The sequence below is a fragment of the Rhizobium sp. Leaf311 genome (assembly GCF_001423445.1).
In the GTDB taxonomy this organism is placed as follows: Bacteria; Pseudomonadota; Alphaproteobacteria; order Rhizobiales; family Rhizobiaceae; genus Agrobacterium.
Map to the genome: position 1 here is coordinate 126,944 of NZ_LMNZ01000020.1, position 56,519 is coordinate 183,462.

Annotated in this window: 55 protein-coding genes, 1 tRNA gene and 1 pseudogene; 40 read left to right on the forward strand and 17 right to left on the reverse strand. The window is 57.8% G+C overall.

Annotation, left to right across the window (positions count from 1 at the left end; genetic code table 11):
• The 25 genes and pseudogenes from ASF69_RS23455 to dnaE all read left to right on the forward strand — a co-directional run.
• The coding region (locus tag ASF69_RS23455; protein WP_210173790.1) for a hypothetical protein at window positions 1–297 on the forward strand (297 nt) is incomplete at its 5' end.
• Window positions 298–496: 199 nt separating this feature from the next.
• A complete protein-coding gene (locus tag ASF69_RS17425) occupies window positions 497–862 on the forward strand; it encodes an NADH-quinone oxidoreductase subunit A (RefSeq protein ID WP_062589474.1) in 366 nt (121 codons plus the stop codon).
• On the forward strand, window positions 853–1,437 hold the full coding sequence (locus ASF69_RS17430; RefSeq protein ID WP_062589475.1) for an NADH-quinone oxidoreductase subunit B: 585 nt from the start codon (window positions 853–855) through the stop codon (window positions 1,435–1,437). The genes ASF69_RS17425 and ASF69_RS17430 overlap by 10 nt, the downstream gene beginning before the upstream one ends.
• 20 nt (window positions 1,438–1,457) lie before the next feature.
• The gene (locus ASF69_RS17435) at window positions 1,458–2,060 is read left to right on the forward strand and encodes an NADH-quinone oxidoreductase subunit C (RefSeq protein WP_062589476.1); all 603 of its coding nucleotides are present in this window, start codon (window positions 1,458–1,460) and stop codon (window positions 2,058–2,060) included.
• Complete coding sequence (locus tag ASF69_RS17440) at window positions 2,057–2,488, forward strand: GFA family protein (RefSeq protein ID WP_062589477.1); 432 nt, start codon at window positions 2,057–2,059, stop codon at window positions 2,486–2,488. Before ASF69_RS17435 ends, ASF69_RS17440 begins: the two co-directional genes overlap by 4 nt.
• Window positions 2,488–3,678 (forward strand): NADH-quinone oxidoreductase subunit D, encoded by a 1,191-nt coding sequence (locus ASF69_RS17445; RefSeq protein ID WP_062589478.1) that lies wholly within the window; start codon window positions 2,488–2,490, stop codon window positions 3,676–3,678. Before ASF69_RS17440 ends, ASF69_RS17445 begins: the two co-directional genes overlap by 1 nt.
• Window positions 3,678–3,932, forward strand: a complete 255-nt coding sequence (locus ASF69_RS17450) for a hypothetical protein (RefSeq protein WP_062589479.1) — start codon at window positions 3,678–3,680, stop codon at window positions 3,930–3,932. The genes ASF69_RS17445 and ASF69_RS17450 overlap by 1 nt, the downstream gene beginning before the upstream one ends.
• Window positions 3,933–3,948: 16 nt before the next feature.
• Window positions 3,949–4,746 (forward strand): annotated as a pseudogene (gene nuoE / locus ASF69_RS17455) (NADH-quinone oxidoreductase subunit NuoE); the annotation flags it as partial.
• Window positions 4,747–4,772: 26 nt separating this feature from the next.
• Window positions 4,773–6,077: an NADH-quinone oxidoreductase subunit NuoF gene (gene nuoF / locus ASF69_RS17460; protein WP_062589481.1), complete on the forward strand. Its 1,305-nt coding sequence runs from the start codon at window positions 4,773–4,775 to the stop codon at window positions 6,075–6,077.
• 170 nt (window positions 6,078–6,247) lie between these two features.
• Complete coding sequence (gene nuoG / locus ASF69_RS17465) at window positions 6,248–8,329, forward strand: NADH-quinone oxidoreductase subunit NuoG (RefSeq protein WP_062589482.1); 2,082 nt, start codon at window positions 6,248–6,250, stop codon at window positions 8,327–8,329.
• 12 nt (window positions 8,330–8,341) lie between these two features.
• Entirely contained in the window at window positions 8,342–9,385 is a 1,044-nt protein-coding gene (gene nuoH / locus ASF69_RS17470; protein WP_062589483.1) for an NADH-quinone oxidoreductase subunit NuoH, read from the forward strand.
• 39 nt (window positions 9,386–9,424) lie between these two features.
• On the forward strand, window positions 9,425–9,916 hold the full coding sequence (gene nuoI, locus ASF69_RS17475) for an NADH-quinone oxidoreductase subunit NuoI (RefSeq protein WP_062589484.1): 492 nt from the start codon (window positions 9,425–9,427) through the stop codon (window positions 9,914–9,916).
• A 135-nt stretch (window positions 9,917–10,051) separates the two neighbouring features.
• Window positions 10,052–10,666, forward strand: coding sequence for an NADH-quinone oxidoreductase subunit J (locus tag ASF69_RS17480; RefSeq protein WP_062589485.1), 615 nt, complete (start codon window positions 10,052–10,054; stop codon window positions 10,664–10,666).
• Window positions 10,667–10,695: 29 nt separating this feature from the next.
• Complete coding sequence (nuoK, locus tag ASF69_RS17485; protein WP_042619655.1) at window positions 10,696–11,004, forward strand: NADH-quinone oxidoreductase subunit NuoK; 309 nt, start codon at window positions 10,696–10,698, stop codon at window positions 11,002–11,004.
• Between the two features lie 7 nt (window positions 11,005–11,011).
• A complete protein-coding gene (gene nuoL, locus ASF69_RS17490; RefSeq protein ID WP_062589486.1) occupies window positions 11,012–13,009 on the forward strand; it encodes an NADH-quinone oxidoreductase subunit L in 1,998 nt (665 codons plus the stop codon).
• Window positions 13,009–14,520, forward strand: coding sequence for an NADH-quinone oxidoreductase subunit M (locus ASF69_RS17495; protein ID WP_062589487.1), 1,512 nt, complete (start codon window positions 13,009–13,011; stop codon window positions 14,518–14,520). Before nuoL ends, ASF69_RS17495 begins: the two co-directional genes overlap by 1 nt.
• Window positions 14,521–14,538: 18 nt before the next feature.
• A complete protein-coding gene (nuoN, locus tag ASF69_RS17500) occupies window positions 14,539–15,981 on the forward strand; it encodes an NADH-quinone oxidoreductase subunit NuoN (protein WP_062589874.1) in 1,443 nt (480 codons plus the stop codon).
• Between the two features lie 11 nt (window positions 15,982–15,992).
• Window positions 15,993–16,763 carry a biotin--[acetyl-CoA-carboxylase] ligase gene (locus ASF69_RS17505; RefSeq protein ID WP_062589489.1) on the forward strand — a complete coding sequence of 257 codons (771 nt, stop codon included), beginning with the start codon at window positions 15,993–15,995 and terminating at the stop codon, window positions 16,761–16,763.
• 164 nt (window positions 16,764–16,927) lie between these two features.
• Complete coding sequence (locus ASF69_RS17510; RefSeq protein ID WP_062589491.1) at window positions 16,928–18,595, forward strand: ribonuclease J; 1,668 nt, start codon at window positions 16,928–16,930, stop codon at window positions 18,593–18,595.
• Between the two features lie 34 nt (window positions 18,596–18,629).
• The gene (gene mce / locus ASF69_RS17515) at window positions 18,630–19,034 is read left to right on the forward strand and encodes a methylmalonyl-CoA epimerase (RefSeq protein ID WP_062589492.1); all 405 of its coding nucleotides are present in this window, start codon (window positions 18,630–18,632) and stop codon (window positions 19,032–19,034) included.
• A gap of 105 nt (window positions 19,035–19,139) precedes the next feature.
• Entirely contained in the window at window positions 19,140–19,409 is a 270-nt protein-coding gene (locus ASF69_RS17520; RefSeq protein WP_062589493.1) for a DUF1467 family protein, read from the forward strand.
• Window positions 19,410–20,058: 649 nt separating this feature from the next.
• Window positions 20,059–21,381 (forward strand): proline--tRNA ligase, encoded by a 1,323-nt coding sequence (gene proS / locus ASF69_RS17525; RefSeq protein WP_062589494.1) that lies wholly within the window; start codon window positions 20,059–20,061, stop codon window positions 21,379–21,381.
• A gap of 20 nt (window positions 21,382–21,401) precedes the next feature.
• Window positions 21,402–22,709 carry a lipoprotein-releasing ABC transporter permease subunit gene (locus tag ASF69_RS17530; RefSeq protein ID WP_062589495.1) on the forward strand — a complete coding sequence of 436 codons (1,308 nt, stop codon included), beginning with the start codon at window positions 21,402–21,404 and terminating at the stop codon, window positions 22,707–22,709.
• Window positions 22,710–22,724: 15 nt separating this feature from the next.
• Window positions 22,725–23,408: an ABC transporter ATP-binding protein gene (locus ASF69_RS17535; protein WP_062589496.1), complete on the forward strand. Its 684-nt coding sequence runs from the start codon at window positions 22,725–22,727 to the stop codon at window positions 23,406–23,408.
• Between the two features lie 423 nt (window positions 23,409–23,831).
• On the forward strand, window positions 23,832–27,326 hold the full coding sequence (gene dnaE, locus ASF69_RS17540) for a DNA polymerase III subunit alpha (RefSeq protein ID WP_062589497.1): 3,495 nt from the start codon (window positions 23,832–23,834) through the stop codon (window positions 27,324–27,326).
• 24 nt (window positions 27,327–27,350) lie between these two features.
• On the opposite strand, the gene ASF69_RS17545 is transcribed toward dnaE, so the two are convergent.
• From ASF69_RS17545 to ASF69_RS17560, 4 genes are all read right to left on the reverse strand, one after another.
• On the reverse strand, window positions 27,351–27,641 hold the full coding sequence (locus tag ASF69_RS17545; protein ID WP_244475511.1) for a hypothetical protein: 291 nt from the start codon (window positions 27,639–27,641) through the stop codon (window positions 27,351–27,353).
• A 91-nt stretch (window positions 27,642–27,732) separates the two neighbouring features.
• Complete coding sequence (locus ASF69_RS17550; RefSeq protein ID WP_156462104.1) at window positions 27,733–28,968, reverse strand: L,D-transpeptidase family protein; 1,236 nt, start codon at window positions 28,966–28,968, stop codon at window positions 27,733–27,735.
• A gap of 150 nt (window positions 28,969–29,118) precedes the next feature.
• The gene (locus tag ASF69_RS17555) at window positions 29,119–30,405 is read right to left on the reverse strand and encodes a DNA polymerase IV (RefSeq protein WP_062589499.1); all 1,287 of its coding nucleotides are present in this window, start codon (window positions 30,403–30,405) and stop codon (window positions 29,119–29,121) included.
• A gap of 75 nt (window positions 30,406–30,480) precedes the next feature.
• Window positions 30,481–30,789 (reverse strand): DUF3572 domain-containing protein, encoded by a 309-nt coding sequence (locus ASF69_RS17560; RefSeq protein ID WP_062589500.1) that lies wholly within the window; start codon window positions 30,787–30,789, stop codon window positions 30,481–30,483.
• A 129-nt stretch (window positions 30,790–30,918) separates the two neighbouring features.
• Here ASF69_RS17560 and ASF69_RS17565 point away from each other — a divergent pair, with 129 nt between their 5' ends.
• Together ASF69_RS17565 and ASF69_RS17570 are read left to right on the forward strand one after the other, a co-directional pair.
• Window positions 30,919–31,290: a response regulator gene (locus tag ASF69_RS17565; protein WP_003547430.1), complete on the forward strand. Its 372-nt coding sequence runs from the start codon at window positions 30,919–30,921 to the stop codon at window positions 31,288–31,290.
• 15 nt (window positions 31,291–31,305) lie between these two features.
• On the forward strand, window positions 31,306–32,673 hold the full coding sequence (locus ASF69_RS17570; RefSeq protein WP_062589501.1) for a PleD family two-component system response regulator: 1,368 nt from the start codon (window positions 31,306–31,308) through the stop codon (window positions 32,671–32,673).
• A gap of 795 nt (window positions 32,674–33,468) precedes the next feature.
• Here the strand turns inward: ASF69_RS17570 and rpmG are convergent.
• The 6 genes from rpmG to topA all read right to left on the reverse strand — a co-directional run bounded on the left by rpmG (window position 33,469) and on the right by topA (window position 41,119).
• On the reverse strand, window positions 33,469–33,636 hold the full coding sequence (rpmG, locus tag ASF69_RS17575) for a 50S ribosomal protein L33 (protein ID WP_003496403.1): 168 nt from the start codon (window positions 33,634–33,636) through the stop codon (window positions 33,469–33,471).
• An 89-nt stretch (window positions 33,637–33,725) separates the two neighbouring features.
• Window positions 33,726–34,898, reverse strand: a complete 1,173-nt coding sequence (locus ASF69_RS17580) for an MFS transporter (RefSeq protein WP_062589502.1) — start codon at window positions 34,896–34,898, stop codon at window positions 33,726–33,728.
• An 8-nt stretch (window positions 34,899–34,906) separates the two neighbouring features.
• The gene (locus ASF69_RS17585) at window positions 34,907–35,578 is read right to left on the reverse strand and encodes an NUDIX domain-containing protein (protein WP_244475512.1); all 672 of its coding nucleotides are present in this window, start codon (window positions 35,576–35,578) and stop codon (window positions 34,907–34,909) included.
• Between the two features lie 15 nt (window positions 35,579–35,593).
• Entirely contained in the window at window positions 35,594–36,028 is a 435-nt protein-coding gene (locus tag ASF69_RS17590) for a DUF983 domain-containing protein (protein WP_062589503.1), read from the reverse strand.
• 28 nt (window positions 36,029–36,056) lie between these two features.
• Window positions 36,057–38,405, reverse strand: a complete 2,349-nt coding sequence (gene rnr / locus ASF69_RS17595; protein ID WP_062589504.1) for a ribonuclease R — start codon at window positions 38,403–38,405, stop codon at window positions 36,057–36,059.
• Window positions 38,402–41,119, reverse strand: coding sequence for a type I DNA topoisomerase (topA, locus tag ASF69_RS17600; protein WP_062589877.1), 2,718 nt, complete (start codon window positions 41,117–41,119; stop codon window positions 38,402–38,404). The genes rnr and topA overlap by 4 nt, the downstream gene beginning before the upstream one ends.
• A gap of 263 nt (window positions 41,120–41,382) precedes the next feature.
• On the opposite strand from topA, the gene ASF69_RS23635 reads away from it, so the two are divergent.
• Window positions 41,383–41,613: a hypothetical protein gene (locus ASF69_RS23635; protein WP_082469771.1), complete on the forward strand. Its 231-nt coding sequence runs from the start codon at window positions 41,383–41,385 to the stop codon at window positions 41,611–41,613.
• Here the strand turns inward: ASF69_RS23635 and dprA are convergent.
• From dprA to ASF69_RS17620, 4 genes are read right to left on the reverse strand one after another with little or no spacing between them, the layout of a single operon-like run.
• Window positions 41,566–42,708 carry a DNA-processing protein DprA gene (gene dprA / locus ASF69_RS17605; RefSeq protein WP_062589506.1) on the reverse strand — a complete coding sequence of 381 codons (1,143 nt, stop codon included), beginning with the start codon at window positions 42,706–42,708 and terminating at the stop codon, window positions 41,566–41,568. The two genes, ASF69_RS23635 and dprA, sit on opposite strands and share 48 nt — an antisense overlap.
• Window positions 42,709–42,743: 35 nt before the next feature.
• The gene (gene plsY / locus ASF69_RS17610; RefSeq protein ID WP_062589508.1) at window positions 42,744–43,361 is read right to left on the reverse strand and encodes a glycerol-3-phosphate 1-O-acyltransferase PlsY; all 618 of its coding nucleotides are present in this window, start codon (window positions 43,359–43,361) and stop codon (window positions 42,744–42,746) included.
• 32 nt (window positions 43,362–43,393) lie between these two features.
• Entirely contained in the window at window positions 43,394–44,686 is a 1,293-nt protein-coding gene (locus ASF69_RS17615) for a dihydroorotase (RefSeq protein ID WP_062589509.1), read from the reverse strand.
• Complete coding sequence (locus ASF69_RS17620) at window positions 44,683–45,639, reverse strand: aspartate carbamoyltransferase catalytic subunit (protein ID WP_062589510.1); 957 nt, start codon at window positions 45,637–45,639, stop codon at window positions 44,683–44,685. Before ASF69_RS17620 ends, ASF69_RS17615 begins: the two co-directional genes overlap by 4 nt.
• A 155-nt stretch (window positions 45,640–45,794) precedes the next feature.
• Here ASF69_RS17620 and ASF69_RS17625 point away from each other — a divergent pair, with 155 nt between their 5' ends.
• From ASF69_RS17625 to ASF69_RS17645, 6 genes are all read left to right on the forward strand, one after another.
• Window positions 45,795–47,447, forward strand: a complete 1,653-nt coding sequence (locus tag ASF69_RS17625) for an acyl-CoA dehydrogenase family protein (RefSeq protein WP_062589511.1) — start codon at window positions 45,795–45,797, stop codon at window positions 47,445–47,447.
• Window positions 47,448–47,548: 101 nt separating this feature from the next.
• On the forward strand, window positions 47,549–47,791 hold the full coding sequence (locus tag ASF69_RS17630) for a DUF1902 domain-containing protein (RefSeq protein WP_062589512.1): 243 nt from the start codon (window positions 47,549–47,551) through the stop codon (window positions 47,789–47,791).
• Window positions 47,792–47,796: 5 nt separating this feature from the next.
• Complete coding sequence (locus tag ASF69_RS17635; protein WP_062589513.1) at window positions 47,797–47,991, forward strand: type II toxin-antitoxin system HicA family toxin; 195 nt, start codon at window positions 47,797–47,799, stop codon at window positions 47,989–47,991.
• A 117-nt stretch (window positions 47,992–48,108) separates the two neighbouring features.
• The gene (locus tag ASF69_RS17640) at window positions 48,109–48,762 is read left to right on the forward strand and encodes a TetR/AcrR family transcriptional regulator (RefSeq protein WP_062589514.1); all 654 of its coding nucleotides are present in this window, start codon (window positions 48,109–48,111) and stop codon (window positions 48,760–48,762) included.
• A gap of 202 nt (window positions 48,763–48,964) precedes the next feature.
• Entirely contained in the window at window positions 48,965–49,126 is a 162-nt protein-coding gene (locus ASF69_RS23165) for a hypothetical protein (RefSeq protein ID WP_156462105.1), read from the forward strand.
• On the forward strand, window positions 49,123–49,452 hold the full coding sequence (locus ASF69_RS17645; protein ID WP_062589515.1) for a DUF6105 family protein: 330 nt from the start codon (window positions 49,123–49,125) through the stop codon (window positions 49,450–49,452). The genes ASF69_RS23165 and ASF69_RS17645 overlap by 4 nt, the downstream gene beginning before the upstream one ends.
• Here the strand turns inward: ASF69_RS17645 and ruvX are convergent.
• On the reverse strand, window positions 49,392–49,883 hold the full coding sequence (gene ruvX, locus ASF69_RS17650) for a Holliday junction resolvase RuvX (protein WP_062589516.1): 492 nt from the start codon (window positions 49,881–49,883) through the stop codon (window positions 49,392–49,394). The two genes, ASF69_RS17645 and ruvX, sit on opposite strands and share 61 nt — an antisense overlap.
• A gap of 10 nt (window positions 49,884–49,893) precedes the next feature.
• Window positions 49,894–50,196: an alkylphosphonate utilization protein gene (locus ASF69_RS17655; protein WP_062589517.1), complete on the reverse strand. Its 303-nt coding sequence runs from the start codon at window positions 50,194–50,196 to the stop codon at window positions 49,894–49,896.
• Window positions 50,197–50,279: 83 nt separating this feature from the next.
• Here ASF69_RS17655 and ASF69_RS17660 point away from each other — a divergent pair, with 83 nt between their 5' ends.
• The 6 genes from ASF69_RS17660 (at window position 50,280) to recJ (ending at window position 56,054) form a co-directional block, all read left to right on the forward strand.
• Window positions 50,280–50,984, forward strand: coding sequence for a metal-dependent hydrolase (locus ASF69_RS17660; protein ID WP_062589518.1), 705 nt, complete (start codon window positions 50,280–50,282; stop codon window positions 50,982–50,984).
• Window positions 50,985–51,054: 70 nt separating this feature from the next.
• Window positions 51,055–51,342 (forward strand): Asp-tRNA(Asn)/Glu-tRNA(Gln) amidotransferase subunit GatC, encoded by a 288-nt coding sequence (gatC, locus tag ASF69_RS17665; RefSeq protein ID WP_062589519.1) that lies wholly within the window; start codon window positions 51,055–51,057, stop codon window positions 51,340–51,342.
• A 61-nt stretch (window positions 51,343–51,403) separates the two neighbouring features.
• Entirely contained in the window at window positions 51,404–52,885 is a 1,482-nt protein-coding gene (gene gatA, locus ASF69_RS17670) for an Asp-tRNA(Asn)/Glu-tRNA(Gln) amidotransferase subunit GatA (protein ID WP_062589520.1), read from the forward strand.
• Window positions 52,879–53,367, forward strand: coding sequence for a GNAT family N-acetyltransferase (locus tag ASF69_RS17675; RefSeq protein ID WP_348271382.1), 489 nt, complete (start codon window positions 52,879–52,881; stop codon window positions 53,365–53,367). The genes gatA and ASF69_RS17675 overlap by 7 nt, the downstream gene beginning before the upstream one ends.
• Before the next feature lie 587 nt (window positions 53,368–53,954).
• The gene (locus ASF69_RS17680; protein WP_156462106.1) at window positions 53,955–54,155 is read left to right on the forward strand and encodes a hypothetical protein; all 201 of its coding nucleotides are present in this window, start codon (window positions 53,955–53,957) and stop codon (window positions 54,153–54,155) included.
• A 96-nt stretch (window positions 54,156–54,251) separates the two neighbouring features.
• Window positions 54,252–56,054 (forward strand): single-stranded-DNA-specific exonuclease RecJ, encoded by a 1,803-nt coding sequence (recJ, locus tag ASF69_RS17685; protein ID WP_062589879.1) that lies wholly within the window; start codon window positions 54,252–54,254, stop codon window positions 56,052–56,054.
• A 92-nt stretch (window positions 56,055–56,146) separates the two neighbouring features.
• Here the strand turns inward: recJ and ASF69_RS17690 are convergent.
• A tRNA-Glu gene (locus tag ASF69_RS17690) sits at window positions 56,147–56,221 on the reverse strand.
• Window positions 56,222–56,519: the final 298 nt, after the last annotated feature.

A 56,519-nucleotide genomic window follows, 5' to 3' on the forward strand; every position in this document is an offset into this window, starting at 1 on the left:
TTACAATCTTCAATGTCATCTCTTTATAACGCCTCTGCCGCTACATGGCATTGGCGTGTTTTGTTTTTCCTGCCCTCATACTTGCTTTTGATAAACGTCAGATCGCTCGTCGCGATGTCATCATGTCGCCGAGAGCGGCCTGATTTGCGTGGTGTGGAAAAGAAAATTCCTGTTCTATCGGGTCATGTTTTCACCGCCCTGCGGGCCAAAAAAAACATCTGCTGCCAGCGGACTGCAGGCGGTTCGTATCTCCGTACCGCATTCCCTAATTTTCAATTGTTATCAACGGTTTGTTGAATTGTGTCCGGCATCTTGCGCAGGGCGGTTTGCGACATGGTCGATATTCCAAGTCACGATTGACTTGAAATGGCACTTAAACTCTTGCAGAGAGGGCTTGGCTGCGATAACCACTGCGGCGTTGCAACATAATATCGACCCTGCGGATTCTTCACTCCAATGGGCTGTGCCCGACGCTCGGTCGGGCAAGGAAGAGACAATGACTGAACTCCTCAGTTCCTACATTCCGATCGCAATCTTCATTGGTATCGCGCTTGTCATCGGTCTGGCGCTGTTGATTGCGCCTTTTGCCGTTGCCTACAAGAACCCCGACCCGGAAAAGCTGTCTGCTTTCGAGTGCGGTTTCAACGCGTTTGACGATGCGCGCATGAAGTTCGACATTCGCTTCTATCTGGTGTCGATTCTCTTTATCATCTTCGATCTCGAAGTTGCATTCCTGTTTCCCTGGGCGGTGTCCTTCGGTGAAATGGGCTGGTTCGGTTTCTGGTCGATGATGGTATTCCTTGGTGTTCTCACCATCGGTTTCATCTATGAATGGAAGAAGGGGGCACTGGAATGGGCGTAGTTCAGAACAATACGACGCTTGTCGCGCCACAGCCCAAAGGCATTATCGATCCGTCGACGGGCAAGCCTGTCGGCAGCGATGACGGCTATTTCACCGAAATCAACGACGAGCTTGCCGATAAGGGCTTCCTCGTCACCTCTACGGACGAACTGATCACCTGGGCGCGCACGGGCTCGCTGATGTGGATGCAGTTCGGTCTCGCCTGTTGCGCCGTCGAGGGTCTGATGCAGGCATCCGGCCCACGTTACGACATGGAGCGCTTTGGTGTGGCTCCGCGCGCATCTCCACGTCAGTCTGACGTGATGATTGTTGCCGGCACGCTGACCAACAAGATGGCGCCTGCGCTTCGCAAGGTCTATGACCAGATGCCGGAGCCACGTTATGTCATCTCCATGGGCTCCTGCGCCAATGGCGGCGGCTATTATCATTATTCCTACGCTGTGGTGCGCGGTTGCGACCGCGTTGTTCCTGTCGATATCTATGTGCCGGGCTGTCCCCCCACGGCAGAGGCACTGCTTTACGGCGTGCTGCTGCTGCAGAAGAAGATCCGGCGCACCGGTACGATCGAGCGTTAAGGGCAAAGGACGGATAAGGAATGAGCGAAGCTCTCAACGACCTCTCGGCCTATGTGCAGGATGCGCGCGGTTCTATGATCGAATCCGCCGTTATTGCCTATGGCGAACTGACGCTGAACACGACGCCGGACAATGTCATCGCGCTGTTGACCTTCCTGCGTGACGACGTGCAGTGCGGTTTCGTCAACATCATCGATATCTGCGGTGTCGACTGGCCGAGCCGCGAAAAGCGTTTCGATGTGGTCTATCACCTGCTGTCGCCGCGTCAGAATCTGCGCGTTCGCCTCAAGCTGCAGGTGGCCGAAGACGAAGCCGTGCCGTCTGCAACCTCTGTCTTCTATGGGGCGGAATGGTTCGAGCGCGAAGCATGGGACATGTATGGCATTCCTTTCGAAGGCCACTCTGACCTGCGCCGCATTCTCACCGACTACGGATTCGAAGGTCATCCGCTGCGCAAGGACTTCCCCGTTACCGGCTTCGTTGAAGTTCGCTACGACGACGTCCTGAAACGCGTTCTCTACGAACCCGTCGAGTTGAAGCAGGAATTCCGCAACTTCGATTTCCTCTCCCCTTGGGAAGGAACGGATTACGTTCTTCCTGGTGACGAAAAGGCCAAGCAATGAGCGACGTTGCCGCCACAGAGCAAGGACAATGTCTTTGCGGCGCTGTTCGCTTCACAGCGAAGATCGGCGCCCGGGAGATTGGTGTTTGCCACTGTTCCATGTGCCGTCGCTGGTCCGGCGGTGTTTTTCTCGGCGTCGAATGCGAAAGCGTATCGATCGAGGATGACAGCCATCTCGGCGTCTTCTCGTCTTCCGAGTGGGGCGAGCGCTGCTTTTGCAACAGCTGTGGCAGCACCTTGATGTGGCGGTCGAAAGATGGCGCACATAAGGTCGTTTCTGTGCAGGCCTTTGACGATCCTTCAAGCTTTAGCTTGGTATCTGAGATCTTCATAGACGAAAAGCCGACGAGCTATTCGTTCGCCGAGGCCACGAAAACGATGACTGGCCCCGAATTTATCGCCATGATCACGTCGGCGGAGCAACACTGATGACTGAACATAACGTTCGCAATTTTACGATCAACTTTGGCCCGGAGCATCCTTCCGCGCATGGCGTGTTGCGTCTGGTTCTCGAACTCGATGGCGAAATCGTCGAGCGCGTTGACCCGCATATCGGCCTGCTGCACCGTGGTACGGAAAAGCTGATCGAGACCAAGACCTATCTCCAGGCCGTCCCGTATTTCGACCGTCTTGATTACGTCGCGCCGATGAACCAGGAACATGCTTTTGCGCTTGCCGTGGAAAAGCTGATGGGTCTCGAGATTCCGATGCGCGGGCAGTTGATCCGCGTCCTTTTCTCCGAGATCGGCCGTATCCTGTCGCATATCATGAACGTCACGACCCAGGCGATGGACGTTGGTGCCATGACGCCGCCGGTCTGGGGCTTCGAAGAGCGCGAAAAGCTCATGGTGTTTTACGAGCGCGCGTCCGGCGCCCGTCTCCATGCCGCCTATTTCCGCCCGGGTGGCGTCCATCAGGACCTGCCGCCGGAGCTCGTCGATGACATCGGCAAATGGTGCGATCCGTTCATTACATTCCTCGACAATGTCGAAGGTCTTCTGACCGAGAATCGTATCTACAAGCAGCGTAACGTCGACATCGGCGTCGTGTCGCTCGAAGACGCGCTTGCCTGGGGCTTTACCGGCGTCATGGTTCGCGGTTCTGGTGCGGCGTGGGATTTGCGCCGTTCGCAGCCCTACGAATGCTATTCCGATCTCGAATTTGACATTCCCGTCGGCAAGAACGGCGATTGCTATGACCGTTATCTGATCCGCATGCAGGAAATGCGCGAATCGATCAAGATCATGAAGCAGTGCGTCGAGCTTTTGCAGGGCAAGCACCGTATTGGCCCCGTGTCGTCTCTCGATGGCAAGGTCGTTCCGCCAAAGCGTGGCGAAATGAAGCGCTCCATGGAAGCCTTGATCCACCACTTCAAGCTTTACACGGAAGGCTATCACGTGCCTGCCGGCGAAGTGTACGCAGCTGTTGAAGCCCCCAAGGGCGAGTTCGGCGTCTACGTGGTCGCCGATGGTTCCAACAAGCCTTATCGCTGCAAGATCCGCGCTCCGGGTTACGCGCATCTGCAAGCCATGGATTTCCTGTGCAAGGGACACCAGCTTGCCGACGTAACCGCTGTTCTCGGCTCTCTCGACATCGTGTTCGGGGAGGTTGACCGCTGATGCGTTTGCCGCTGGCCATTCTGGCTCTCTGTGCCGCGACTACACCGCTTTGCGCCCAAACGGCGCAGGACGGCGTTTCGTCGCAGGCAAGCGGCGGTTCATCTTCTGTCAAGCAGCTTCTGTCACAAGGATACGAGATTAAATCCTCGCTTCCCAATGGCGGAAAATTCATTGTGTTCATGCAAAAAGACAAAGCGGCCTATGCTTGCGAATTCGTCACGGTGACGAAATCGCGTTGCGAGTCGCTCAATTGATGGGGCGTGAGGAAGTATGTCCGTTCGTCGACTAGCCGAAGATCAGTTCCAGCCCACGGGCTTCGCGTTTAACGCGGAGAATTCTGCCTGGGCGGAAAAAACGATCCAGAAATATCCCGCCGGACGCCAGCAATCGGCGGTTATCCCGCTGTTGATGCGTGCGCAGGAGCAGGATGGCTGGGTAACCCGCGCCTGTATCGAGAAAATCGCCGACATGCTGGACATGGCCTATATCCGTGTTCTCGAAGTTGCGACTTTCTATACGCAGTTCCAGTTGAAGCCTGTCGGCACGAGGGCCCATATCCAGGTCTGCGGCACGACGCCGTGCATGTTGCGTGGTTCCGAGGCACTGATGGATGTGTGTCGCCACAAGATCCATCATGATCCGCTGACACCCAATGAGAGCGGCACGCTGTCCTGGGAAGAGGTGGAATGTCAGGGCGCCTGCGTCAATGCGCCGATGGTCATCATCTTCAAGGATGCCTATGAAGATCTGACGCCTGAGCGTCTGGAAGAGATTATCGATACGTTCGAGGCTGGCAAGGGTGACACCATCAAGCCTGGTCCGCAGATCGACCGGCATCTCTCGGCCCCCATTGGCGGCCTGACGACGCTGACCGAGGAAACCAGGCCCGATCGTTCCAACCTCGACAAGAAGGAAGAGGCTGCGCCAGACGCTGTGCAGACTCCGCCATCGAACGCCGCAAGGGCAAAGACGGACGCACCGGAAACGGATCCGAAGCTAAAGACACCCGCAACGGAGCCGAAGGCAGCAGAGGCCAACGTCAAGGCTTCCGAGTCGGAAAACTCCGGCAAGACGCCGAAGTGAGGGGTTGAATCATGTTAAAAGATCAAGATCGCATCTTTACCAATCTCTACGGCCTTAAGGACACCTCGTTGAAGGGCGTGCTCGCACGCGGTCACTGGGACGGCACGAAGCAGATCATCGAAAAGGGTCGTGACTGGATCATCAATGAGATGAAAGCGTCGGGCCTGCGTGGTCGCGGTGGCGCTGGCTTCCCGACGGGCCTCAAGTGGTCCTTCATGCCGAAGGAAAACGATGGCCGTCCGCATTACCTCGTCGTCAACGCCGACGAGTCAGAACCCGGTACCTGCAAGGACCGCGAAATTCTGCGCCACGATCCGCATACGCTGATCGAAGGTTGCGTGATCGCCGGTTTTGCTATGGGCGCCCACACCGCTTACATCTATGTTCGCGGCGAATATATGCGTGAGCGCGAAGCGCTGCAGGCGGCGATCGACGAATGCTACGATGCTGGCTTGCTGGGCAAGAACAACAAGAACGGCTGGGATTTCGATATCTACGTTCACCACGGCGCAGGTGCCTATATCTGCGGCGAGGAAACGGCGCTTCTCGAAAGCCTCGAAGGCAAGAAGGGCCAGCCGCGCCTCAAGCCTCCATTTCCGGCCAATATGGGTCTCTATGGCTGCCCGACAACCGTCAATAACGTCGAGTCCATCGCCGTTGCGCCAACCATTCTGCGTCGCGGCGCATCGTGGTTCTCGTCCATCGGTCGTCCGAACAATGTCGGCACAAAGCTGTTCATGGTGTCCGGCCATGTCGAGCGTCCCTGCACGTTTGAAGATGCGCTTGGCCTGTCCTTCAAGGAACTGATCGAGCGTCACTGTGGCGGTATCCGTGGTGGCTGGGATAATCTGCTCGGCGTCATTCCAGGCGGCGCATCGTGCCCCATCGTTCGCGGTGAGGACATGAAGGACGCCATCATGGACTTCGACGGTATGCGCGAAGTGAAGTCGTCCTTCGGTACCGGCGGCATGATTGTCATGGACAAGTCCACCGACGTCATCAAGGCCATCGCCCGTATCGCTGCCTTCTTCAAGCATGAAAGCTGTGGCCAGTGCACCCCTTGCCGTGAAGGTACGGGCTGGATGTGGCGCGTGCTGGAGCGCATGGTCAAGGGCAACGCGCAGAAGCGCGAGATCGACATGCTGTTTGAAGTCACCAAGCAGATCGAGGGTCACACCATCTGTGCGTTGGGTGATGCTGCTGCATGGCCGGTTCAGGCGCTGATCCGCAATTTCCGTCCGGAAATCGAAAAGCGGATCGATCAATATACCTACAGAGCCATGGATGATGGCGCTGTGCTTGAGGCTGCCGAGTAACACCGGCCAAAGTAACACCTCAAGGGTGTTGCGAGGGGCGGGGATCGGGTGTACCGGTCCCTTACATCGTTAAAGCATCTGGCGCCTTGTGAGTCTTGCCGGATGCGATCAGGATTTGTCCGCGACCGCGCTGATGCGAGATGGACAGGCAACAGGACGTAAGTAGGACCATGACAAAGCTCAAGGTTGACGGTAAAGAGATCGAAGTTCCGGATCATTTCACGCTGCTGCAGGCGTGCGAGGAGGCCGGTGCTGAAGTTCCGCGCTTTTGTTTTCATGAGCGTTTGTCGGTCGCGGGTAACTGCCGCATGTGTCTCATCGAGGTAAAGGGCGGACCGCCAAAGCCTGCGGCCTCCTGCGCCATGGGTGTGCGCGATATTCGCGGCGGCCCGAATGGCGAATTGCCGGAAGTTTTCACCAACACGCCGATGGTCAAGAAGGCCCGCGAAGGCGTGATGGAATTCCTGCTCATCAACCACCCGCTGGATTGTCCTATCTGCGACCAGGGCGGCGAATGCGACCTTCAGGACCAAGCGATGGCCTTCGGTATTCCGGGTTCGCGCTACTCTGAAAACAAGCGCGCCGTGGAAGACAAATATATCGGACCGCTCGTCAAGACGGTCATGAATCGCTGCATTCACTGCACGCGCTGCGTCCGCTTCACCACCGAAGTTGCCGGCATTTCCGAACTCGGCCTCATCGGTCGCGGTGAAGATGCTGAAATCACAACCTATCTTGAGCAGGCGATGACGTCCGAGCTGCAGGGCAACGTGGTTGACCTCTGCCCCGTCGGTGCGCTGACATCGAAGCCTTTCGCCTTTACCGCCCGCCCATGGGAACTCGGCAAGACCGAAACCATCGATGTGATGGACGCTCTCGGTTCTGCCATTCGGGTCGATACGCGTGGCCGCGAAGTCATGCGTGTCATGCCACGCGTCAACGAAGCCATCAACGAAGAGTGGATTTCCGACAAGAGCCGCTTTATCTGGGATGGTCTCAAGACCCAGCGTCTGGACCGGCCTTACGTCCGCAAGGATGGCCGTCTGCAGCCTGCCAGCTGGGCTGAGGCTTTCGGCGCCATCAAGGCAGCCGTCGGTTCGACATCGGGTGATAAGATTGGCGCCATCGCGGGTGATCTCGCTTCGGTCGAGGAAATGTTTGCGCTGAAGTCGCTGCTGGCATCGCTCGGATCGACCAACGTCGATTGCCGTCAGGACGGTACTGCACTTGATCCATCGCTTGGTCGCGCCAGCTATCTGTTCAACGCGACGATCGAAGGCATCGATCAGGCGGATGCGGTTCTGATCATCGGCTCCAATCCGCGCTACGAAGCCTCCGTGCTCAACGCGCGTATTCGCAAGCGCTGGCGTCGCGGTGGCCTGCCAATTGCCGTTATCGGCGAGGCGGGTGAGCTGCGCTACGATTATGAATATCTCGGCTCCGGCACCGACACGCTGTCCGATCTGACAAACGGTTCGCACAGCTTCATCGAAAAGTTTAAGGCTGCGAAGAACCCGTTGATCATCGTAGGTCAGGGCGCTCTGTCGCGTGAAGATGGTGCTGCGGTTCTCGGCGCGGCGGCAAAGCTGGCCTTGGCTGTCGGCGCTGTTTCGGCTGAGTGGAATGGTTTTTGCGTCCTGCATACGGCTGCTGCCCGCGTCGGCGGACTTGATCTCGGCTTCGTCCCGGCAGACAAGGCGCTTAACGCCGCCTCCATCGTGGCATCGGCTGAAGTGCTGTTCCTGCTGGGTGCGGATGAAATCGATCTTTCGAGCAAATCCGCGAAGCTCACCGTGTATATTGGTTCGCACGGCGACAATGGCGCCATGAATGCCGATGTCATCCTGCCGGGTGCTGCCTATACCGAAAAGTCGGGAACATGGGTCAACACCGAAGGTCGCGTCCAGATGGGCAACCGCGCCGGCTTCGCACCGGGCGAAGCTCGCGAAGACTGGGCAATCCTGCGGGCACTGTCTGATGTGCTTGGCCACAAGCTGCCGTTCGACTCTTTGTCGGCTCTGCGCGCGCAGCTCTACGTCGCCCATCCGCATTTTGCCGATGTGGACGCTGTAACGGTTGCCAATACATCTGATATCGAGGGGCTCGCGACCACGGGCGGTGCGCTTGGCAAGGCAGGCTTTGCTTCGCCGGTGAAGGATTTTTATTTGACGAACCCGATTGCGAGAGCGTCCGCCGTGATGGCCGAATGTTCCGCATTGGCCCGCAACAACTTCAAGGCTGCGGCAGAGTAAGGGTAGGGGATTATGGACTCGTTTTTCTGGAGCTACGTCTGGCCAGCGCTGATTATTGTCGGCCAGTCTCTGCTGCTTCTCGTTTTGTTGCTGGTGTCTATCGCCTTCCTTCTTCTTGCCGACCGTAAGATCTGGGCGGCGGTGCAGCTGCGCCGTGGCCCCAACGTGGTCGGTCCATTCGGTCTGTTCCAGTCCTTTGCCGACCTTTTGAAGTTCATTCTGAAAGAACCCGTCATTCCGTCGGGTGCCAACAAGGCCGTGTTCCTGCTGGCACCGCTGGTTGCCGTGACACTGGCTCTGGCGACCTACGCCGTCATCCCGTTTGCGGATGGATGGGTGGTGGCCAACATCAATGTCGGCATTCTCTACATTTTCGCGATTTCGTCGCTTGAAGTGTATGGCATCATCATGGGTGGTTGGGCGTCTAACTCCAAATACCCGTTCCTCGGCGCGTTGCGCTCTGCGGCGCAGATGGTGTCCTACGAAGTCTCGATTGGCCTCGTCATCGTCACTGTGTTGCTTTGCGTGGGTTCGTTGAACCTGACGGATATCGTCAATGCGCAGCATTCCGGTATCGGCACGTCGCTCGGTCTGCCTGCCTCCTTCCTGGATTGGCATTGGCTGCCGCTGTTCCCGATGTTCATCATCTTCTTCATTTCTTCGCTGGCCGAGACCAACCGTCCACCGTTCGATCTGCCGGAAGCGGAATCGGAACTTGTAGCCGGTCACATGGTGGAGTATGGCTCCACCCCGTACATGATGTTCATGCTGGGTGAATATGCCGCCATCGTTCTGATGTGCTGCCTGACGACCATCCTGTTCCTCGGAGGCTGGCTTCCCATCGTGGATGTCTGGTTCCTCAACTGGGTACCGGGTATCGTGTGGTTTGCGCTGAAGGGCGGCATGGTCTTCTTCATGTTCGGTCTCGTTAAGGCATTCGTTCCACGCTACCGCTATGACCAGTTGATGCGTCTTGGCTGGAAGGTGTTCCTGCCGCTGTCGCTCGCCATGGTTATTATTGTTGCATTCGTACTCAAGCTGACGGCAGGCGCATGATGATGTGCGCAGCCCTCGCTTGCAGATCTGGAGGTTGAGATGGCCAGTCTTTCCCAAGCCGTCAATTCACTGTTCCTGAAGGAATTCGTCGGCGCCTTTTTTCTGACCATGCGTCACTTCTTTAAACAGAAGGCAACGGTAAACTATCCGTTCGAAAAAGGTCCGGTCAGCCCGCGTTTTCGTGGTGAGCACGCTTTGCGTCGTTATCCCAACGGCGAAGAGCGCTGCATTGCCTGCAAATTGTGTGAGGCGATCTGTCCTGCCCAGGCCATCACCATCGAAGCTGGCCCACGCCGCAACGATGGCACGCGCCGCACGGTTCGTTACGATATCGACATGGTAAAGTGCATTTACTGCGGCTTCTGCCAGGAAGCTTGCCCTGTCGATGCCATCGTCGAAGGTCCAAACTTCGAATTCGCGACGGAAACCCGCGAGGAACTGTATTTCGACAAGCAGAAGCTTCTCGATAATGGCGATCGCTGGGAGCGTGAAATCGCTCGCAACCTTGCTCTGGATGCGCCTTACCGTTAAGGCAGCATGATGTCTCCGCAGCAGTGCTTCGGAGGGGGTAAAACAGTCAATGCCTGTCGGTTATCGCTGGCGGGAACGAAACGGGCATGCGACTTCAGGGTCGCGTTTGTCCGGTGAGGACAAAAAGGCACCAACATGGGTCTGCACGCTGTATTTTTTTACATCTTCGCTTTCGTCGCCGTGGCGTCTGCGTTCATGGTCATCGCTTCAAAGAACCCCGTTCACTCGGTGCTGTTCCTTATCTTGACCTTTTTCAATGCCGCAGCGCTCTTCCTGCTGACCGGCGCTGAATTCCTGGCGATGATCCTGCTCGTCGTTTATGTCGGCGCCGTGGCGGTGTTGTTCCTTTTCGTCGTCATGATGCTGGACGTGGATTTTGCCGAACTGCGCTCCGGCGTGCTGCAATATGCGCCGATTGGCGCTTTGATCGGCATCATCCTTGCGGCTGAGCTCATCATCGTCGTGGGCGGCAGCGTGCTGAACCCGCAGGCAGCGAAATCCATCACCATGCCGATCCCGAACCCGCTGGAGCGCACCAATACCGCGGCACTCGGCGACGTGCTCTACACCAACTACGTTTACTTCTTCCAGCTCGCCGGTCTGGTGCTGCTGGTGGCAATGATCGGCGCGATCGTGCTGACACTTCGCCACCGCACCGATATCAAGCGGCAGGATATTGCCACCCAGGTCGGTCGCGATCCCAAGACCGCTGTTACGACAGTCAAGGTCAAGCCGGGTCAGGGCATCTAAGGCGCGAACGGATCCAAGGAAAACATATTATGGAAATCGGTCTTTCCCATTACCTCACGGTCAGCGCGGTCCTCTTTACGATCGGCATCTTCGGAATCTTTCTCAACCGTAAGAATGTCATCGTCATCCTGATGTCGATCGAACTGATCCTGCTTGCGGTCAACCTCAACATGGTCGCGTTCTCGTCCTTCCTGAATGATATTGTTGGCCAGGTCTTCGCACTGTTCATTCTGACCGTTGCTGCTGCGGAAGCTGCCATCGGTCTTGCAATACTCGTTGTCTTCTATCGCAACCGCGGTTCGATTGCCGTGGAAGACGTCAATATGATGAAGGGCTGATAAGGCTATGATCTACAAAGCTATCGTCTTTCTTCCGCTGATCGGTTTTCTGATCGCTGGCCTGTTTGGCCGCTCCATCGGTGCCAAGGCTTCCGAATATGTCACAACCGGCCTGATGATCGTTGTTGCGATCCTGTCCTGGGTTGTCTTCTTTGATGTGGCGCTTCTGAGCCATGAAGCTGGCGAAGTCATCAAGGTGACTGTGCTGCGCTGGATTCAGTCCGGTGGCATCGATGTCGAGTGGGCTTTCCGCATCGATACGCTGACCGCCGTCATGTTCGTGGTGGTCAATACGGTTTCATGCCTCGTGCATCTGTATTCCATTGGTTACATGCATCACGATCCGCATCGTCCGCGTTTCTTCGCCTACCTTTCGCTCTTCACCTTCGCCATGCTCATGCTGGTTACGTCTGACAACCTGTTGCAGATGTTCTTCGGCTGGGAAGGCGTGGGTCTGGCATCCTACCTGCTCATCGGCTTCTGGTTCAAGAAGCCGTCTGCCTCGGCTGCCGCGATGAAGGCCTTCATCGTCAACCGCGTCGGCGACTTCGGTTTCATTCTCGGTATTTCCGGCCTGTTCGTGCTGTTCGGATCGGTGAACTTTGAAACGATCTTTGCTGCTGCCGGCACCTATCTGCCAGCAGATGGCGCCGCCTCGACCGATGTCGTCATCAATCTGTTCGGTATGCAGCTGGACAAGGCTCATGCATTGACCGGCGTTTGCCTGCTGCTCTTCATGGGCTCAATGGGTAAGTCGGCGCAGTTCCTTCTGCACACATGGCTGCCTGATGCCATGGAAGGCCCGACCCCTGTGTCGGCTCTGATCCACGCCGCGACCATGGTCACGGCTGGCGTCTTCCTCGTCGCGCGCATGTCGCCGATTTTCGAACTGTCGCCGGACGCACTGACATTTGTCACGCTGATCGGTGCGATTACGGCGTTCTTTGCAGCGACGGTCGGTCTGGTTCAGAACGACATCAAGCGGGTGATTGCCTACTCGACCTGTTCGCAGCTCGGCTACATGTTCGTTGCGCTCGGCGTTGGCGCCTATGGTGCAGCCGTGTTCCATCTGTTCACGCACGCTTTCTTCAAGGCGCTGCTGTTCCTTTGCGCCGGTTCGGTCATTCACGCCGTGGATGGTGAGCAGGACATGCGGTTCATGGGTGGTCTGCGCAAGCACATCCCCATTACCTTCTGGACGATGACTGTCGGCACGCTGGCGCTGACCGGCGTTGGTATCCCCGGAACGATGATCGGCTTTGCTGGCTTCTTCTCCAAGGACGTGATCATCGAGTCGGCCTATGCGTCGCACAATGCGGTCGCGGGCTTTGCCTTCGTGCTGCTCGTCGTTGCCGCGCTGTTTACCAGCTTCTATTCCTGGCGCCTGGCCTTCCTGACCTTCTTCGGCAAGCCGCGCGCTTCCGCAGATGTCATGCACCACGTCCATGAATCTCCGATGGTTATGCTGATCCCGCTTTTCGTGTTGACGGTTGGCGCGGTTCTCGCCGGTGTCGTTTTCGAAGGCTACTTCTTCGGCCACGAATATGCGGAATTCTGGAAGGGCGCTCTGTTTACGCTTCCGTCCAATGAAATCCTCGAAGAGTTTCACCACGTTCCATTGTGGGTGAAGTGGAGCCCGTTCTTTGCGATGGCCCTTGGTTTCGTGACCGCCTGGTACATGTATATCAAGTCGCCTGAAACGCCGAAGCGTCTGGCAGCGACCCATCGTGGCCTCTACCAGTTCCTTCTCAACAAGTGGTATTTCGACGAGCTCTATGACTTCCTCTTCGTTCGTTCCGCAAAGGCGCTTGGTCGCTTCCTGTGGAAGAAGGGCGATGTCGCAGTCATCGATCACTACGGACCGAACGGTATTGCAGCACGGGTGGCTGATGTGACCAACCGCGTCGTTCGCCTGCAATCGGGTTACCTTTATCATTATGCCTTTGCGATGTTGATTGGCATCGCGGCGCTTGTCACATGGATGATGCTCGGGAGTGCCTTCTGATGACCGATTGGCCAATTCTTTCAACGGTCACCTTCTTGCCGCTGGTCGGCGTGGTGCTCCTGCTTCTGACGAATGCGAACGGACCTTACGGCCGCCGCAACGTGCTCAACGTCTCGCTGCTGACCACCGTCTTTACATTTATCGTGTCGCTGTTCATCTGGATCGGGTTTGACAATTCCAACCCCGGCTTCCAGATGGTGGAAAAGCACGCCTGGTTCGGCGATATCGCTGCCTATCACCTTGGTGTTGACGGCATCTCGATGCTGTTTGTCATCCTGACGACATTCCTGATGCCATTTTGCGTGCTCGCGAGCTGGAACGCCATCGAGAAGCGCATCAAGGAATACATGATCGCCTTCCTTCTGCTGGAAGTCGTCATGGTCGGCGTGTTCGTCGCGCTGGATACGGTTCTTTTCTACGTCTTCTTCGAAGCAACGCTGATCCCGATGTTCATCATCATCGGCGTGTGGGGCGGCAAGGATCGCGTTTACGCCTCCTATAAGTTCTTCCTTTACACGCTACTGGGCTCGGTTCTGACGATGCTCGCCATCATGGCGATGTACTGGCAGGCTGGCACCACCGACATGACGGAACTGCTGAAGTTTGGTTTCCCGGCTGGAATGCAGACCTGGCTCTGGCTTGCCTGCTTTGCGGCTTTTGCGGTCAAGATGCCGATGTGGCCTGTGCACACATGGTTGCCTGACGCTCACGTCCAGGCGCCGACGGCAGGTTCGGTCATTCTGGCTGGCGTCATGCTGAAGCTGGGTGGTTACGGCTTCATCCGTTTCTCGCTGTCGATGTTCCCGCTGGCATCGGACTATTTTGCGCCCTTCGTCTTCACGCTGTCCGTGCTGGCCATCATCTACACGTCGCTGGTTGCGATGATGCAGGACGACATCAAGAAGCTGATCGCCTATTCGTCGGTTGCGCATATGGGCTATGTGACGATGGGTATCTTCGCGGCCAATGTTCAGGGCGTGCAGGGTGCTATCTTCCAGATGCTGTCGCACGGTATCGTGTCGGGCGCGCTCTTCCTGTGCGTCGGCGTGGTCTATGACCGGCTTCATACCCGCGAGATCTCGGCCTATGGCGGTCTCGTCAACAACATGCCGAAATATGCCGTGGCCTTCATGGTCTTTACCATGGCCAATGTGGGCTTGCCTGGTACCTCCGGTTTCGTTGGTGAATTCCTGACGATCATCGGCGTTTTCCGCGCCAACACCTGGGTCGCGCTGTTTGCAGCGACTGGCGTCATTCTTTCGGCGTCCTACGCTCTGTGGCTTTACCGCCGGGTGATCTTCGGTGCGCTGGAAAAGGAAAGCCTCAAATCCATGCTTGACCTGTCGGCTCGCGAAAAGGTCATCCTCTATCCGCTGGTTGTGCTGACGATCTTCTTCGGCGTCTATCCGGCACCGGTTTTCGATGCCACGGCAGCATCTGTGGACCTTCTGATCAATAATTATACCGCCGCATTGCAGGCAGCGCAGAATGTTGCGCTTTCTCTGAACTGACGACAGGACCCGTTGGACATGACCGCTGAAATTCTTTTTGCCAGTCTGCGCATCGCGACGCCCGAGCTGATCCTTGCGGTCGGCGCTCTGGTGCTGCTCATGATTGGGGTCTTCTCCGGGGACAAGTCGACCAACACGGTCATGGGTCTTTCCATGGCTCTTCTGGTGGTCGTCGGTCTGTGGATCATCTTCGCGCCTGCAACGGGCGAAGCATTCGGCGGCGTTTACGTCGCCGATGCCTTCGGCAACTTCATGAAGGTGCTGGCGCTGATTGGCTCCATCGTCGCCATGATCCTGTCGATTGGCCACAGCCGTGTGGAGCCGATTGGTCGTTTCGAATATCCCGTGCTGCTGGTTCTTGCCACGCTCGGCATTCTCTTGATGATCTCGGCCAACAACCTGATTTCGCTCTACATGGCGCTCGAGCTTCAGTCGCTTGCTCTTTACGTCATCTGCGCGATCAATCGCGAGAGCCTGCGCTCGACCGAGGCTGGCCTGAAATATTTCGTTCTGGGTGCTTTGTCTTCGGGCATGTTGCTCTATGGCATGTCGCTGGTCTACGGCTTTACCGGCAACACCGGATTTAGCGAAATTGCGGCGGTCCTTTCTTCCGAAACGCGCTCGCTTGGCCTCGTCTTCGGTCTGGTCTTCGTGCTGGCCGGTCTGGCATTCAAGATTTCTGCTGTGCCATTCCACATGTGGACACCGGACGTTTATGAAGGCGCGCCGACAACGGTTACTGCGTTCCTGGCTGCGGCACCGAAGGTTGGCGCCATGGCGATCTTCGTTCGGATCGTGGTCGATGCGTTCCAGCCCGTCTTTGGCGACTGGCAGCAGATTGTCGTCTTCGTTTCGATCGCCTCCATGCTGCTCGGTGCCTTTGCTGCCATTGGCCAGCGCAACATCAAGCGTCTGATGGCCTATTCTTCCATCAGCCACATGGGTTATGCGCTGGTTGGCCTTGCGGCCGGCAGTCAGTCGGGCGTGTCGGGCGTATTGTGGTACATGGCGGTCTATATGGGCATGACACTTGGTACATTCGCCTGCATCCTGGCCATGCGCCGCAAGGACGTCGGCAATGTCGAGGATGTGAACGATCTGGCTGGTCTTGCCTCGACCAATCCTTTCATGGCGTTGGTCCTGACGATCCTGATGTTCTCGCTTGCGGGCATTCCTCCGCTGGCTGGCTTCTTCGGCAAGTATTATGTGTTCCTTGCTGCCATCGAAGCACATCTTTACCCGCTTGCGGTTATCGGTGTCATCGCCTCGGTCGTCGGTGCTTACTATTATCTGCGCATCGTCAAGGTCATGTGGTTCGATGAGGCGAAGGGTGGCTTTGAAAAGGCTGCGGGCGAGTTGCGCGTTGTTTATGCCTTGTCGGGTCTCTTCGTTGTCGGCTTCATCCTCTTTGGTGGCATGTTCACCAACGCGGTCACAGCCGCAGCAAAGACGTTCTTTTGAGCGATAGACGCATGAAAACGGGCCGGGTGTCACTCGAAGACTTCCGGCACGAAGCTTTAGGCGAGACTTCATCCACCAATGCCGAGTGCTTTGCGAGAGCTAAGGCGGGTGACGCTGGCAACCTCTGGATCACGGCGGTGCGTCAGACCGGTGGTCGTGGCCGTCGCGGCAGATTATGGGTTTCCGAAGCTGGCAACCTTTATGCCTCACTCCTCCTGATCGATCCTGCTCCTCCCGAACACATTGGTTCCCTGCCACTCGCTGTTGCCCTTGCCGTTTACCGGGCTGTCGGGGCGGTCCTTCCGCCCGGCGGCGCGCCGCTGGAAATCAAGTGGCCGAACGATATTCTGATTGGCCGTAAAAAAACCTGCGGTATTCTGCTGGAGGCCGAAACGCTTCCAGATGGACGCATGGCGCTGGTGATCGGCATTGGTATAAATATAGCGCATATGCCGGATAGCCCGGCTTATCCGGTTACGCGGCTTGGCGAGCACGGTGTTTCAGCCAGCCCTGAAGAGGTTTTTGCACATCTTTTTCGGGAAATAGCTTACATTCTCTCGATATGGAACGGCGGCGAGGGTGTGGCCGAAGTCATGCGCCTATGGCGGTCCGCAGCCTGCGGCATCGGGGAAGCGATCACGGTCAATCTTCCCGATCGCTCTCTGCGCGGGCGTTTTGCCGGAATTGATGATAAAGGTTTTCTTCTGCTGCAGGAAGATGAGGGCCAACTGCGCTCGATTGCGGCTGGCGATGTGTTTTGGGGTGAGCCGGGCGGTGCTTGAAGCGCCGAAGTTCACCATGGTGATCTGGAGCATTCCTGCTGCTCGGTAAATGCAGGAGCGCGGCGGCTGGCATCGGCCGTTCGTGCGAATGACAAAATGGTGCATTCCCCCATTGCCGTGTCGGGAGACGTGGCGATGCATCGCATGATTGGATGTAGAAGCTGATGACCACGAACGACGAATTTGTATTCCTGCCGCTTGGCGGCGTAGGCGAAATCGGCATGAACCTGGCGCTGTATGGCTATGGGCCTGCTGCAAAGCGGCAGTGGATCATGGTGGACTGCGGCGTTACTTTCGCCGGGCTGGATCTGCCGGGCGTGGATCTCGTGCTTCCCGATATCCGCTTCATCGAGGAGCAGCGCGGCAGCCTCAAGGCCATCATCATCACCCACGCGCATGAAGATCATTACGGCGCGCTGAATGATCTGTGGCCTGGCCTGAACGTGCCGGTCTATGCATCCGGCTTTACTGCCGGGATGCTGGAAGCCAAGCGGGATTATGAGGGAACGCGGGCCGAAATTCCGATCACCCCGTTCAAGGCGGGAGATCGCATTAATGTCGGCCCGTTCGAGATCGAAGCCATTGGCGTCAACCATTCGATCCCGGAGCCCATGTCGCTTGTCATCCGCACACCGCTTGGCAATGCCGTCCACACGGGCGACTGGAAGATCGACCACGCCCCATCTCTGGGTCCGCTGACTGACGAAGCGCGGTTTCGTGCCATCGGTCAGGAGGGCGTATTGGCAATGATGTGCGACAGCACCAATGCCCTGCGCGATGGTGTTTCGCCGTCCGAGGAACAGGTGTCGGAGGGGCTTCGCCAGATCATCGAGAATGCCGAGGGGCGCGTGGCGATCACCACCTTCTCGTCGAATGTTGGGCGTATTCGCTCCATTGCCCAGGCCGCCGAGCGGGCAGGGCGCGAAGTATTGCTGCTGGGATCGTCCTTGAAACGCGTCGTCAACGTGTCCCATGATCTTGGCATCATGGAAGGCATCAAGCCGTTTCTGGCCGAGGATGAGTTCGGCTATATTCCGCGCAACAAGGTAGTGGTCATCCTGACGGGTTCGCAGGGCGAATCCCGCGCCGCACTCGCCAAGCTGTCGCGTGATGAAATGCGCAATGTAGCCCTGGCATCGGGCGATACCGTGGTGTTTTCCTCACGCGCCATCCCGGGAAATGAGAAGGCCATCCTCGATATCAAGAATGGCCTGATAGAGCAGGGCGTCCATATCATCACGGATAATGAGGCGCTGGTCCATGTGTCGGGCCACCCGCGCCGCAATGAATTGCTGCAGATGTATGAGTGGGTGAAGCCCCAGATTCTCGTGCCGGTGCACGGCGAGGCCGCTCATCTCGTCGCGCAGAAGGAGCTGGCGGAGCAGGCCGGTATTGCGCAGGTTCCCAAGGTCCGCAATGGCAATATTCTGCGTCTGGCGCCGGGCCCTGCAGAGGTGATCGATGATGCGCCGCATGGTCGCGTCTTCAAGGATGGCCGTCTGGTGGGCGATTTCGAGGAGATGGGTATCGGCGATCGGCGCAAGCTTTCCTTTGCCGGTCATGTCTCTGTCAATGTCGTGCTGGACAGCCGGTATGACTTCCTCGGTGATCCCGATGTCGTTCCCTTTGGTTTGCCAGAGTTCGATGATGAAGGCGAAGCCATGGAAGACACGCTGTATGACGCCGTTCTCGGTGCTGTCGAAAGCATACCGCGGGCGCGTCGCAAGGATTTGAATGTCGTTCGCGAGTCGGTGCGCCGTGCCGTTCGCGCAACCGCCAATCAGGTCTGGGGCAAGAAGCCCATCGTTACGGTTTTCGTGACGAAGGTCTGACGGCCGGTTTCAAGCAAGGTTTCGGGGAGGAAACATGCTGGGTCGTATCAACCATGTCGCGATTGCCGTGCCGGATCTGAAAGCGGCTGTCGCGACCTACCGGGACACTTTGGGTGCTGCGGTCTCGCAGCCCCAGGCGTTGCCCGAACACGGCGTGACAGTTGTCTTTGTGGAACTGCCCAACACCAAGGTGGAACTGCTGGAGCCATTGGGACAGGGATCTCCAATCGCAGCCTTTCTCGCCAAGAATCCGGCGGGTGGGATGCACCACATATGTTATGAGGTCGATGACATCATCGCAGCAAGCAACCGCCTGAAAGGCGAGGGTGCCCGCGTGCTAGGTGATGGAGCGCCAAAAACCGGAGCGCACGGCAAGCCTGTCCTGTTTCTGCATCCCAAGGATTTTTGTGGCACCCTGATAGAGCTTGAGCAGATTTGAACACAGGCTGACTTCAGGCCAACGTGATTTTGCGCTAAGTGCGATATCCGGTGGACAGGCCGGAGAAGCCGGAAGACCATCCGGGATTTTGTGAGGACGTCGGTTATGCAGTGGCTTTCAACATTTGCCGTCTATTTCATCGTCTGGTGGACAGTCCTGTTCATCGTGCTGCCCATCGGCCTGCGCACGCAGTCTGAGGATGGCGACGTGGCTGTGGGAACGGTGGCCAGCGCCCCGGCGCGCTTCAAGGGCGTGCAGATCATCCTGACGACGACGGTGGTTGCAGCAGTTATCTGCGGCCTCTGGTATCTGGGAACCTGGTACTTTGGGGTCAGCCTCGATGACCTGCCACGGATTATCCCCGTTTACGACTGATTTTTGTCATCTGGTTGTCATGTATAACCGCCATACATCGCGCAGAAGCGGCGCCACGCGTTGACAGACATGAAATAGCCTTGATTTGTTTTGGTGATTTGGTGCCATCTTGCAAAAAGGCAAAAAAAAACAAGGCATTTCAGCCTTGTTTTTCAGTTTCGCGTGATCTGTAACCGTTGCCGGGGCAGCGAATGAACGCGCCTAAGATCTCATCCTCCCAAGACTGACCGCGAAATCGGCAAGAATTTAGACTTCCTGCCTCTTTTGTGAGCTGAAACTAGCCCAAAGAGTGAAACTTGTCATCAAATTTTTTGCATTTTTGTTACAGTCGGCAAAAAATTTCTCTTGATGCGATATGTCGCACCATCCGTGCAAAATTATTCCTCCTGTAACCGTTCCGGGGCGAAAGCTGTATCGCGAAACTGACATAAAGCTGACATACCCGCGATGTTGATGGCGGAAAAAACGCGAAAAAATGGTTTTCTTCTGTTTCGCTTGGCCTTGATCTCTCAGCGGTGCGGCAAGCGCTGTTCCGCCGCGTGACGCGGGTTTCCTTCTGGTAAGGAAACCGCTATGTACGGCGCAATTATCCCGTTATTCCGGCGATTCCCGCGCAGGCGCGAGGGTTCGTCACAAAATGGAAACTGCCATGCGTCTCAGCCGTTACTTTTTGCCCATTCTCAAGGAAAATCCCAAGGAAGCGGAAATCGTCTCGCACCGCCTCATGCTGCGTGCCGGCATGGTGCGCCAGCAGAGCCAGGGCATTTATTCATGGTTGCCGCTCGGCAAACGCGTCATGGACAAGGTCAACAAGATCATCCGCGAAGAGCAGGATCGCTCTGGCGCCATCGAGCTTTTGATGCCAACCTTGCAGTCTGCAGAGCTGTGGCAGGAAAGCGGGCGTTACGATGATTACGGCAAGGAAATGCTGCGTATCAAGGACCGTCAGGATCGCCAGATGCTGTATGGTCCTACCAATGAAGAGATGATCACGGATATCTTCCGTTCCTACGTGAAGTCCTACAAGACCCTGCCGCTGAACCTCTATCACATCCAGCTGAAATTCCGTGACGAAGTGCGGCCGCGTTTCGGCACCATGCGTTCGCGCGAATTCCTGATGAAGGATGCCTATTCTTTCGACCTGACCAAGGAAGACGCGATCCACTCCTATAACAAGATGTTCACGGCTTACCTGCGCACCTTCTCGCGTCTGGGCCTGCGCGCCATTCCGATGCGTGCCGATACCGGTCCGATTGGCGGCAACCACAGCCATGAGTTCATCATTCTGGCGGATACCGGTGAGTCGGAAGTGTTCTGCCACAAGAGCTTCCTGGATCGCGGTATTCCTGCCGACGATACCAATTTCGATGATGTTGCAGGCTTGCAGGGTATATTCGACGAGTGGACGACGGATTACGCCGCCACCTCCGAAATGCATGATGAAGCTGCCTTCAATGCCATTCCCGAAGGCGAACGTCTTTCGGCGCGCGGCATTGAAGTCGGTCACATCTTCTATTTCGGCACGAAATATTCCGAGCCGATGGGTGCGAAGGTGCAGGGGCCTGACGGCAAGGAACACCTTGTCCACATGGGCTCCTATGGCATCGGGCCAACCCGCCTTGTTCCCGCCATCATTGAAGCATCGCATGATGAAAACGGAATCATCTGGCCAGAATCGGTCGCGCCATTCGATGTTGTCATCATCAACATGAAGGCTGGCGACGCGGCCTGTGATGCCGCCTGCGAGAAGCTCTATTACTCGCTGTCCAACGCTGGCAAAGATGTTCTGTATGATGATACGGACGACCGCGCCGGTCAGAAATTCGCCACCGCCGATCTCATTGGCGTGCCGGTGCAGATCATTGTCGGGCCGCGCAGCGTTGCTTCCGGCGAGGTTGAAGTCAAGGACCGCAAGACGGGCGCACGCGAAACCGTGACCGTCGAAGCGGCAATGAACAGGGTACTTGGCTGAGAAGCCGACAGGGAGAAAACATGGCAAAAGCCGAGGCTGATAACGGTGCAGGCTCCTCCGTAAAGGGCGCAGCCGCCCGGCCATTTTCGGCCTTCGAGCGCATGGTAGCCTGGCGCTACCTGCGCTCGCGCCGCAAGGAAGCGTTCATTTCCGTCATCGCAGGGTTTTCCTTCGTCGGCATCATGCTGGGCGTTGCGACTCTCATCATCGTCATGGCTGTCATGAACGGTTTTCGTACGGAGTTGATCTCCCGGATTCTCGGCATCAACGGCCACATGATTGTCCAGCCAATCGATCAGCCGTTGAAGGACTATGACGATCTGGCCAAGAAGTTTGCAGCCGTGCCGGGCGTGACCATGGCCCTGCCGCTGGTCGAAGGACAGACGCTGGCATCCGGTCGCGGCGGCGCCGGCAGCGGCGCACTTGTGCGCGGCGTGCGCTCGGAAGACATCGAGAAGATCAAGGAAGTCTCCGGCAACATCAAGGTGGGCGATCTCGTCGGCTTCATGTCGGGGCAGGGCGTTCTTGTCGGCTCGCGGTTGGCGTCTTCGCTGGGCGTGACGGCGGGTGACCAGATCACCCTGATATCACCGGAGGGTGACGTGACGCCGATGGGCGTCAATCCGCGTGTGAAGTCCTATACGATTTCCGGCGTCTTCGAGATCGGCATGTCGGAATATGACGCGTCGATGATCTATATGCCGCTGTCCGAGGCACAGCTCTATTTCAACAACGAGGGCATCGTTCAGTCGATTGAACTCTTTGTTTCCAACCCGGACAATGTCGATGGCATCAGGCCGCTGGTGGAGACGGCTGCCGGTCGGCAGATTTATATCACCGACTGGAGACAGCGAAACCAGACCTTCTTCTCCGCCCTTCAGGTGGAGCGCAACGTCATGTTCATGATCCTGACACTCATCGTGCTTGTGGCGGCGCTCAACATTATCTCCGGCCTCATCATGCTGGTGAAGGATAAGGGCAGCGATATCGCCATCCTGCGAACCATGGGCGCAAGCTCCGGCTCGATCATGCGCATCTTCTTCATGACGGGGGCTGCGATCGGTATCGTCGGAACCTTTGCGGGCGTCGGCCTCGGCGTGCTCGTCTGTCTGAATGTGGAATCGATCCGCCAGTTCTTCTCGTGGATATCAGGGACGGTGCTGTTCGATCCGCAATTGTACTTCCTCAGCCAGCTACCGGCGGAAATGCAGCTGAGCGAGACGATGACCGTGGTCTTCATGGCGCTGGGTCTGTCTTTCCTGGCCACGATCTTTCCGGCATGGCGGGCATCCAAGCTCGATCCGGTCCAAGCCCTGCGATACGAATAAGGACTGCCCCACACCATGGCACAAAAAACAGCGTTGAAGCTTTCCGGCGTGGAACGGACCTACGGGCAGGGGGAGCACAGCCTCTCCATCCTGAAGAATGCGGATCTTGAACTCAAGAGTGGCGAAATCGTCGCGCTTGTCGCCCCCTCGGGCACGGGCAAGTCGACATTGCTTCATCTTGCGGGTTTGCTGGAACACCCGGATGCGGGCGAAGTGGTCATCAATGGACGGTCCTGCGGTGACCTCACAGATGAGGAGCGAACTCTTATTCGCCGCAGCGATATCGGCTTCGTCTACCAGTTCCACCATTTGCTGCCGGAGTTTACGGCGCTCGAAAACATCATGATGCCGCAGCTTATTTCCGGCTTGAAGCACGCGGAAGCCAGCGAGCGCGCCAAGGCGCTGCTTGATTACATGCGCATCGGTCACCGGGCCGATCATCGTCCGTCGGAACTTTCTGGCGGTGAACAGCAGCGCGTTGCCATTGCCCGTGCCGTGGCCAACGCACCGCTTCTTCTGCTCGCTGATGAACCGACGGGCAACCTTGATCCTGAAACCGCGTCCTACGTTTTCGGCGCGCTGGAAGCGCTGGTACGCCAGTCGGGCCTTGCGGCGCTGATCGCGACCCACAACCACGAACTTGCCGGTCGCATGGACCGCCGTGTAACGCTCAGCGAAGGCAAGATCATAGAGTTCTGATGGAGCTCTGCCAGCCTCGCGCATCACAGAACGTCCGATCCTTAAGCCCCGTACAGCATCCGCTGTGCGGGGTTTTTCATTTGGGACTCAACGGCTTGCCGCGACGTGAGAGCGGAACCGCCGCGACTCCATCGGCGTTCGCAATATGACATGCGCAAATAAGCAGTTGACAATAGAACCAAATGAGAACAAAGTTAGAACATAAAGAGTATTGAGAGACAAATGACTGACATCATCCGTGACATCGCTGCATTCGCTTCCATCGCTGTCTTCGTCGCCAGCTTCTCGGTCATTCTCACTTCCATGTGATCGGGAATAGCCGATTCCCTTGGAATTGGCATGTAAACTTTGCCTGAGGCAGTGGACTTTGCCTCCAGGAAATCCGAAAATCCCGTTGATTCAGAATAAGCGGGATTTGTGCATATGGGTGAGATTATTGTCGGCGGATCACAGCCCGCAGATAGGTTGAAAACACCCGGATTCGTTCACCTGAGGGTGCACTCTGCCTATTCGCTTCTCGAAGGCGCTCTGCCGCTCAAGAAGATCATGGCGAAAGCCGTCAGCGATGGCCAGCCCGCCATTGCCATTGCCGATACGAACAATCTTTTCGTCGCGCTCGAGTTTTCGGAAAAGGCGCGTGACGAAGGTTTGCAGCCCATCATCGGCTGCCAGATGTCCATCGACATGCAGGATGCCACCGACGACAAGCGGGGCAATAACAATCTCGCCAAGCTGCCCTCTATCGTGGTTCTTGCGGCGGATGCGCAGGGCTATGAGCGGCTGGTGGATCTGATCAGCCGCGCCTATCTCGATGGCGAGGGCACAGGTCATGCGGTCAGCATTAGGAAATCCTGGCTGGAAGAGGGTGACAATAGTGGGCTGATCGTTCTGACGGGCGCATCTACCGGGCCTATCGATATGGCGCTGAGAGACGGTCATGCCGGTCTTGCCGCAAAACGGCTGTTGACCCTGAAAGACCTGTTTGGCGACCGTCTTTACGTCGAACTGCAGCGTCAGGGAAATTTTGACCGTGCGCATGAGCGCCGCGTGATCTCGCTTGCCTTCGAGCACGATCTGCCGCTGGTTGCCACCAACGAGGCTTTCTTTCCCTCGCGCGCCGATTATGAAGCGCATGATGCGCTGATGGCCGTTGCCCACAATGCCATCGTGTCTGATGACACGCGCTTTCGGTTGACGCCGGACCATTATCTGAAAAGCCGCGAAGAGATGATGGCGCTGTTTGCCGATATTCCCGAAGCGCTTGAAAACACGATCGAAATTGCGCAGCGCTGCTCCTATGTCCTGAAAAAACGCGGGCCGATTTTGCCACGTTTTACCGGTGCCAGCGACGACCCGGAGGAGGCAGAGCGCGCCGAGTCGCTCGAGCTTCGACGTCAGGCCGTCGAGGGGCTGGACCACCGACTGGCTTCGCTGGGAATGGCGCCGGGATATACAGAGCAGGAATATCGCGACAGGCTGGATTTTGAACTCGGCGTTATCGAGCGCATGAAGTTCCCCGGTTACTTCCTCATCGTTGCCGACTTCATCAAATGGGCAAAGCAGCAGGATATTCCCGTCGGTCCGGGCCGTGGTTCGGGTGCGGGCTCGCTGGTGGCTTACGCGCTGACCATTACCGATGTCGATCCGCTGCGTTTCTCGCTCCTGTTCGAGCGCTTCCTCAATCCGGAACGCGTCTCGATGCCCGACTTCGATATCGACTTCTGCCAGGATCGACGCGAAGAGGTTATCCGTTACGTCCAGCGTAAATACGGGCGCGAACAGGTGGCGCAGATCATTACCTTCGGTTCGTTGCAGGCCCGTGCGGCGTTGCGTGACGTAGGCCGCGTGCTCGAAATGCCCTATGGTCAGGTCGACAAGATCTGCAAGCTGGTGCCCAACAATCCGGCCAATCCCACGCCGCTTTCCAAAGCCATCGAGGAAGAGCCGCGGCTTCAGGAAGAGGCCGACAAGGAACCCGTCGTTGCCCGGCTTCTGGATATCGCCCAGAAGATCGAGGGGCTTTACCGCCACGCGTCGACGCACGCCGCCGGTATTGTCATCGGCGACCGCCCGCTGTCAAAGCTGGTGCCGATGTATCGAGACCCGCGCTCGGACATGCCCGTGACCCAGTTCAACATGAAATGGGTGGAAAGCGCAGGCCTCGTCAAATTCGACTTCCTCGGCCTCAAAACCCTGACGGTTCTCAAGGTCGCGGTGGATTTCGTTGCCAAGACGGGCGTGAAGGTGGATCTGGCGGCTATCCCGTTGGATGACCAGAAGACCTATGAGATGCTGTCGCGCGGTGAAACCATCGGCGTTTTCCAGGTGGAAAGTGCCGGTATGCGCAAGGCTCTCATTGGCATGAAGCCGGACTGTATCGAGGATATCATCGCGCTGGTGGCGCTTTATCGCCCGGGTCCGATGGAGAATATCCCGGTCTACAACGCCCGCAAACATGGCGAAGAGGAAATCGAGTCGATCCATCCGACCATCGATCATCTTCTCAAGGAAACGCAGGGTGTTATCGTTTATCAGGAACAGGTGATGCAGATCGCCCAGGTCCTGTCCGGCTATTCGCTGGGTGAAGCCGATCTTCTGCGCCGCGCCATGGGTAAGAAGATCAAGGAGGAGATGGACAAGCAGCGCGAGCGTTTCGTGGAAGGCGCGATGCGCAACTCCGTGTCCAAGGCCCAGTCCGATACGATTTTCGATCTTCTCGCCAAGTTCGCCAATTACGGCTTCAACAAATCCCACGCGGCGGCTTATGCCATCGTGTCCTACCAGACGGCCTATATGAAGGCCCATTTCCCGGTGGAGTTCCTCGCAGCGTCCATGACGCTGGATATGGCGAACACGGAAAAGCTCAATGATTTCCGTCAGGATGCCGGGCGGATGGGTATCGAGATCGTCGCGCCATCGGTGCAGACGTCACACCGCCGGTTCGAGCCGGGCGAAAACCGCATCTATTATTCGCTGGCTGCGCTGAAAGGCGTTGGCGAAGGCGCGGTCGATCACATTGTGGAAGTGCGTGGCGACCAGCCATTCGCAAGTCTCGAGGATTTCTGCCTGCGGATAGACCCCAAGCACGTCAACCGGCGCGTTCTGGAAAGTCTCATCAATGCCGGTGCTTTTGATTGCTTTGGCAAGGACCGGGCAGAGCTTATCGGCGGGCTGGATCGCATCATCGGCTATGCGCAGCTGGCGCAGAGCCGTCGCGTCAGCGGCCAGCATGACATGTTCGGCTCCGGCAGCGCGAGCGGCCCTGAAAAGCTGGTTCTGCCAGCCTATCAACCGTGGCTCGCATCGGAAAAGCTGCTGCGGGAATATCAGGTTCTCGGCTTTTACCTCACCGCGCATCCGCTCGATACCTACCGCGCCATTCTGGACAAGCTGCGTGTGCAGAACATCGCCGATTTTACCGCCTCGGTGAAACAGGGTGCGACCGCCGGCCGTCTCGCGGGCACGGTCACCGGCAAGCAGGAGCGCAAGACCAGAACCGGCAACAAGATGGGTATCGTGACCTTTTCCGATGCCTCCGGGCAGTACGAAGCGGTCCTGTTTTCCGAGGGACTCGGCCAATATCGCGATCTCCTTGAGGTCGGAAAATCGCTGGTTATCACGGTGCAGGCGGAAGAGCGTCCGGAAGGCATTGGTCTGCGCATCCAGACCGCTCAATCGCTGGAAGAAAAATCAGTGCAGATGCAGAAGGCGCTTCGGGTTTACCTGCGCGATTCCGGGCCGATGAAGACCTTGGCGCACCATCTCAACAAGGGAGACGGCTCGGTCTATTTTGTTCTGATTAAGGATGATGGTCAGAGGGAAATCGAGGTCGAACTACCCGGGAAATATCGCATCTCACCGGAAATCGGAGCAGCGTTCCGCTCCGCTTCCGGTGTAATCGATGTCGAGCTTATCTAGCTGGCCTGAAACTACAGACCGGCTTTAAAACAGGCTGTTTGCCGGATAGGCAAACGCGCCCTTGTCGGTAAAGCCGTGGCGCGACAGACAGGAGCGTAGCGCCGCGTTATAGTAGTAGGATGTGGTGTAGGGTGTGCCGCGTGGTGGTGTCGCGGCCTCCGCCGAGCACTTCATGACGGCGCGACCATAAACGTCGACAAGAATGGGATCGCTGACCACATCCGGTCCGGCATAGACGCTGTAATTTTTCGGTGATTCCGCTGCCGAAACGCAGGCCAATCCCAGAACTGCCGCAGCCAAATATCTGATTTTCATTTCCCGGCTCCCAAGCTTTGGTAAGAGCCATGTCAACGCGGAGGGTCGGAATTCCGTTCCCGCCGTCCAGTTGCCCGAGCCTGCCGCTGGCTTACAGAGAGCCGTCTCTCGTCAGTGTAATGAAATCGGTTCCCTGACCGGTTTCCAGCCCGTGGCTGAGGTCGGCAACGGTGATGGAGCTGCCGGTGGCAAGCTCCGCTTCCAGCCGGTCGCGGATGGTCTGCGGTATTTCGATCCGGTCGAGAACTGCCCGCAACTGGTCGGAGCCGCCCGGCGCCTCTGCAGTCTCGATTCCCAGCCGCCGGCGCGCTGCCGCTGGCAGGTGATTGTCCAGCGTCAGCCCGTTCCACTGAGCCTTACCGCTATCGTGGTCGATATCGATGACTTCGAAGAAGTGGGTGCCAAGAGCCACATGCGGGTCCTTGATATGGATTGGCGCTTCGAACAACGGCTTGAAGTCCCTGCGCACCATGATCTGGCCGTTCGGGGGCGCGTCGGCGCCGGTGGATGCATAGAGCGCGTCGATGAAATCGTCCGTCAGCAGTGGCCCGGTCGTCTTCATCTCTTTCCAGCGTTTGAAGCCATTGACGGCGCTGATTGTCATCTGGCCGATATAGCCATCCGCCGCGCCCGCATCGAAGCCGATGTTGGTGAGCAGATGCTGCACATCCATGATCTTTTCCCGGTCGCCGCGCCTGGTAATGAGAATGCGCAGAGGTGAGCGGTTTTTCTCGGCAACGGGCTTAGGCTTGACGGAACTGGTGGTCTCGTTGACGGCGACCTCGACCAACTTCAACGAGGCATCAAAACTTGCTGGGCGAAGCTCCACATCCGAAAGCATCAGCCCATCCTGCGACGTGTCCTTGGGCTGCAGCAGGGCAGGGTGATCCACCCGACGAAGCGAAACGGCCGCATCGGAAATGATGACGTGAACGCCGCGCCCGGTCTGCCCATACAGCGTCTTGGCGAATTTTGCAGGCAGACGGATACAGCCGTGCGAAGCCGGGTAATTCGGGACGTGGCCCTCGTGCAGCGCAATGCCGGACCATGTCAGCCGCTGCATGAAGGGCATGGGGGCTGCCGAATAGATGTTGGATTCGTGGTACTTACGCTTATCGAGAATGGAGAAGATGCCGCTTGGGGTCTCATGGCCTGCCTTGCCGGTCGACACAGATGATGTCGCAATAAGCGCGCCGTCTTCGTAGAGCGACAAAGTCTGCTCGCTCTTGGAGACCACGACCTGCAGGCTTCGCGCATCGTCGGCGAAAGCTGTCTGTGCAAAAACGGATGTCGAAAGGAGACAGGCTCCCAAAAAGGCACGCAACATCATGTCACTCCAACGCGATACAAGACATGCCATGATGAACGGCACGGGAGCCGCGACAAGGTTTGAAACCCTTCGCGAACTGTTCTGCTTCAGCCTATGGGATCAAATTTAAGGAAACTTTTAAATGTCATCACGACTATGTGTATCGCGCTATTTTTTAACGCCGAAGGTGTAGCCGGTTTCTACCGCACCCTTGCCAAATTTGTCTCGCAGCTTGTCCATGGCGGCTTCTGCCGCAGCGCGTCGCCCGGCGTGCCGGTCCACCAGGTCGGGCGGATCGGCAAGGGTAGGGTTACACAGGTCCGCCACGCCAATTCCGATCAGCCGGAAGCTCGTGCCATCCGTTTCCTTTTCCAGCAGGGAAATTCCAGTGCGGAAGATTCGGTCGGCAAGCTGTGTCGGATCTTCCAAACGCTTGTTGCGCGTGCGGGATTTGAAATCCGCGGTCTTCATCTTGAGAACGACGGTGTGGCCCGCAACCTCGTTCTTCTTCAGCCGCCATGCGACTTTTTCGGAGAGTGAGCGCAAGACGGGAACGAGATCCTCATAGCGAGAGATGTCGTTGAAAAAGGTCGTCTCGGAAGAGACGCTCTTGGCCGGGTCGTTGGTGTGGACATCGCGGTCATCAATCCCGCGCGAGAGCCGGAACAGGCGCTGACCCATCATGCCATAGCGGCGCATCAGGTCGGCTTCCTGCATATCCTGCAACTGGGAAATGACACGGATGCCATCGGCCTCCAGCGTTGCCGCAAAGGCTTTGCCCACGCCCCAGATGGTTGTCACCGGTCGGGGACCGAGAAAGCTCACGGCTTCCTTTTCGCCGATGACCGAAAAGCCGCGTGGTTTTCTAAGGTCGGAAGCCACCTTCGCCAGGAACTTGCAGTAGGAAAGGCCGACCGAAACAGTAATGCCGATTTCCTTCTCGACCCGTCGCGCAAAAGCGGCAAGAACCCGCGCTGGCGGGTCATGGTGCAGCCGCTCGGTGCCGGAGAGATCGAGAAAGGCCTCGTCTATGGAAATGGGCTGCACCAGTGGTGTCAGGTCCTGCATCATCAGGCGGATTTCGCGTCCCACCTTGACGTATTTCTCCATGTTCGGCTTCACCACCACGGCCTGCGGACAGGCCTCCAGCGCCTTGAACATCGGCATGGCGGAGCGGACACCGTGAATGCGGGCAATGTAGCAGGCGGTCGAGACAACGCCGCGCTTGCCGCCGCCGATGATGACGGGCTTGTCGGCGAGATCGGGATTATCCCGCTTCTCCACTGCGGCGTAAAACGCATCACAATCGATATGGGCGATCGGCAGATCGTAGAGTTCGTCGTGATAGACGAGGCGAGGGCTGCCGCAGGTGCGGCAACGTCTCAATCCCTCCGGCTGGCCAGCCAGACAGTCACGGCAAAAACCGGGATCGTAATGCGAGAGTGCAGGGGCCATGGCTCAGAAACAAAAAGAGAACATTCTGCACCATAATATGATATGAGAGACACCTCAATAGAGGACGACTCACACTCAATATTCGCCAGAACTCAAACCCGGTCCGGAGAAATGGTGCCATGCAGCTTGTACGTCTTCCGGCCTGGTTCCGGTCGCTTCGCAAAAGGCGAGCAGGTCGGGTTCGTGGCTCATGAGAAAATCGGTGAGCGCGGCAAGAAAGCCAGTATCATTGACGGCCTGGCGCAACATGTTGGGCTGCACCCCCGTCAGTGCTAGAAAACGGGCAAGCATATCCGGTTCACCGGCAAGCCAGCCAAGTATGGCGACCGCCGTTTCATGCGGATCCTTCACTGGCTGCCTGTCATTTTTTTTATCACGCAACATTTGTTTACCGCAGTTACCTATTTCTCAACCAAATCTCACTAGCGTAACGCGTTGGGGGATAATGGAATCGGTTCTCTGGCACACTATATGCCTATGAAATGGTTTCAAAGCGAAACAAGGACTCATCCCATGCCTAAACAGGTCATGATAGTTGAAGACAACGAGCTGAACATGAAGCTCTTTCGCGACCTGATCGAGGCGTCTGGCTATACAACCATCCAGACCCGCAATGGCATGGAAGCACTGGACCTGGCCCGCAAGCATCGCCCCGATCTTATTTTGATGGATATTCAGCTGCCTGAGGTCTCCGGCCTCGAAGTTACCAAGTGGCTCAAGGAAGACGACGAACTTCATGTCATTCCCGTCATTGCTGTGACGGCATTTGCGATGAAGGGTGACGAGGAACGCATTCGCCAGGGCGGTTGCGAGGCCTATGTTTCCAAACCGATTTCCGTACCAAAATTCATAGAAACAATTAAAACTTATCTTGGCGATGCATAGGGCAAAGGCAGGCGAATGACTGCGAGAATTCTGGTCGTTGATGACATCCCTGCAAATGTGAAGCTTCTCGAAGCCAGGCTTTCGGCCGAGTATTTCGATGTGCTGTGCGCAGAGGACGGAAAGACCGCGCTTGCCATATGTGGCAAGGAGCAGGTGGATATCGTCCTGCTGGACGTGATGATGCCTGATATGGACGGGTTCGAAGTCTGCGAGCGATTGAAGGCCGATCCGAAGACCGCCCACATTCCCGTCGTCATGGTCACGGCACTGGATCAGCCCTCCGACCGAGTGCGGGGCCTGAAAGCAGGCGCGGATGATTTTCTGACCAAGCCGGTCAACGACCTGCAGCTTATTTCGCGCGTGAAAAGCCTAGTGCGCCTCAAGACCATGAGCGACGAGCTGCGGATGCGCGCCGAAACGGCATCGACGATTGGCGTCGGTGAACCGATCGTGGAAGGCGCGCAGATTGCGCTTCCTGGCCGCGTGCTGCTTGTGGACGGTCGTCCAAGCTCGCAGGAGCGCATCATCAAGGCGTTGAAGCCGGTAGCGGATATCACGGCACTTGCGGATCCCGCCAATGCGCTGTTTGAAGCTGCGGAAAATGACTATGAGATGGTCATCGTCAACTCGAACTTCGACAACTTCGATCCGCTGCGGCTTTGTTCGCAGCTGCGTTCGCTTGAACGCACGCGGTTCCTTCCGCTGCTTCTGGTTACCGAACAGGGTGACGAAGCCATGATCGTGCGCGCGCTGGAGCTTGGCGTGAACGACTATATCGTGCGCCCCATCGATCCTAACGAGCTGGTTGCCCGTACGCTAACCCAGATCAAGCGCAAGCGCTACAACAACCGCCTGCGGGAAAATCTCAATCTCACCATCGAAATGGCCGTGATTGACGACCTGACGGGCCTCAACAATCGCCGCTATCTCGACAATCATCTCAAGATACTGTTCGACCGCGCAGCCGCACGCCAGAGAGCGCTATCCATCTGCATGACCGACATTGACCGGTTCAAGCAGGTCAACGATACCTATGGCCATGATGCCGGTGACGAGGTGCTGAGGGAATTTGCAAGCCGTATCCGCTCCACCGTGCGCGGCGCGGATCTGGCGTGCCGCTATGGCGGAGAAGAGTTTGTCGTCGTCATGCCGGACACCCCGGTGGAATTGGCGGCAGCCGTGGCCGAGCGCTTGCGTTCAATCGTGGAAGATCGGCCCTTTGTCCTTCGGTCTGGCAGGGAGCTGCACATCACCGCGTCCTTAGGCATCGCCTCCAATTCGCCAAGCGTGGAAACGCCGGAGCAGCTGATGCGACAGGCGGACATGGCTTTGTATGAAGCCAAGAATGCTGGCCGCAACCGTGTCGTCGCATCGGCCGCCTAGGCCGGCTTTCCTGACAAACTGCCCTGCCACAGCTTGCCGCCTCCATCCGGCCAGGCCGATATCGCATTTGTGATCTGTCAAGATTGGAAGAATAATTCCCGATACTGCGCGGCCTGCTGCGATGGCGGAGAAATTCGTCGGGATATTTCTATAGTTAAAAGCCCGTTGACGCCTGTCATACTCGATGACGCCGTCTCTGAAACTTGATGGCAACCACAGGTCGTCAAGTAGATTAGAAATTATTATTTTATAATAACAATCAAAACCCTTCAAAACTAAGGGGCTAATTGTGTATTGTTTTGGCGTATTTTAGTTATTCCTCTGTCCCAAGGCTGGATATTTAACCATATTTCGCGGTGAACTCGGTTCTGCATTAATAATTTGTTGATTTTCTTCACTTGATACGCGACACTTACTTTCAGAATACAACTTCTGCACTTGTCACACTTTAAGTGGGACAACCTGCCAGAAAGGTACTAGACGGCTCGTCTTCCAGATGGAGGGCCAGTCCTTCGAATACCCCATGGTGCTCAGGTCCGCCGCATCTCCTGGGTCTTGGGGTGGTCGACCGGCGACGCTAATGAACGGTTCCTCGTGCTGTCCTAGCTGTCCCGGTCGACCCACTTTTCTAGTCCGCCAACCGGCGCTGCATTCACACCCTCAATCATCATCATTCTTTGCCCCCGCGATTTCACTTGCGACGTAAGCTGGCGAAGAAAGCTGGAATCTCGCGAAAGCCTCAAAACAAAAAACGCGCCACAAGGGCGCGTTTCTGTGCATGGGATGCAAAGGAAATTACTTGATCTTCGTTTCCTTGAATTCAACGTGCTTGCGTACGACCGGGTCGTACTTCGTCTTCGTCATCTTGTCCGTGAATGTACGGCTGTTCTTGGTGGTGACGTAGAAAGTACCGGTGTCGGCCGTCGACAGCAGCTTGATCTTGATTGTTGTAGCTTTCGCCATGGTCGTCCTGCCTTTAACAAATAGTGAAGCCGCGGAGCTGTGTGGCTCCGGCTAAATCTGGCGCGAAACTACGGATCGCGCCTGAAAAGTCAAGTCCGATTTGATCCGAAAACCGAACGCGCAATGGAAAGAACCACATAGAGGGCGAAAAACATGGCCAAAGCCCAGGCAAAGCCGTCTGTGCCGAGGAAATCCATGGAAATACCCACCGTTTGCGGCCCTGCAATCGTGCCCACCGCGTAGCAGAAAATGAAAGCTGCATTGGCGGCAACCAAGTCTGAACCGACGAGTCGCGAGCCGAGATGCGTCAATCCCACCGTATACATGCCGGACACGCAGCCACCCCAGAGCAGCAGCAGCGATGACAGCAGCACCCAGCTATCCACCAGCAAGGGCAGCGCAAGCGTGCCGATGACGCCCGTCAGCGCCATGAGGCCCAGAAGGATGCGCCGGTCCTTGATCCGGTCTGACAGCATCCCGATGGGGATCTGAAATGCCATGTTGCCGATGGCCATGACCGTCAGCAGCAATGCGGCCTGCGATTCGGTGAAGCCTTCGCGCGTTGCATAGATGGGAAAAAGAGACAGCCCGCCAGCCTGCACGGAGCCGTAGACGAAGGCCGCGGCTGAAGCCATTGGCACGAGCCAGATATAGCGCACGAAATGGTGGTTGGGCTTCTCGTCGAGATCAGGGCTTTCGTGCCGTGCCAGAAAGATGGGTATGGCCGCCAGCAGGATGATTGCCGAGCCAATCAGGAAGGGGGTGATCCCCTCGCTGCCGATGGCCGAAAACAGAAGCGGGCCACCCGCAAATCCCACGGCCATGCCTGTCGCATACATGCCCAGCACCAGGCCCCGACGCTTGGGAGGTGCTGCCGCATTGATCCAGAATTCGGAGAGGATGAACAGCATGGTCGTGGCGCCATGGAAGACGATTCTCAAGGGAAACCACATCCAGAAGGCTTCGGCGAAATAAAAGCCGAGCGCGCTGATCGCGGATATGACGACGGCTGTCATCATCGTGCGCGCCACGCCGAATTCATGTGCCAGACGGCTGGTGATAGGCGCGGCGATCATGGCTGCCACACCCGCCATGGCGGTGTTGAGACCGATCATGCTGGATGAGATGCCACGCTTCTCAAGAATGATGCTAAGCAGCGGCAGGCCAAGCCCGATGGCTATACCGACGGCGCTGATTGCGGAGATGGCGGCGATGAGCGAGGGCCAGTGAATATCGTCGGCGTCGCAATTCGGATGGGGCATGGAGACCTTTATAAAAAGCCACGAATGAAACTGCCACGACGCTCAAAATATTGTCGCACCGGGCTTTCGAGTTGTATGGAGGGATCACCTATCATGAACTTTGTGACATCTTCGAGAACCATGCGTGTAATGGGTGCCATGTTCACACCGGATGCGGTCTCGATGTCAAGCCATGCAAGGTCTTCCAGCTCTTCCGAGGCCATCGCATCAGCCGGGTTTATGCCGGCCTCGTCGGTAAAGCAGCAGAAGAAACGGGTATCGAACCGCCGCACCCTGCCGGGCGGCGTGATCGCGCGGGCGACGAACCGCAGGGAGGCCAGATCAGGCCGGTCCTGTTCCTGTCCATCCTTGCGAAACCGCAGGCCGGTTTCCTCCTGCAGCTCCCGCAGCGCAGCTAGGGCAAGCGCGCGTGCGCCCGTTTCGCTCAGCGGACGCGATGTAGCCCGCAAAAGATTGCTCATCACGGTCGGATGCAAATCCGCACCATAGGGCAGGGTGCGGTCTGAAGGGTCTCGCCTGCCGCCGGGAAAAACATAGACATCGGGCATGAAGACATGCGCACTCGACCGTTTTCCCATCAGCACACGAAGGTCGGAGGTCGAACGGTCGAAGATCAGGATCGATGCGGCGTCCTTCGGACGCAGGTAAGGGGATTTTCCCGCAGGACTATCGGATGACACTTGTGTTCTGCCAGTTCAGTGGGACGATCCGTCGATCTGCTTTTTCTCAGGCTCATTCCCGAAGCCGTGCATTCTCAAGGCCCATTGCAGGCCGATGACACCGCCTTTGATCGGCTGGATCGTCAAGAGCGCAACCAGGATCGTAATCGGCACCCAGATGGCAAAATGGACCCACATCGGCACGATAAACACGGTGTCGGTCATCATGAAGCCGCCCACGGCAACGTGGCCGAGGATCATGATGGAGATGTATGGTGGCAGATCGTCGGAGCGCTGGTGGTGCATGTCTTCGCCACAGGCAGCGCAGGCGTCCACCGGCTTCAGCCAGGCACGGAAAAGGCGACCACTGCCGCAGGCCGGACAGCGGCTGAGAATGCCGCGCATGATCGAGCGGCCGAGCGGACGTTCTTCCGGTTTTCCACCATACTGCACTGTCTCTGTCGTCGTCATGGGTTTGTCCTTAAATGCCTTTTGGCAGTTATCTGCGTCTTCGCGGCGGTCTTGTCCCTGGCGTCGGCCCGCTGCGCCGTGTGGTCTTGTGGAAGGAGCGTGTCGCGGTCGGCATCTTCTTGCCGTCGCTCAAAATCTCGAACCTCAAGGCCCCGGCCAGCGGCACGGCCTCTGCCAGACGTACCTTCACCGTGTCACCAAGCTGGTAACCAAGTCCGGTTTTTTCACCTGTCAGGGCCTGATGGGCCTCGTCATAGATGTAATAGTCCGTCCCCAGGGTAGATATAGGGACGAATCCGTCAGCACCAAACTGTGGCAGCGCGACAAAAAGTCCCGCCTTGGTGACACCGCCTACGCGACCTTCGAACTCCTCGCCCACGCGCTGCGAGAGGTGGTGGGCAATCAGACGGTTGACGGTATCACGTTCGGCTGCCATGGCGCGCCGCTCGAAGGTGGAGATTTCCGCCGCGATATTCTCAAGCGTGGCCTCTTCCTGTGGCGTGATGCCGCCTTCGCCGAAGCCGAGCGAACCGACCAGTGCGCGGTGTACAATGAGGTCGGCGTAACGGCGGATCGGCGAGGTGAAATGCGCGTATTTCATCAGGTTCAGCCCGAAGTGGCCGATATTCTCAGGGCTGTAGATGGCCTGGCTCTGGGAGCGAAGGACCATCTCGTTGACCATGATCTGATGCGGCGTATCCAGCGCGCGCGCCAGAATACCGTTGAAGGAATTGGCGCGAACCTGCCCACCCTTGACCAGCGAAAAGCCGATCGTGTTCAGAAACTCGCGCAACACTTCCTGCTTTGCAATCGTCGGCGCATCATGGACGCGGTAGACCAGCCGCTGCTTTTTCACTTCCAGTGTTTCGGCAGCGCAGACATTGGCCTGAATCATCATCTCTTCGATCAGCTTGTGGGCGTCGAGACGATCGGGAATATGCACGCGGTCCACCGTGCCATCGGCCTTGAGGATGATCTTGCGTTCCGGCATGTCCAGCTCAAGTGGCTGGCGACGGTCGCGACCGATCTTCATCACTTCGTAGGCGTGCCACAGCGGCTTCAGGATAGGCTCCAGCATAGGGCCGGTCTTGTCGTCGGGATTGCCGTCGATGGCGGCCTGCGCCTGCTGGTAGGAGAGCTTGGCTGCGCTCTTCATCATGATGCGGTGGAAGGTGTGGCTGGCCTTGCGGCCTTCCTTGGAAAACACCATCCGTACGGCGAGCGCGGGGCGGTCGACGCCTTCCTTCAGGGAGCAGAGATCGTTGGAAATCCGCTCCGGCAGCATCGGCACGACGCGGTCAGGGAAATAGACCGAATTGCCGCGCTTCAGTGCCTCGCGGTCCAGCGCAGTGCCGGAACGCACATACCAGGATACATCGGCAATGGCGACGGTGACGATAACGCCATCCGGATTATCGGGCGAGGGGTCCAGTTCGGCATAGACGGCGTCGTCATGGTCCTTGGCATCCGCCGGATCGATGGTGATGAGCGGCAGCTTGCGCCAGTCTTCCCGGTGCGACATCGTCGCGGGCTTGGCCTCATCGGCTGCCGCCAGAACGTCCTGCGGGAAGATGTGCGGAATGCCATGGGCGTGAATGGCAATCATCGAGATCGCCTTTTCAGACGCCACGGAACCGACGACAGAGAGGACCTTGGCACGCGGCAGGCCATAACGGCCGCTGTTGCGGGAGGTTTCGACCTCGACCAGGTCGCCGTCCTTGGCATCGCCCACGCCATCGGGATCGATGACCATTTCATCGCCGCGACGCTCGATCGGCATCAGGCGTCCGCCACCACCGGGTGTTTCCTTGAAGACGCCCAAGGACGCGCCCTGACGGCGATCGATCAGCTTGATGATGCGGGCGGTATAGGGCGGTCCGGCAACTTCCTTGGATGGGAAGATCTTGGCCAGCACACGTTCGCCAATGCCGCCGACCGGCGTCTTGCCCTTGTGACGATCTGCCGAAGACTGGCGGATCGAGACAGCAGGCGCCGCGCCCTGATCTTCCGGCCATTCGGCTGGCCGTCCAATCAACCCGCCATCCTTGTCGCGGGTGGTGATATCGAGCACGGTAACCGGCGGAAGTCCGCCCGGTCGCATCAGCGACTTGCGGCTCTTGTGCAGCATACCGTCGGTTTCCAGCTCTTTCAGCAGAGCCTTCAGCACGATGCGGGCCTCACCCTTCAGCCCGAAAGCCTTGGCAATTTCCCGCTTGGAAGCCTGATCGGGATGCTCGGCAATGAATTTCAGCAGCACGTCGCGGGGAGGAACCTCGCCGTGAATGATGCCTTGAGATTCCAGAACTTTTTTCCCGCGTCCGGTTCGGCCGAAGCCATCTCCCGCAGAACCGGGTGTTTTACGCGGTGCTTTGCTCAAGATTCTGCTTTCTTTGCTTTTGGTGCCGCCTTGGGTTTGGCAGCAGCTTTTGGTTTCGCAGCCGTTTTGCTCTTTGCAGCTGCCTTCGGCTTGGCCTTGGTCTTCGTTTCGCCATCGGCGGCATCCGCCTTGGCGGCCTTTTTCGGTGCTGCCGCCTTCTTGGCCTTCACAGGCTTGCCATTGGCGCCCGTTCCGGTCTTGGCAATCCGTTCGGCAATCAGCACAAGCGCCTCTTCAAGCGTCACCGTGTCGGGTGCCTGCGCCTTTGGAATGGTGGCGTTGACCTTGCCCCAGTTGACGTAAGGGCCGTATTTGCCGTCGCGAACCGTAATCGCACCGCCGTCCGGATGGTCGCCCAGTTCCTTCAGCGCCGCTGGTGTGGAAGAACGCCCACGGCCCGGTGCTGCCTTCTTCTCGGCAATCACGGTCACGGCGCGGTTAAGCCCGATGGAGAAAACGTCCTCAATGCTTTCCAGGTTGGCATAGCCACCGTCATGCATCAGGAACGGTCCGTAGCGGCCAAGGCCCGCGGAAATCATCTTGCCCGTTTCGGGGTGCTTGCCGATATCGCGCGGCAGGTTGATGAGTGCCAGTGCCTTTTCGTGGTCGATATCCTCGGGCTTCCAGCCCTTTGGCAGCGAGGAGCGCTTGGCTTCCTTGCCTTCGCCGCGCTGGATATAGGGTCCGAAACGGCCGGAACGCAAGGTCAGCTCTTCGCCCGTGTGGGGGTCTGCACCCAGCGCCTTGGGTTCGTTGATCGCAGCGGCTTCAGCCTCTGCGCCATCCGAATTCAGCTGCCGCGTATAGTTGCATTCTGGGTAGTTGGAGCAGCCGACGAAGGCGCCGTATTTGCCAAGCTTCAGCGAAAGGTTGCCGGTGCCGCAAACCTGACAGATGCGCGGGTCTGAGCCATCTTCGCGCTTGGGGAAGACCAGCGGCGCCAGAACTTCGTTCAGTGCATCCAGTACGTTGGTAACGCGCAGTTCCTTGGTGTCTTCGATCTGGGCGAAGAAATCCTTCCAGAAATCGCGAAGGACCTGCTTCCAGTCCAGCTCGCCAGCCGAGATGCGGTCGAGCTTTTCTTCCAGATCGGCCGTGAAGTCGTATTCCACATATTTCGTGAAGAAGCTTTCGAGGAAAGCCGTCACCAGCCGCCCGCGTGAATGCGGCACGAGCTTGCGCTTGTCGACAATGATATATTCGCGGTCACTCAGCGTCTTCAGCGTTGCTGCATAGGTGGAAGGACGGCCAATGCCGAGCTCTTCCATCTTCTTGATCAGCGATGCTTCGGAATAGCGCGGTGGCGGCTCGGTGAAGTGCTGGCTTGCGTTGATCTTCTGCTTGGCAAGATCGTCATTTGCGTTGATCTGCGGCAGACGTCCGCCGTCTTCGCTGTCGTCGCTCTGCTCGCCATCTTCCTTCTGATCGGTATAGGCGGCGATGAAGCCGTCGAAGCGGATGACAGAGCCGACAGCGCGAAGCCCAGCCTTCTCGCCCTTGTTCTCAGCCAGGATTTCGACAGTGGTCCGCTCGATTTCGGCAGATGCCATCTGGCTGGCGATGCCGCGCTTCCAGACCAGCTCGTACAAGCGCAACTGGTCGGCATCGAGATACTTCTTTACCTGATCGGGCGTGCGGCTGAAATCGGTTGGGCGAATGGCTTCGTGCGCTTCCTGTGCGTTCTTGGCCTTGGTCGAATAGAACCGCGCCTTTTCAGGCACATATCTGTCGCCAAACTGGTCGCCAATGGCGCGACGGGCGGCCTCTATGGCTTCAGGTGCCATCTGCACGCCGTCGGTACGCATATAGGTAATGAGACCCACGGTCTCGCCGCCGATGTCGATCCCTTCGTAAAGCTTCTGTGCCACCTGCATGGTGCGCGACGCCGAAAAGCCCATGCGGGATGAGGCCGCCTGCTGCAGCGTGGAGGTGGTGAAGGGAGGGCCGGGGTTGCGCTTGACTGGCTTTGCCTCAACCGTATCGACGCTGTAGGTCGCACCTTCCAGCAGGGTCTTGAGGCGGTTTGCGTCGTCGCCGGTCTTGATCGCACGGGCCTGAAGGCGCTTGCCATCGGCAGACACGAGTCTCGCTTCGAAGTCATCGCCGCGCGGCGTCTTCAACAGGGCCGAGATGTTCCAGTATTCCTCGGAAACGAAACGTTCGATTTCCGATTCCCGATCGCAGACCAACCGCAGCGACACGGACTGCACGCGGCCAGCAGAGCGGGAGCCGGGCAGCTTGCGCCAGAGAACCGGCGAAAGATTGAAGCCGACGAGATAGTCCAGCGCCCGGCGTGCGAGATAGGCATCCACCAGGGGAATGTCGATGTCACGCGGATCGGCCATTGCATCCAGAACGGCCTTCTTGGTGATGGCGTTGAACACGACGCGCTTTACCGGCTTGTCGCCCAGCACCTTCTTCTTTTTCAAGAGGTCGAGAACATGCCAGGAAATCGCTTCACCTTCGCGATCAGGGTCGGTTGCGAGAAACAGGCCGTCGGAGGCTTTTACGGCGTCGGCAATTTCCTTCATGCGCTTCTGCGAGGCCGGATCGACTTCCCAGGACATTGCAAAGTCCTCGTCGGGAAGCACGGACCCATCTTTCGCGGGCAGATCGCGAACGTGGCCGAACGATGCAAGCACCTTGTAGCCGGGGCCAAGATACTTGTTGATCGTCTTGGCTTTTGCCGGTGATTCTACGACGACGACATTCATATTTTCTTCTTTCGGAACTTGCCCGTTAAACATGCCCTGCGATTTTCGATCTGCGAAAGGGCGCCCTTTATTTCGACATGGACAGGTAATGCGTTTGGGTCAAGAGGCAAGTGGCGTTTTTCTGCCATAACATCCAGATGCAACCTATCGGGGACGCAATTCTCATTTGCAATTATAGATAAACAAGCTATGGTTGCCCCATTGAAGTGATACGCCTTTTTGAGTGTCGCCATTATTCAGGTTTAATTGAGGTTACCATTGTCGTGAGTGCACAAGACAGCAACCAGAGCAAGGATCTACAGACATCTGAAAGTCTCGCCTATATCAGGCAAATTCTCGCTGAGCTGCGCTTTGTTGCGGAGCGCGAGGGTGCGGAGATGTTATGTTACCTGATAGAAATGGCCTATATTGAGGCCACCGATATCCAGACAGGTCGGCGCAAACTCTCAGCCGGCCATAATAAGCGAAACTCGCCCCGAGGAATGCCGATTTAGTCGGCCCGCGATGTCGAGCTCCAACAGCACGAGATAGACAGTTGCTGCTGGAAGTCCGGTGTGGCGAATAATGTCGTCCGTTTCCACGGGCGAGGGCCCAAGGGCGGAAGCAATGATGCTGCGATCGTCGTCACCCGGTGGCGATATCTCGACATCGTCGCGGCCTTCCTTGGCAATGTGCTGAATGGGCAGGGTGGGCTCCATCATTGGTCGCAGGGCATCGAGAATATCCCTGGCTTCCGTTACCAGCATGGCACCGTCCTTGATCAGGCGGTTGGTGCCGTGGCAACGCGCGTCCAGCGGAGATCCGGGAACAGCAAAGACCAGCCGTCCGAATTCGCCGGCCAGACGTGCCGTGATCAAAGAGCCGGAGCGATCCGCCGCTTCAACAATGAGAACGCCCATGGATACGCCCGCGATCAACCGGTTTCGACGGGGAAAATCGCGCGCGCGCGGCTCCCAGCCGAAGGGCATTTCGCTGATGGTTGCGCCGCCATTGGCGTAGATATCGTCCAGCAGCCGCAGGTTTTCAGGCGGGTAGGGCTTGTCCAGCCCGCCGGCGAGCATGGCAACGGTGCCGGTGGAGAGGCTGGCGGCGTGGGCTGCCGCATCTATGCCTCTGGCAAGGCCCGAAGCTATGGTGTACCCGGCCTGACCGCACTGCCGCGCCAGCATGGCGGCGAATTTCGCGCCGTTGATGGAAGCGTTGCGTGAGCCGACAATTCCAAGGGAAGGGCGGATCGCGGGTGACGCCGAGCCCTTCATGGAGATGATCGGCGGCGCGCCGTCGATTTCACGCAGAGCAGGCGGATAATCCGGCTCACCAATCCCGACAAAGCGGGCGCCGAATTTTGCCGCGGCTTCGATTTCACGTTCGGCTTCGGCAGGAGAGGCGACGCGTGGGCTGCGGGCAGAGCCGCCACGCCGTGAGAGATCTGGCAATGCATCCAGCGCCTTTTCCGCGCTGCCGAAGTGGTTGATGAGTTCACGGAAGGTGACGGGACCGATGTTGTCGCTGCGGATCAGCCGCAACCATGCCACGCGCTGCCTGTCCGTCAGCGGGATGCCGCGTCTTGTCTCGCCTTCTGTCCCCATGTCTCGTCCCCCGAACCGGACGAGACGCCCCCGTCTCAGCCCTTCTTGCCGATCTTGCTTTCCGTTCCCGCAAGCAGGCGCTTGATGTTTTCCCGGTGCATGTACCAGGAAATGATGCTGAGAAGCGTCACCGCCAGCGCCGTCTTGTGCGGGCCTAATAGCCACATTGCAACCGGGATGACAAGCATTGCAACCAATGCGGACAGGGAGGAATATTTGGTAATAAAGGCGGTTGCCAGCCAGACTGCCGCGAAAGCCAGCATCATGATGGGCGCAATCCCCAAGAGGACGCCGATATAGACCGCAACGCCCTTGCCGCCCTTAAAGCCAAGCCACACTGGAAAGAGATGACCGAGGAAGGCAAAGAAACCTGCAACCAGTGAGGCCTCATAGCCCCACAGGGCGTTTGCGAGGAGAACGGCAGCTGTGCCCTTGAGAGCATCCAGCAGCAATGTTGCGGCGGCCAGCTTCTTGTTGCCGGTGCGCAGCACATTGGTCGCGCCGATGTTGCCCGAGCCGATCTTGCGGACGTCACCCAGCCCTGCGGCGCGGGTGAGGATCAGCCCGAATGGAATGGAGCCGAGCAGGTATCCCACCAGAGCCGCGAGCGCGAGCAGGGCGGGCGCAGTCTCCCAAACAGTCAATTCGGTCATGGAAAGGTCCCCTCAATCCAGTCTATTTGGTCTTATTGTGCGGAATGCACCAGCTTGCCCGCAACATAGGTTGCAACGGCGCGGCCGGTAAAGCGAGCATCTTCAAATGGTGTGTTCTTGGATCTGGAAACCAGATTTTTCTCGGAAACCAGCCACGGCTCATCAAGATCGATCAGCGTGATATCCGCCTTCGCGCCCACCTTCAGCGTTCCCGCGTCCAGCCCGAAAATCTGGGCGGGGCGGGTGGAGAGCGCATCGATGAGGCGCATCAGCGGCACCTGATCGCTGTGATACAGCCGAAGGGCCGCTGCAAGCATGGTTTCCAGACCAATCGCACCGCTTGCCGCATCCGAGAATGGCAGGCGCTTGGTGTCGACATCCTGCGGGTCGTGCGAGGAGACAATGATGTCGATCGTACCGTTCTTCAGAGCATCCACCATGGCCATGCGATCGTCTTCCGAGCGCAGCGGTGGGGAGAGCTTGAAGAAGGTGCGGTATTCGCCGATATCGTTTTCGTTCAGCGTCAGATGGTTGATGGAAATGCCGCAGGTGGCTTTTACGCCGCGCGATTTTGCGTGGGCAATCGCCTCGGCCGATTCCCGCACGGAAATCTTGGCGGCGTGGTAGTTGGCGCGGGTCAGCGCGGCGATGCGCAAATCCCGCTCCAGCGGAATGATTTCGGCTTCGCGGGGAATGCCTGAAAGCCCGAGCCAGCTTGCAAACAGGCCCTCATTCATATCGCCATGGCCGATATAGGGGTCACGGGTCTCAAGCGAAATCACCACGCCCAGTTCCCGCGCATAGGTCATCGCGCGGCGCAGCACGGCGGTGTCAGGCATGGCCTTGCGGCCATTGGTGAAGGCGACGGCACCGGCTTCGCGCAACATGCCGAATTCGGTCATTTCCTCGCCGCGCAGACCCTTTGTCAGCGCCGCTGCCGGATAGATATTGACCAGCGCCTTGTCGCGTGCGGTCTTTTTCACGAATTCCACCAGCGCGATATCATCTATGACAGGATCGGTATCCGGCATCACGATCATGCTGGTCACGCCACCGGCTGCCGCTGCGCGCGATGCGGATTCGATGGTTTCGCGGTGTTCCGCACCGGGCTCACCCACAAACACGCGGGCATCCACAAGACCGGGTGCTGCAACCACGCCGCGTCCGTCGCGCACTACAGCGCCTTCGGGTGCACCCTGATTCTGCGCGTCCTTGCCAGCAGCCAGGATCGTGCCGTCAGCGCCGATGATGATCGTGCCGACCTCATCCAGATTGCGGGAAGGATCAATGATGCGGACATTCTTGAGAACGGTTGCGGCGGTCATACGCGCTCTCCTTCATTTCTGGCATTGGGATTTTGCGAAAGAAGAAGGGTTTCCATAACGGCCATGCGCACGGCCACACCCATTTCCACCTGGCTTTCAATCACGCTCTGCGGGCCATCGGCCACTTCGGAGGCAATTTCGACGCCGCGGTTCATCGGGCCGGGGTGCATCACCAGCGCGTCTTCCTTGGCGGCTTTCAGCTTTTCGGCGTCCAGCCCGTAATAATGAAAATATTCGCGCACCGAAGGCACGAAGGAGCCGGACATGCGCTCACGCTGCAGGCGCAGCATCATCACCACGTCAGCGCCTTTAAGGCCTTCCTTCATGTCGTGGTAGACTTCCACGCTCATCTGGCCGATGCCTGATGGCAGAAGCGTTGGCGGCGCAACAACACGCACCCGCGCACCCATCTGGTTCAGGAGAATGATGTTGGAGCGGGCAACGCGTGAATGCAGCACGTCACCGCAGATCGCCACCGTCATGCCCGACAGCGTGCCCTTGGCGCGGCGGATGGTGAGTGCGTCCAGAAGCGCTTGTGTCGGGTGTTCGTGCTGGCCATCACCGGCATTGACCACCGAGCACGCCACCTTTTGCGCAAGAAGTGCCGCCGCACCAGCCGAGGAGTGGCGCACCACCAGCACGTCCGGGCGCATGGCGTTCAGCGTCATGGCCGTATCGATCAGCGTTTCGCCTTTCTTGACGGATGAATTGCCGACCGACATGTTCATCACGTCAGCGCCCAGCCGCTTGCCCGCCAGTTCGAAGGATGATTGCGTGCGCGTGGATGCTTCGAAGAACAGGTTGATCTGGGTCAGCCCGCGCAGGGTCGACGTCTTCTTCTCGCGCTGACGGCTTATTTTCACCGCCTCATCGGCCTTGTCGAGAAGAGTGGTGATATCCTGATGGGAAAGCCCCTTGATGCCAAGCAGGTGGCGGTGGGGATAATAGACCATGGAATATGTCCTCCGGGTCGCAATAGAGCATCTGGCAATGCTGCTCGCTTTAGTCACCGGGTCTATAAAGACAGGTGGCTTTGTCGGCAAGCATGGGATAAGCCGTGCCAGACCTAATACATGCAATAAAATGCGAATCCCGATATAGCCACGCGATGACGAATATGAACCGGAACGAAGAACAGCTTGCCGATTTGAACCAGCCCAGCCTCTGGTCCGGCATCAATGCCTACCGCTCAGACCCGTTGATCGTGGATTTGACCTCCAGTCTTTCGCGCCCGTTGCGTGATGAGTTCGATCAGATCGGACGCTATGTGACCTCTTCCGAGGCGCAGGAACTGGCGCGTATGGCCAATGTCAGCACGCCGAAGCTGCACACCCATGGGCCGCGCGGCGAGCGGCTGGATCAGGTGGAGTTTCACCCGGCCTGGCACGCGCTGATGCGCCGTTCCATGTCATCGGGTCTGCACAGCAGCGCCTGGGAAAATACGCCAGAAACGCGCGGCAACGAGCACAAGGCTCGCGCCACCAAATTCTATCTTACCTCGCAGCTTGAGGCGGGCCATCTGTGTCCGCTGACCATGACCCATGCGTCGGTCGCTGCGATGATGGCTTCGCCACGGGTGCAGAAGGAATGGGCGCCGAAAATCCTCTCGCGCAAATATGATTCGTCGCAAAAGCCCGCCATGCAGAAGACCGCCGTTACCATCGGCATGGGCATGACGGAAAAGCAGGGCGGCACGGATGTTCGCGCCAACCGCACCACGGCGGAACGCGTGGGCGAGGGCATCTATCGCCTGTCCGGCCACAAGTGGTTTCTGTCTGCGCCGATGAGCGATGGCTTCGTCATGCTGGCCCAGATGGGCGAAGGCATGGGCTGCTTCCTCGTTCCGCGTTTTCTGGAAGACGGCTCGGCCAACGGCCTGCATTTCCAGCGATTGAAAGACAAGCTCGGCAACCGCTCCAATGCCTCTGCCGAAGTCGAATTCTCCGACGCATTCGGCTATCTGCTGGGGGATCCCGGTGCCGGTATCCGCACCATCCTCGACATGGTGACGCTGACGCGGCTGGATTGCGCGCTGGCTTCGTCCGGCATGATGCGCGCCTCCTTGGCGGAAGCGGTTCACTTTGCCCGTGGCCGCAACGTCTTCGGCAAACCGCTGGTCAGCCAGCCGGTGATGACACGCGTTCTGGGCGATATGGCGCTGGATGTCGCCGCATCGACCGCGCTCTCGTTCCGCCTTGCGGCTGCATTCGACGCTGCCCGCAACAATCCGGCGGAAGCGGCCTATGCAAGGGTCATGACGCCCATCGTCAAATACTGGTGCTGCAAGATTGCGCCGGCACTGATCTATGAAGCCATGGAAAGCCTTGGCGGCAACGGATATGTCGAAGACCGCCCGATTGCGCGCCATTACCGCGAAGCCCCTGTCAACGCCATCTGGGAGGGCTCCGGCAACGTCATGGCGCTGGATGTGCTGCGCGTGCTTCAGCGCGGCAAGGATCTGTTCGATCTGGTTTTCGAAACGCTGGAACGGGATCTCGGTCCATCCGGCAAAAAGACCACCGAAGTGCTGCGCGCGGCAATCGCACTGTGCGAACGCGATGAAGGGGCTGCCCGTCTGCTTGTCGAACAGTTCGCGCTTGCCGCCGCCGCCGCAGAACTCTGCCGCATCGGTGCGGGCCGCATCGCAGACGCCTTTCTCGAAACCCGCCTGGCGGGCGGCTGGCGCCACACCTATGGCATGCTCGATAGCCGCTTCGACCCGACCTACATCATCGATTTGCTGTATCCGCCTGTGGCGTAATGGTAGAAATCCGTTTCTATTTTTCGCAGCACCATATGAATCAGGAAGACTTTCTCTTAAATAGTAAGACAGGTTTTGAGCAATTCGGAGAGTGACCTCGCATGAAGACCGTTACTATAATCGTGCGTGCCTTTTGGGATGAAGAAGCAGGTGTCTGGGTCGCCTCGAGTCACGATATCGATGGCCTGTCTGTTGAAGCCGAAACCGTGGAGCTGCTTGAAAAAAAGGCTCTGGCCGCGATTGCAGATCTGATCGAACTCAATGGTGTTGATTCCGATCTCCCAGAAATTCCCATTCACTTCATGGCTGAGCATCTCGCAAAAATTCCAAACCCGGCATTCTAAGCACCATGGCTGGCTTTCTGCGAGAGTTGAAATTCCTTTTGACAGAAGCTGGATGCTATTTTGTCAGGGCAGGCAAGGGTGATCATGAAATTTGGTTCAGCCCTTTGACAAACAGGCACTTCACGATCGACCATGGCACCAAGTCCCGCCACACTGCCAATGAGACGCTAAAGCAAGCGGGCCTTCCAAAAGCATTCTGATGGATGCGACAATTTCATCCACAGCTACCTTCGCGTCATCGCGGTGCCGCGCATTGCTCGGAAATTAACCCTTTGCTAACTCCTTTGGTCACGTCACCACTTGGAGAATCGCCTGATATGCTGGCCATCGATGGCAATGTTGCCCTGACTGCGTCATCGACGCCGGAAAAGCGCGTCAAGGATCGCGCCGCCACCGAAAAGGCCATCTTCGCAGCGGCCAAAAGCCTGTTGGCGGAAGAAGGGTTTCAGGGCTTCGGCATCAATGCCGTGGCGCGCAGGGCCGGGTGCGACAAGCAACTGATCTATCGCTATTTCGGCGGTCTTGAGGGTCTGGTCGCAGCCATCGGCGCGGATCTCGGTTCGTGGGTCAAGGAGCGCATTCCCGAGGATACGGGCGGCATGTTTCTGCTCACCTACGGCGATCTCATGGAGCGTCTTGCGATCTATTACATCGAGGCGCTGCGCAGCGATCCGCTGGTGTGCAAGATCATTGCCTGGGAAGTGTCGGAGAACACGCCGCAGGTCAAGCAATTGGCCGATGCCAGGGCAAAGGCGCTTGCCAAATGGCTGGATCGAATGCGCGGATCGCTACAAGCCCCGAAAAACGTCGATACAGCCGCCGTCAATGCCGTCATCTTCGCCGCCATCCAGCATCTTGTCATCGCGGGGGGCACCAATGGCCAGTTTGCCGGCGTTGCGCTGAAAAACGAGAAGGATTGGGACAAGATTGGAACGGCGGTGAAGCGGATCGTGCGCGGCGTTTACGGCTGATCAATTAATATTAGAAAATACGAATATTAAGGGAGCCAACCGGCACCCCTTGGCGTTCTGCACCTTACACAATGACTTTTCCACAGCCCTCGGGCATTCGTTAACCATAACAGCAAGTTCCGTTTGCCCAGGAGGACGGCCGGGATCATTGTGTTAAGAAATTGTTAACCATGCGTCTGTGGACGTGTGAAAAGGAACCGCCGTGACCCGCTGGATATCCTTGATCGTCATGATGACGTTCTTCGCAATGCTGCCGTTGGACATCGATGCGCCAACGGTCAATCTGTGCCTCATGGCCTGCCTGCGTTGGGCTGTTCTGGCTGCCGTTCCCGCTGCCGGCTTTCAACGGGAGCAGCTCGCATGAAGTGGTTTCTCATCCTCTGGGCAGGCCCGATTGTTCTTCTCGGCAGCTGGTACAGCCTTTCCTACAACGACATGAGCTTCGGCATTTTCATGCTCACCCGGCAGGCGCATGACCTCGTTTTCCAGATTTACGGAAATGTGCTCGGCATTCCGCCAGAGACTATCCCGCCGCTGGTTGCCCGCGCCATTGTGGTGGATAGTCTGATCGTGTTTGCACTCATCGGCTTTCGCAAGCGCAAGTCGCTTGTCGCCTGGTGGCGCGGCAATCAGTCTTCGAAGACATCAGGTACTCTGCCAAGCGCGGAAAGCCTGTCCAGGGCTCCCTGAAGAATGAAGCTGGCGGCGGCGGAATCGATCCGCTCCGCGCGCTTGGCACGAGACACATCCATTTCCAGAAGCGCGCGTTCAGCGGCAACAGTCGAAAGCCGCTCATCCCAGTAGACGAAAGGCAGATCGGTCTTTTCGCTCATGGCACGCACGAAGGCGCGTGTTGCCTGCACGCGCGGCCCGGAGGAACCGTCCATATTCATGGGCAGACCGATGATGAAGGCCGCTACTTTTTCCTTCTGGGCAAATTCCAGCAGAACCTGCGCATCCTGCGTGAATTTCACACGCTTGATGACGGGGCGAGGGGTCGCGAAGCGTCTCGATAGATCGGACATGGCAAGGCCGATCGTCTTGGTGCCGAGGTCCAGCCCTGCAATGGCCTGTCCGGCCTGAAGAAAAGCTGGAAGTTCTTCGATCGTCAGCGTCGCCATGGGGCTCGTCTCAGCGTTTACGAACAAATTCCGTGCGCAGCACGAGGCCCTTGATGGCATCGTGGCGGCAATCGATTTCTTCGGGATTGTCTGTCAGGCGAATGGATTTTATGACGGTGCCCTGCTTCAGGGTCGTTCCAGCGCCCTTGACCTTCAAGTCCTTGATCAGCGTTACCGAATCGCCGTCCACAAGCAGCGTGCCGCTGGCGTCGCGCACTTCATTTGCCTTTGCGGCCTGGGCTGCAACTTCCGATGCGGGGCGCCATTCACCCGTGGCTTCGTCATACACATATTCGTCGTCATCTGTTGCCATGGTGCTGTGTCCAAATATTTGAGGCTGCCGGTTGTCTGGCCCGTCCTATGTCATAATATATCTTCAATACAAAGGAGAACTTCATGAAACTTACCTGGCTTGGCCATTCCGCGTTTCGGCTTGAAACCGGCAAGGCAAAAATCCTCATCGACCCGTTTTTCACCGGAAATCCCGGCTTTGCCGGTCAGGATGCCAAGGACGCCGCCAGCGGCATTACCCACATTCTTCTCACCCATGGTCACGGCGACCACGTGGGCGATACCATCCAGCTGGCAAAAGACACTGGCGCAACAGTTCTGGCCAATGCCGATCTCGCGGCATGGCTCGGCTCCAAGGGCGTTTCGAAGCTGGAAATGGGCAATACCGGCGGCACGGTCACCTTTGATGGCTTTTCGGCCACCTTCACCAACGCACTTCATTCCTCCGCCCAGATTACCGAAGACGGCGTTTCCCATGCGCTTGGTAATGCTAACGGCCTGATGCTGCATTTCGAGGATGGCCCGACCGTTTTCCACATGGGCGATACGGATATCTTCTCGGACATGGCTCTCATCAATGAGCTGCACGAGCCCGATATCGGCCTTGTGCCCGTCGGTGATCGCTTCACCATGGGCGGCGCTGTTGCGGCACTGGCCTGCCAGCGTTTCTTCAAGTTCCGCAATGTCATCCCGTGCCACTATGGCTCGTTCCCGATCATCGAGCAGACGCCGGAAAAATTCGTGAATGGAATGGAAGGCTCTGAAACGCGCGTCGATACGCCGAGCGTAGGGCAGACACTGTCGTTCTGACATTCTACCGTTGCGAAGAACGGACATGGTGATTATAGCGGGTAGGAAAATTCTTGTCCGGAGTCGCACCATGTCCGTTGATCTAGCCACCGTGAAGCGCGTTGCGCATCTTGCCCGTATTGCCGTCAACGAAGAAGAGGCCAACATCATGCTTGGTCAGTTGAATGGCATTCTCGGTTTTGTGGAGCAGCTTTCGGAAGTGAATGTCGATGGCGTGGAGCCGATGACGTCAGTCACACCAGTGGCAATGAAGAAGCGCACCGACGAGGTGAATGACGGCAACAAGGCCGATACCATCGTTGCCAATGCTCCCTCGACGGATCGCAACTTCTTCCTCGTCCCGAAGGTGGTTGAGTAAGCCTTATCGAAGGTTTCTCCCGCCCGTCCGATCTTAAAATATTTCGAAAGCCGTTGCCGATATGACCGACCTGACCAGCCTGACCATTGCCGAAGCGCGCGATAAGCTTGATGCCAAGGAATTTACGTCTGTTGAACTGACGAATGCCTATCTGTCTGCCATCGATGCCGCCAATGAAAAGCTGAACGCCTATGTGGCAACCACGCCTGAAAAGGCGCGGGACATGGCCAAGGCCTCCGATGAAAGACGTGCGGGTGGAACAGCGGGCGCTCTGGAAGGCATTCCCCTCGGCGTCAAGGATCTTTTCGCGGTTCGCGATATCCATACCCAGGCTTGCTCGCATGTTCTTGATGGCTTCAAGCCCACCTATGAATCGACCGTAACCCAGAACCTCTGGGATGAGGGCGCGGTCATGCTCGGCAAGCTTAACATGGACGAATTTGCCATGGGCTCGTCTAATGAAAGCTCCTATTACGGCCCGGTCGTCAATCCGTGGCGCGCCAATGGTTCGGACAAGGGTCTGGTGCCCGGCGGCTCCTCCGGCGGGTCGGCTGCTGCGGTTGCAGCGCACCTTTGCGCCGGTGCCACCGCCACCGATACCGGCGGTTCCATCCGTCAGCCCGCGGCCTTTACAGGCACGGTCGGCATCAAGCCAACCTATGGCCGCTGCTCGCGTTGGGGCATTGTCGCTTACGCATCCTCGCTCGATCAGGCTGGTCCAATTGCGCGTGACGTGCGCGATGCCGCGATCCTTTTGAAATCGATGGCGAGCGTCGACGCTAAAGACACGACATCCGTCGATATGCCGGTGCCCGATTACGAACAGGCTATCGGCCAGTCCCTGAAGGGCCTCAAGATCGGTATTCCTAGGGAGTACCGCGTCGACAACATGCCGGAAGAAATCGAAAAACTTTGGCAGCAGGGCATTGCATGGCTCAAGGATGCCGGTGCCGAGATTGTCGATATCTCGTTGCCGCACACGAAATACGCTCTGCCAGCCTATTACATCGTTGCGCCCGCCGAGGCCTCGTCCAACCTGGCACGCTACGATGGCGTTCGCTACGGCCTTCGCGTCGACGGCAAGGACATTGCCGACATGTACGAGCAGACCCGGGCCGCCGGCTTCGGCTCGGAAGTCAAGCGCCGTATCATGGTCGGCACCTATGTTCTCTCGGCCGGTTATTATGACGCCTATTATCTCAGAGCACAGAAGGTCCGCACGCTGATTAAGCGCGACTTCGAGAATGTGTTCCACGAAGGCGTCGATGCCATCCTGGCGCCGATCACGCCATCATCTGCGTTCGAAATCGGCGACAAGGAACTGGCTGCAGATCCGGTCAAGATGTACCTGCAGGACGTCTTCACCATCACCGTCAACATGGCGGGGCTTCCAGGCCTTTCGGTTCCAGCGGGTCTGGACGGCAAGGGCCTGCCGCTCGGCCTCCAGCTCATTGGCAAGCCATTTGAGGAAGAGACCCTCTTCAAGACGGCTTACGCAATCGAGCAGGCAGCGGGCAAGTTCACGCCCGCAAAGTGGTGGTAACCGAAGCTTACATTACCGATTTGAACGAGGGCGATCGCGAAGCGGTCGCCCTTGTGGGTTTTGCGGCCTGGCAATCCAGCGGTGCCTTTAGGGATACCCACCTCGATCCGGCGGTGATCGAGCGCGTGCGCAAGGCGTTTGAGAGTTTCGCCCTTGAAGCCTCGGGCGATGTTGCCATTGTCAAGCTGGACGGCGTGGTCGTTGGTTGGGGTGCCCGCGAAGGTGCGCCCGACTATATCTCCGACATATGGGTGCATCCCCAATGGCAGGGCCGTGGGATCGGGCGACATCTGGTCGAGCACTTCCTCGACCAGATGCGCGGGGCGGATATCCCCATCGCAAAGATCGCGACCCATGCCAGAAACGAGAATGCCATCAAGCTCTATGAGCGATGCGGATTTGAGATCGTCTGGAGTGGCACCAGCTGGTCGGAACACATGCAGATCGAGCTGCCGAAAGTGCGGCTGGAAAAGGTGCTGTAGCGCACCGCCGATTTGCCATTTCCATGTGCTTCTGGCGGTGTTTCTCAGACCTTCAAAAATTATTTTCTGCATTTCATTCACACCCCGCCGGGCCGGCTTAAAATTCACCGGCTTTCTTGAAGCAGCGGATCGCGAGCCGCTTGCGGACAGGAAGTAGACGGGTTCGGTTTTTGGCCGGAGACAGGACGCGTCAAGGCAGGAGTGCGGACACCGGTATGCGAGACCATTCACGGCTCGGATGCAGGCGGAGGCTCTGTAATGAACGAAAGGGACGGGCAAGCCGCGATCATTCACGACGCGGCAGGCTCGTCACCCCAACAGGCACGCGAAGGCTGGTTTGGCGGGGCAGCGAAGGAATGACGGAACTGAAGCCACGCGGATGCGCAGCTACAGACCAAAGACACCAAGAGACCAACCGCCATCCGCGTGTGCTCTCAGATCAACAGCTCTAACACGGGTGGTTTTCTGCCGCGTGAATTCGTTGTTGTGCGCGCATTCTGGCGCGATTTTTGACATCGAAACTTTTGAAAAACCCAGGCGTTGATGGTATATTCGAAACAGTTCACCAAGCGAAGGGAGGCGCGACCGTGAAATCAACGATCATGTTCAAGGACGACCATTTGGTGCGTCCCGAAACCAGCCGAAAACCGCGCCGTGTCGGTGCAAACGACAATCTGCGCAGTCTGGAATTCGAGATCGAGGCGCAGGAGAGAGACTGGCGAGCACTGTGTCTTGTCGCCTCTGTCGTTTGCGGATTTGCCGTCATCATCTTCGCACCTCTGTGGTAAGTCAGCTCGGGCTGAGATTAACACTTGAAAAAGCCGGTTTCGGCCTTTAGCCCGTATGGGGACAAGCGGGCTGAATGGATAAGCTGAAGCATGGTGATGATTGAAGCGGTCGATGCCGTGCCGAGAGCATTTCTCGGTGTGGAGCTGTCGGCGACGGAGCAGAAGTGGATGTCACGGCTTGATCAGGCCGGGCAAAACCGCGCTCTGGCCATGTCACAGGTTCACGGCATACCGGAACTCGTCGCGCGCGTTCTTGCCGGGCGCGGTGTCGGCGTTGATGACGCACTTGCTTTTCTTGATCCCACGATCCGTTCGCTGATGCCCGATCCGCATTCTCTGACGGATTGCGAAAAGGCTGCGGCGCGTATTGCAGCCGCCATCCAGCGTCAGGAGAAGGTCGCGATCTTCGGGGATTACGACGTCGATGGCGCATCGTCTTCGGCGCTGATGTATCGGTTTCTGCACCATTTCGGTCTGGAGCCGACGATCTACATTCCAGATCGCATCTTCGAAGGTTATGGTCCCAACCCCGCCGCCATGCAGCAGCTTGCAGCCAATGGGGCAACGCTCATCATAACCGTGGACTGCGGCTCCACCAGTCGCGAGTCGCTCATCGCTGCGCGCGATGCCGGAACGGATGTTGTCGTGATCGATCATCACCAGGTGGGGACAGAGTTGCCGCCTGCGGTGGCGCTGGTCAATCCCAACCGCGAGGACGATCTGTCCGGGCAGGGGCACCTATGCGCCGCTGGCGTCGTGTTTCTCGTTCTCGTTGCCACGCTGCGCCTGTTGAAAGACCAGCGGGACAGCCGCGCCTATATGCTCGATCTCCTGTCCTATCTGGATATTGTTGCCCTGGCGACGGTTTGCGATGTGGTGCCGCTCAAGGGCCTCAACCGCGCCTATGTGGTCAAGGGCCTGATCGCCGCGCGCCACATGAAGAATGCGGGGCTTGCCGCTCTGTTCAAGAAGGCGGGTCTAGGCGGGCCGGTCACGCCGTACCATTTCGGCTTCCTTGTCGGCCCCCGCATCAACGCCGGTGGCCGCATCGGTGATGCCGCACTCGGTAGCCGTCTGCTGACGCTTGATGATGAAGCCCAGGCTGAGGTTATTGCCGAGCAGCTGGATGAGCTGAACCGCGAACGTCAGGCCATGGAAGCCGCCATGCTGGCGGAGGCGGAGGCAGAGGCCCTCTATGAATATGGAGACGGCTCCGGCGCTGGCGTCATCGTCACGGCGCGGGAGAACTGGCATCCGGGCATCGTGGGTTTGCTGGCGTCGCGTCTCAAGGATCGCTTCCGCCGTCCGGCATTCGCAATAGCACTGGATTCGCAGGGCAAGGGCACGGGGTCAGGGCGCTCCATAAACGGTTTCGACATGGGTCGCATGGTGCGCAACGCTGTCGATGCCGGGCTGCTGGTCAAGGGTGGCGGGCACGCCATGGCGGCGGGACTGACGGTAGAACGCGCCAATCTTGGGCGCCTGCGTACATTTTTTGAGGAGGCCGCCCAGAAGACGGTCTCTCAGCTGGTTGAGAACAGTGTTCTGAAGATCGACGGAGCGATTGGTGCCTCAGGTGCGACGCTTGCGCTTGTCGAGCAGATGGAGCAGGCTGGTCCCTACGGCTCCGGCCATTCCCAGCCTATTTTCGCCGTTCCTGCCCATCGTCTGCGTGATGTGCGCATTGTCGGCACGTCGCATGTGAAGATTACTCTTGTAGCTCTGGATGGCTCCCGGCTTGATGGGATCGCCTTCCGCGCCGCCGATGCGCCGCTCGGACAGATGCTGATGTCATCGCGCGGTCGCCAGATCCATGTTGCGGGAACGCTGGGTGCGGAACAATGGCAGGGGCAACGCCGGGTCCAACTGCGCATCCTCGATGCCGCTATCGCGTCGTAAACTGTAACGCTTAGCCGCGCCAACTCATGACGCGTCAACGTTTGCGTTTCACTTTAAGAAACGTATGTATTGCAATGATTTTATTGGGAGAGTGGTACGCCCTAGGGGAGTCGAACCCCTCTTTTCAGAATGAAAATCTGACGTCCTAACCGATAGACGAAGGGCGCGTACGCTGTGTGGCGCCCTTATAGTCAGGCACCGGATTCTCCGCAAGCGCCTATTTCCACTTTTTTGCATTTCGATGACATTTTTTTAAAAACGGAGCCGCTGGCTGTGGAAAGCCGGGCGTTTGTCTCACGAGAAAAATCGGGGGAAGGGGGAAAGCGTGGGATTTAAGACGGGAATCAGGGGGGTGTCCCAGTGCTCTTAAATCCCACGCTTCGTCGGGGGACGAGCGAATAACGGGACAACGCAGAAATTGTTCCAGAGCGTTTGCAGGAAAATTTCGGAGCAGGCTTTCAGCAT

Coding starts and splice junctions, on each gene's coding strand:
- ASF69_RS17450 (WP_062589479.1), top strand. CDS start 3,678: ATGCGTTTGCCGCTGGCCATTCTGGCTCTCTGTGCCGCGACTACACCG.
- dprA (WP_062589506.1), bottom strand. CDS start 42,708: ATGGGGACAGAAGGCGAGACAAGACGCGGCATCCCGCTGACGGACAGG.
- nuoL (WP_062589486.1), top strand. CDS start 11,012: ATGATCTACAAAGCTATCGTCTTTCTTCCGCTGATCGGTTTTCTGATC.
- ASF69_RS17565 (WP_003547430.1), top strand. CDS start 30,919: ATGCCTAAACAGGTCATGATAGTTGAAGACAACGAGCTGAACATGAAG.
- ruvX (WP_062589516.1), bottom strand. CDS start 49,883: ATGGCGACGCTGACGATCGAAGAACTTCCAGCTTTTCTTCAGGCCGGA.
- nuoF (WP_062589481.1), top strand. CDS start 4,773: ATGTTAAAAGATCAAGATCGCATCTTTACCAATCTCTACGGCCTTAAG.
- ASF69_RS17505 (WP_062589489.1), top strand. CDS start 15,993: ATGAAAACGGGCCGGGTGTCACTCGAAGACTTCCGGCACGAAGCTTTA.
- ASF69_RS17425 (WP_062589474.1), top strand. CDS start 497: ATGACTGAACTCCTCAGTTCCTACATTCCGATCGCAATCTTCATTGGT.
- ASF69_RS17590 (WP_062589503.1), bottom strand. CDS start 36,028: ATGACGACGACAGAGACAGTGCAGTATGGTGGAAAACCGGAAGAACGT.
- ASF69_RS17655 (WP_062589517.1), bottom strand. CDS start 50,196: ATGGCAACAGATGACGACGAATATGTGTATGACGAAGCCACGGGTGAA.
- ASF69_RS17560 (WP_062589500.1), bottom strand. CDS start 30,789: ATGTTGCGTGATAAAAAAAATGACAGGCAGCCAGTGAAGGATCCGCAT.
- ASF69_RS17435 (WP_062589476.1), top strand. CDS start 1,458: ATGAGCGAAGCTCTCAACGACCTCTCGGCCTATGTGCAGGATGCGCGC.
- gatA (WP_062589520.1), top strand. CDS start 51,404: ATGACCGACCTGACCAGCCTGACCATTGCCGAAGCGCGCGATAAGCTT.
- nuoG (WP_062589482.1), top strand. CDS start 6,248: ATGACAAAGCTCAAGGTTGACGGTAAAGAGATCGAAGTTCCGGATCAT.
- nuoI (WP_062589484.1), top strand. CDS start 9,425: ATGGCCAGTCTTTCCCAAGCCGTCAATTCACTGTTCCTGAAGGAATTC.
- ASF69_RS17430 (WP_062589475.1), top strand. CDS start 853: ATGGGCGTAGTTCAGAACAATACGACGCTTGTCGCGCCACAGCCCAAA.
- ASF69_RS17660 (WP_062589518.1), top strand. CDS start 50,280: ATGAAACTTACCTGGCTTGGCCATTCCGCGTTTCGGCTTGAAACCGGC.
- ASF69_RS17480 (WP_062589485.1), top strand. CDS start 10,052: ATGGGTCTGCACGCTGTATTTTTTTACATCTTCGCTTTCGTCGCCGTG.
- nuoH (WP_062589483.1), top strand. CDS start 8,342: ATGGACTCGTTTTTCTGGAGCTACGTCTGGCCAGCGCTGATTATTGTC.
- ASF69_RS17550 (WP_156462104.1), bottom strand. CDS start 28,968: ATGTTGCGTGCCTTTTTGGGAGCCTGTCTCCTTTCGACATCCGTTTTT.
- ASF69_RS17510 (WP_062589491.1), top strand. CDS start 16,928: ATGACCACGAACGACGAATTTGTATTCCTGCCGCTTGGCGGCGTAGGC.
- gatC (WP_062589519.1), top strand. CDS start 51,055: ATGTCCGTTGATCTAGCCACCGTGAAGCGCGTTGCGCATCTTGCCCGT.
- ASF69_RS17445 (WP_062589478.1), top strand. CDS start 2,488: ATGACTGAACATAACGTTCGCAATTTTACGATCAACTTTGGCCCGGAG.
- ASF69_RS17545 (WP_244475511.1), bottom strand. CDS start 27,641: ATGAAAATCAGATATTTGGCTGCGGCAGTTCTGGGATTGGCCTGCGTT.
- ASF69_RS17640 (WP_062589514.1), top strand. CDS start 48,109: ATGCTGGCCATCGATGGCAATGTTGCCCTGACTGCGTCATCGACGCCG.
- proS (WP_062589494.1), top strand. CDS start 20,059: ATGCGTCTCAGCCGTTACTTTTTGCCCATTCTCAAGGAAAATCCCAAG.
- topA (WP_062589877.1), bottom strand. CDS start 41,119: ATGAATGTCGTCGTCGTAGAATCACCGGCAAAAGCCAAGACGATCAAC.
- ASF69_RS17625 (WP_062589511.1), top strand. CDS start 45,795: ATGACGAATATGAACCGGAACGAAGAACAGCTTGCCGATTTGAACCAG.
- plsY (WP_062589508.1), bottom strand. CDS start 43,361: ATGACCGAATTGACTGTTTGGGAGACTGCGCCCGCCCTGCTCGCGCTC.
- ASF69_RS17635 (WP_062589513.1), top strand. CDS start 47,797: ATGGCTGGCTTTCTGCGAGAGTTGAAATTCCTTTTGACAGAAGCTGGA.
- nuoK (WP_042619655.1), top strand. CDS start 10,696: ATGGAAATCGGTCTTTCCCATTACCTCACGGTCAGCGCGGTCCTCTTT.
- dnaE (WP_062589497.1), top strand. CDS start 23,832: ATGGGTGAGATTATTGTCGGCGGATCACAGCCCGCAGATAGGTTGAAA.
- ASF69_RS17555 (WP_062589499.1), bottom strand. CDS start 30,405: ATGGCCCCTGCACTCTCGCATTACGATCCCGGTTTTTGCCGTGACTGT.
- ASF69_RS17615 (WP_062589509.1), bottom strand. CDS start 44,686: ATGACCGCCGCAACCGTTCTCAAGAATGTCCGCATCATTGATCCTTCC.
- ASF69_RS17580 (WP_062589502.1), bottom strand. CDS start 34,898: ATGCCCCATCCGAATTGCGACGCCGACGATATTCACTGGCCCTCGCTC.
- ASF69_RS17645 (WP_062589515.1), top strand. CDS start 49,123: ATGAAGTGGTTTCTCATCCTCTGGGCAGGCCCGATTGTTCTTCTCGGC.
- recJ (WP_062589879.1), top strand. CDS start 54,252: ATGATTGAAGCGGTCGATGCCGTGCCGAGAGCATTTCTCGGTGTGGAG.
- ASF69_RS17630 (WP_062589512.1), top strand. CDS start 47,549: ATGAAGACCGTTACTATAATCGTGCGTGCCTTTTGGGATGAAGAAGCA.
- ASF69_RS17495 (WP_062589487.1), top strand. CDS start 13,009: ATGACCGATTGGCCAATTCTTTCAACGGTCACCTTCTTGCCGCTGGTC.
- nuoN (WP_062589874.1), top strand. CDS start 14,539: ATGACCGCTGAAATTCTTTTTGCCAGTCTGCGCATCGCGACGCCCGAG.
- ASF69_RS17530 (WP_062589495.1), top strand. CDS start 21,402: ATGGCAAAAGCCGAGGCTGATAACGGTGCAGGCTCCTCCGTAAAGGGC.
- ASF69_RS17620 (WP_062589510.1), bottom strand. CDS start 45,639: ATGGTCTATTATCCCCACCGCCACCTGCTTGGCATCAAGGGGCTTTCC.
- ASF69_RS17520 (WP_062589493.1), top strand. CDS start 19,140: ATGCAGTGGCTTTCAACATTTGCCGTCTATTTCATCGTCTGGTGGACA.
- ASF69_RS17440 (WP_062589477.1), top strand. CDS start 2,057: ATGAGCGACGTTGCCGCCACAGAGCAAGGACAATGTCTTTGCGGCGCT.
- ASF69_RS17535 (WP_062589496.1), top strand. CDS start 22,725: ATGGCACAAAAAACAGCGTTGAAGCTTTCCGGCGTGGAACGGACCTAC.
- ASF69_RS17570 (WP_062589501.1), top strand. CDS start 31,306: ATGACTGCGAGAATTCTGGTCGTTGATGACATCCCTGCAAATGTGAAG.
- mce (WP_062589492.1), top strand. CDS start 18,630: ATGCTGGGTCGTATCAACCATGTCGCGATTGCCGTGCCGGATCTGAAA.
- rpmG (WP_003496403.1), bottom strand. CDS start 33,636: ATGGCGAAAGCTACAACAATCAAGATCAAGCTGCTGTCGACGGCCGAC.